The organism is Duganella sp. Root198D2 (genome assembly GCF_001428585.1).
GTDB lineage: Bacteria > Pseudomonadota > Gammaproteobacteria > Burkholderiales > Burkholderiaceae_D > Rugamonas.
This window is the reverse complement of sequence record NZ_LMIC01000017.1, coordinates 1-56,882: the sequence shown is the minus strand read 5'-3', so window position 1 is coordinate 56,882 and position 56,882 is coordinate 1. Positions and strand designations below refer to the sequence as shown.

54 protein-coding genes and 1 tRNA gene (1 of these 55 running past the window's edge) are annotated in these 56,882 nt (G+C 62.7%); 32 read left to right on the top strand and 23 right to left on the bottom strand.

Going from position 1 to position 56,882, the window contains the following annotated elements; all coding sequences use genetic code 11:
• Both trpS and ASE26_RS16445 read right to left on the bottom strand, forming a co-directional pair.
• Positions 1-718, bottom strand: partial view of a tryptophan--tRNA ligase gene (gene trpS, locus ASE26_RS16450; RefSeq protein ID WP_055926763.1) — the 5' portion only. 302 nt of this gene lie to the left of the window's left edge; only the first 718 of its 1,020 coding nucleotides appear in the window; its start codon is at positions 716-718; its stop codon lies beyond the left edge, outside the window.
• A 237-nt stretch (positions 719-955) separates the two neighbouring features.
• Positions 956-1,369, bottom strand: a complete 414-nt coding sequence (locus ASE26_RS16445; RefSeq protein WP_055926761.1) for a thrombospondin type 3 repeat-containing protein — start codon at positions 1,367-1,369, stop codon at positions 956-958.
• A gap of 132 nt (positions 1,370-1,501) precedes the next feature.
• Between ASE26_RS16445 and ASE26_RS16440 the strand changes: the two genes are divergently transcribed.
• From ASE26_RS16440 to ASE26_RS16400, 9 genes are all read left to right on the top strand, one after another.
• Complete coding sequence (locus tag ASE26_RS16440; RefSeq protein ID WP_057246574.1) at positions 1,502-3,388, top strand: CocE/NonD family hydrolase; 1,887 nt, start codon at positions 1,502-1,504, stop codon at positions 3,386-3,388.
• Between the two features lie 30 nt (positions 3,389-3,418).
• Entirely contained in the window at positions 3,419-3,844 is a 426-nt protein-coding gene (locus ASE26_RS16435) for a GNAT family N-acetyltransferase (protein WP_057246573.1), read from the top strand.
• 100 nt (positions 3,845-3,944) lie between these two features.
• Positions 3,945-4,178, top strand: coding sequence for a hypothetical protein (locus ASE26_RS16430; RefSeq protein WP_156397892.1), 234 nt, complete (start codon positions 3,945-3,947; stop codon positions 4,176-4,178).
• Between the two features lie 22 nt (positions 4,179-4,200).
• Positions 4,201-4,626, top strand: a complete 426-nt coding sequence (locus tag ASE26_RS16425; RefSeq protein WP_057246572.1) for a DUF6869 domain-containing protein — start codon at positions 4,201-4,203, stop codon at positions 4,624-4,626.
• A gap of 10 nt (positions 4,627-4,636) precedes the next feature.
• The gene (locus ASE26_RS16420; protein ID WP_200953764.1) at positions 4,637-4,909 is read left to right on the top strand and encodes a hypothetical protein; all 273 of its coding nucleotides are present in this window, start codon (positions 4,637-4,639) and stop codon (positions 4,907-4,909) included.
• A gap of 244 nt (positions 4,910-5,153) precedes the next feature.
• Positions 5,154-5,561 (top strand): hypothetical protein, encoded by a 408-nt coding sequence (locus ASE26_RS16415; RefSeq protein ID WP_057246571.1) that lies wholly within the window; start codon positions 5,154-5,156, stop codon positions 5,559-5,561.
• Positions 5,562-5,682: 121 nt separating this feature from the next.
• Positions 5,683-6,012, top strand: a complete 330-nt coding sequence (locus ASE26_RS16410) for a hypothetical protein (RefSeq protein WP_229208167.1) — start codon at positions 5,683-5,685, stop codon at positions 6,010-6,012.
• A gap of 3 nt (positions 6,013-6,015) precedes the next feature.
• A complete protein-coding gene (locus ASE26_RS16405; RefSeq protein WP_055926746.1) occupies positions 6,016-6,417 on the top strand; it encodes a hypothetical protein in 402 nt (133 codons plus the stop codon).
• A gap of 61 nt (positions 6,418-6,478) precedes the next feature.
• The gene (locus ASE26_RS16400) at positions 6,479-6,901 is read left to right on the top strand and encodes a hypothetical protein (protein ID WP_156397891.1); all 423 of its coding nucleotides are present in this window, start codon (positions 6,479-6,481) and stop codon (positions 6,899-6,901) included.
• Positions 6,902-6,932: 31 nt separating this feature from the next.
• On the opposite strand, the gene ASE26_RS16395 is transcribed toward ASE26_RS16400, so the two are convergent.
• From ASE26_RS16395 to ASE26_RS16380, 4 genes are read right to left on the bottom strand one after another with little or no spacing between them, the layout of a single operon-like run.
• On the bottom strand, positions 6,933-7,793 hold the full coding sequence (locus ASE26_RS16395; protein WP_057246570.1) for an EamA family transporter: 861 nt from the start codon (positions 7,791-7,793) through the stop codon (positions 6,933-6,935).
• A complete protein-coding gene (locus ASE26_RS16390) occupies positions 7,793-8,617 on the bottom strand; it encodes an ABC transporter substrate-binding protein (RefSeq protein ID WP_055926740.1) in 825 nt (274 codons plus the stop codon). Before ASE26_RS16390 ends, ASE26_RS16395 begins: the two co-directional genes overlap by 1 nt.
• Before the next feature lie 7 nt (positions 8,618-8,624).
• Entirely contained in the window at positions 8,625-9,881 is a 1,257-nt protein-coding gene (locus ASE26_RS16385; protein WP_055926819.1) for a TCR/Tet family MFS transporter, read from the bottom strand.
• Entirely contained in the window at positions 9,878-10,528 is a 651-nt protein-coding gene (locus ASE26_RS16380; RefSeq protein ID WP_055926738.1) for an HD domain-containing protein, read from the bottom strand. The genes ASE26_RS16385 and ASE26_RS16380 overlap by 4 nt, the downstream gene beginning before the upstream one ends.
• A gap of 146 nt (positions 10,529-10,674) precedes the next feature.
• Between ASE26_RS16380 and ASE26_RS16375 the strand changes: the two genes are divergently transcribed.
• Both ASE26_RS16375 and ASE26_RS16370 read left to right on the top strand, forming a co-directional pair.
• A complete protein-coding gene (locus ASE26_RS16375; protein WP_055926736.1) occupies positions 10,675-11,145 on the top strand; it encodes a chemotaxis protein CheW in 471 nt (156 codons plus the stop codon).
• Positions 11,142-12,689: a methyl-accepting chemotaxis protein gene (locus ASE26_RS16370; RefSeq protein ID WP_082507153.1), complete on the top strand. Its 1,548-nt coding sequence runs from the start codon at positions 11,142-11,144 to the stop codon at positions 12,687-12,689. The genes ASE26_RS16375 and ASE26_RS16370 overlap by 4 nt, the downstream gene beginning before the upstream one ends.
• Here the strand turns inward: ASE26_RS16370 and ASE26_RS16365 are convergent.
• The 3 genes from ASE26_RS16365 to ASE26_RS16355 form a co-directional block, all read right to left on the bottom strand.
• A complete protein-coding gene (locus tag ASE26_RS16365; RefSeq protein ID WP_055926734.1) occupies positions 12,686-13,153 on the bottom strand; it encodes a ribonuclease HI family protein in 468 nt (155 codons plus the stop codon). The two genes, ASE26_RS16370 and ASE26_RS16365, sit on opposite strands and share 4 nt — an antisense overlap.
• Positions 13,154-13,235: 82 nt before the next feature.
• Positions 13,236-13,790: a YXWGXW repeat-containing protein gene (locus ASE26_RS16360; protein WP_055926732.1), complete on the bottom strand. Its 555-nt coding sequence runs from the start codon at positions 13,788-13,790 to the stop codon at positions 13,236-13,238.
• A 108-nt stretch (positions 13,791-13,898) separates the two neighbouring features.
• Complete coding sequence (locus ASE26_RS16355; RefSeq protein ID WP_055926730.1) at positions 13,899-14,138, bottom strand: hypothetical protein; 240 nt, start codon at positions 14,136-14,138, stop codon at positions 13,899-13,901.
• Between the two features lie 265 nt (positions 14,139-14,403).
• Between ASE26_RS16355 and ASE26_RS16350 the strand changes: the two genes are divergently transcribed.
• The 4 genes from ASE26_RS16350 to ASE26_RS16335 are packed head-to-tail and all read left to right on the top strand — an operon-like array spanning position 14,404 to position 20,239.
• Positions 14,404-16,593: a zinc-ribbon domain-containing protein gene (locus ASE26_RS16350; RefSeq protein ID WP_055926728.1), complete on the top strand. Its 2,190-nt coding sequence runs from the start codon at positions 14,404-14,406 to the stop codon at positions 16,591-16,593.
• A 12-nt stretch (positions 16,594-16,605) separates the two neighbouring features.
• Positions 16,606-18,918 (top strand): bifunctional serine/threonine-protein kinase/formylglycine-generating enzyme family protein, encoded by a 2,313-nt coding sequence (locus ASE26_RS16345; RefSeq protein WP_057246569.1) that lies wholly within the window; start codon positions 16,606-16,608, stop codon positions 18,916-18,918.
• 33 nt (positions 18,919-18,951) lie between these two features.
• Complete coding sequence (locus ASE26_RS16340; RefSeq protein ID WP_057246568.1) at positions 18,952-19,350, top strand: OsmC family protein; 399 nt, start codon at positions 18,952-18,954, stop codon at positions 19,348-19,350.
• 4 nt (positions 19,351-19,354) lie between these two features.
• On the top strand, positions 19,355-20,239 hold the full coding sequence (locus ASE26_RS16335) for a pirin family protein (RefSeq protein WP_057246567.1): 885 nt from the start codon (positions 19,355-19,357) through the stop codon (positions 20,237-20,239).
• Here ASE26_RS16335 and ASE26_RS16330 read toward each other — a convergent pair.
• Entirely contained in the window at positions 20,236-21,717 is a 1,482-nt protein-coding gene (locus tag ASE26_RS16330) for an FHA domain-containing protein (RefSeq protein ID WP_229208166.1), read from the bottom strand. The two genes, ASE26_RS16335 and ASE26_RS16330, sit on opposite strands and share 4 nt — an antisense overlap.
• A 188-nt stretch (positions 21,718-21,905) precedes the next feature.
• Complete coding sequence (locus tag ASE26_RS16325) at positions 21,906-22,331, bottom strand: glycine zipper 2TM domain-containing protein (RefSeq protein ID WP_055926719.1); 426 nt, start codon at positions 22,329-22,331, stop codon at positions 21,906-21,908.
• Between the two features lie 194 nt (positions 22,332-22,525).
• On the opposite strand from ASE26_RS16325, the gene ASE26_RS16320 reads away from it, so the two are divergent.
• The gene (locus ASE26_RS16320) at positions 22,526-23,962 is read left to right on the top strand and encodes a M28 family peptidase (protein ID WP_057246566.1); all 1,437 of its coding nucleotides are present in this window, start codon (positions 22,526-22,528) and stop codon (positions 23,960-23,962) included.
• On the opposite strand, the gene ASE26_RS16315 is transcribed toward ASE26_RS16320, so the two are convergent.
• Positions 23,963-24,820 carry an MBL fold metallo-hydrolase gene (locus ASE26_RS16315; protein ID WP_055926714.1) on the bottom strand — a complete coding sequence of 286 codons (858 nt, stop codon included), beginning with the start codon at positions 24,818-24,820 and terminating at the stop codon, positions 23,963-23,965.
• Positions 24,821-24,975: 155 nt separating this feature from the next.
• Here ASE26_RS16315 and ASE26_RS16310 point away from each other — a divergent pair, with 155 nt between their 5' ends.
• From ASE26_RS16310 to ASE26_RS16290, 5 genes are all read left to right on the top strand, one after another.
• Positions 24,976-26,901 (top strand): TonB-dependent siderophore receptor, encoded by a 1,926-nt coding sequence (locus tag ASE26_RS16310; RefSeq protein WP_055926711.1) that lies wholly within the window; start codon positions 24,976-24,978, stop codon positions 26,899-26,901.
• A gap of 25 nt (positions 26,902-26,926) precedes the next feature.
• The gene (locus ASE26_RS16305) at positions 26,927-27,310 is read left to right on the top strand and encodes a hypothetical protein (RefSeq protein WP_055926709.1); all 384 of its coding nucleotides are present in this window, start codon (positions 26,927-26,929) and stop codon (positions 27,308-27,310) included.
• A 72-nt stretch (positions 27,311-27,382) separates the two neighbouring features.
• Complete coding sequence (locus ASE26_RS16300) at positions 27,383-28,738, top strand: TolC family protein (protein ID WP_057246565.1); 1,356 nt, start codon at positions 27,383-27,385, stop codon at positions 28,736-28,738.
• Positions 28,735-30,123 (top strand): multicopper oxidase family protein, encoded by a 1,389-nt coding sequence (locus ASE26_RS16295; RefSeq protein WP_055926705.1) that lies wholly within the window; start codon positions 28,735-28,737, stop codon positions 30,121-30,123. The genes ASE26_RS16300 and ASE26_RS16295 overlap by 4 nt, the downstream gene beginning before the upstream one ends.
• Positions 30,095-31,336, top strand: coding sequence for a voltage-gated chloride channel family protein (locus ASE26_RS16290; RefSeq protein WP_057246564.1), 1,242 nt, complete (start codon positions 30,095-30,097; stop codon positions 31,334-31,336). The genes ASE26_RS16295 and ASE26_RS16290 overlap by 29 nt, the downstream gene beginning before the upstream one ends.
• Here the strand turns inward: ASE26_RS16290 and ASE26_RS32070 are convergent.
• From ASE26_RS32070 to ASE26_RS16270, 5 genes are all read right to left on the bottom strand, one after another.
• Positions 31,278-31,490, bottom strand: coding sequence for a DUF72 domain-containing protein (locus ASE26_RS32070; RefSeq protein ID WP_373922074.1), 213 nt, complete (start codon positions 31,488-31,490; stop codon positions 31,278-31,280). The two genes, ASE26_RS16290 and ASE26_RS32070, sit on opposite strands and share 59 nt — an antisense overlap.
• 111 nt (positions 31,491-31,601) lie before the next feature.
• Complete coding sequence (locus ASE26_RS16285; protein ID WP_156397889.1) at positions 31,602-32,390, bottom strand: NF038132 family protein; 789 nt, start codon at positions 32,388-32,390, stop codon at positions 31,602-31,604.
• A 26-nt stretch (positions 32,391-32,416) separates the two neighbouring features.
• Complete coding sequence (locus tag ASE26_RS16280) at positions 32,417-33,034, bottom strand: hypothetical protein (protein WP_057246563.1); 618 nt, start codon at positions 33,032-33,034, stop codon at positions 32,417-32,419.
• 84 nt (positions 33,035-33,118) lie between these two features.
• On the bottom strand, positions 33,119-34,396 hold the full coding sequence (locus ASE26_RS16275; RefSeq protein WP_057246562.1) for a nitrate/sulfonate/bicarbonate ABC transporter ATP-binding protein: 1,278 nt from the start codon (positions 34,394-34,396) through the stop codon (positions 33,119-33,121).
• The gene (locus ASE26_RS16270; protein WP_057246561.1) at positions 34,393-36,084 is read right to left on the bottom strand and encodes an ABC transporter permease subunit; all 1,692 of its coding nucleotides are present in this window, start codon (positions 36,082-36,084) and stop codon (positions 34,393-34,395) included. The genes ASE26_RS16275 and ASE26_RS16270 overlap by 4 nt, the downstream gene beginning before the upstream one ends.
• 323 nt (positions 36,085-36,407) lie before the next feature.
• On the opposite strand from ASE26_RS16270, the gene ASE26_RS16265 reads away from it, so the two are divergent.
• From ASE26_RS16265 to ASE26_RS16245, 5 genes are read left to right on the top strand one after another with little or no spacing between them, the layout of a single operon-like run.
• Positions 36,408-37,322, top strand: coding sequence for an STM4015 family protein (locus ASE26_RS16265; protein ID WP_055926690.1), 915 nt, complete (start codon positions 36,408-36,410; stop codon positions 37,320-37,322).
• Between the two features lie 4 nt (positions 37,323-37,326).
• Entirely contained in the window at positions 37,327-38,421 is a 1,095-nt protein-coding gene (locus ASE26_RS16260) for an STM4014 family protein (protein WP_156409952.1), read from the top strand.
• A complete protein-coding gene (locus tag ASE26_RS16255) occupies positions 38,400-39,254 on the top strand; it encodes an STM4013/SEN3800 family hydrolase (RefSeq protein WP_229208165.1) in 855 nt (284 codons plus the stop codon). The genes ASE26_RS16260 and ASE26_RS16255 overlap by 22 nt, the downstream gene beginning before the upstream one ends.
• The gene (locus ASE26_RS16250) at positions 39,251-40,630 is read left to right on the top strand and encodes an STM4012 family radical SAM protein (RefSeq protein WP_229208164.1); all 1,380 of its coding nucleotides are present in this window, start codon (positions 39,251-39,253) and stop codon (positions 40,628-40,630) included. The genes ASE26_RS16255 and ASE26_RS16250 overlap by 4 nt, the downstream gene beginning before the upstream one ends.
• Positions 40,624-41,511: an STM4011 family radical SAM protein gene (locus ASE26_RS16245; protein ID WP_229208163.1), complete on the top strand. Its 888-nt coding sequence runs from the start codon at positions 40,624-40,626 to the stop codon at positions 41,509-41,511. Before ASE26_RS16250 ends, ASE26_RS16245 begins: the two co-directional genes overlap by 7 nt.
• Before the next feature lie 8 nt (positions 41,512-41,519).
• Here ASE26_RS16245 and ASE26_RS16240 read toward each other — a convergent pair.
• Positions 41,520-41,603: transfer RNA gene (locus ASE26_RS16240), tRNA-Leu, on the bottom strand.
• A gap of 125 nt (positions 41,604-41,728) precedes the next feature.
• Between ASE26_RS16240 and ASE26_RS16235 the strand changes: the two genes are divergently transcribed.
• The 3 genes from ASE26_RS16235 to ASE26_RS16225 all read left to right on the top strand — a co-directional run bounded on the left by ASE26_RS16235 (position 41,729) and on the right by ASE26_RS16225 (position 46,174).
• The gene (locus ASE26_RS16235; protein WP_057246557.1) at positions 41,729-42,577 is read left to right on the top strand and encodes a hypothetical protein; all 849 of its coding nucleotides are present in this window, start codon (positions 41,729-41,731) and stop codon (positions 42,575-42,577) included.
• Positions 42,578-42,580: 3 nt separating this feature from the next.
• Positions 42,581-44,782 carry an acylase gene (locus ASE26_RS16230; RefSeq protein ID WP_057246556.1) on the top strand — a complete coding sequence of 734 codons (2,202 nt, stop codon included), beginning with the start codon at positions 42,581-42,583 and terminating at the stop codon, positions 44,780-44,782.
• An 81-nt stretch (positions 44,783-44,863) separates the two neighbouring features.
• On the top strand, positions 44,864-46,174 hold the full coding sequence (locus ASE26_RS16225; protein ID WP_057246555.1) for a hypothetical protein: 1,311 nt from the start codon (positions 44,864-44,866) through the stop codon (positions 46,172-46,174).
• Between the two features lie 68 nt (positions 46,175-46,242).
• Here the strand turns inward: ASE26_RS16225 and ASE26_RS16220 are convergent, their stop codons facing one another.
• The 4 genes from ASE26_RS16220 to ASE26_RS16205 all read right to left on the bottom strand — a co-directional run bounded on the left by ASE26_RS16220 (position 46,243) and on the right by ASE26_RS16205 (position 51,026).
• Positions 46,243-47,052: a hypothetical protein gene (locus tag ASE26_RS16220; protein WP_057246554.1), complete on the bottom strand. Its 810-nt coding sequence runs from the start codon at positions 47,050-47,052 to the stop codon at positions 46,243-46,245.
• Between the two features lie 92 nt (positions 47,053-47,144).
• Complete coding sequence (locus ASE26_RS16215; RefSeq protein ID WP_057246553.1) at positions 47,145-48,446, bottom strand: hypothetical protein; 1,302 nt, start codon at positions 48,444-48,446, stop codon at positions 47,145-47,147.
• Positions 48,447-48,474: 28 nt separating this feature from the next.
• Positions 48,475-49,653 carry a PLP-dependent aspartate aminotransferase family protein gene (locus tag ASE26_RS16210; protein ID WP_057246552.1) on the bottom strand — a complete coding sequence of 393 codons (1,179 nt, stop codon included), beginning with the start codon at positions 49,651-49,653 and terminating at the stop codon, positions 48,475-48,477.
• Positions 49,650-51,026, bottom strand: coding sequence for a pyridoxal-phosphate dependent enzyme (locus ASE26_RS16205; RefSeq protein ID WP_057246551.1), 1,377 nt, complete (start codon positions 51,024-51,026; stop codon positions 49,650-49,652). The genes ASE26_RS16210 and ASE26_RS16205 overlap by 4 nt, the downstream gene beginning before the upstream one ends.
• A gap of 139 nt (positions 51,027-51,165) precedes the next feature.
• Here ASE26_RS16205 and ASE26_RS16200 point away from each other — a divergent pair, with 139 nt between their 5' ends.
• Together ASE26_RS16200 and ASE26_RS16195 are read left to right on the top strand one after the other, a co-directional pair.
• Positions 51,166-51,717 carry a thymidine kinase gene (locus ASE26_RS16200; protein ID WP_055926667.1) on the top strand — a complete coding sequence of 184 codons (552 nt, stop codon included), beginning with the start codon at positions 51,166-51,168 and terminating at the stop codon, positions 51,715-51,717.
• Positions 51,718-52,227, top strand: a complete 510-nt coding sequence (locus tag ASE26_RS16195; RefSeq protein WP_057246550.1) for a hypothetical protein — start codon at positions 51,718-51,720, stop codon at positions 52,225-52,227. It begins immediately after the preceding gene.
• Here the strand turns inward: ASE26_RS16195 and ASE26_RS16190 are convergent.
• Positions 52,154-54,151 (bottom strand): methyl-accepting chemotaxis protein, encoded by a 1,998-nt coding sequence (locus ASE26_RS16190; protein WP_057246549.1) that lies wholly within the window; start codon positions 54,149-54,151, stop codon positions 52,154-52,156. The two genes, ASE26_RS16195 and ASE26_RS16190, sit on opposite strands and share 74 nt — an antisense overlap.
• Before the next feature lie 250 nt (positions 54,152-54,401).
• On the opposite strand from ASE26_RS16190, the gene ASE26_RS16185 reads away from it, so the two are divergent.
• Positions 54,402-56,648 carry a carboxy terminal-processing peptidase gene (locus tag ASE26_RS16185; protein ID WP_055926660.1) on the top strand — a complete coding sequence of 749 codons (2,247 nt, stop codon included), beginning with the start codon at positions 54,402-54,404 and terminating at the stop codon, positions 56,646-56,648.
• Positions 56,649-56,882 lie beyond the last annotated feature (234 nt).

Below are 56,882 nucleotides of genomic sequence, written 5' to 3'. Positions count from 1 at the left end.
GATCGGAGACCTTCAGGTGCAGCGGGTCAGTGTAGACCTGCTTCACGGCCGCGGTGATTTCGGCAGCGGTCGCGCCCAGGTTGATCACGTTGCCCAGCGATTTGGACATTTTCGCCTTGCCGTCGATGCCCGGCAGGCGGCCCACTTCCGGCACCACGGCCTTGCACTCGACCAGGATGTCCTTGTTGGCCAGGCGATTGAATTTGCGCACGATCTCGTTGGTCTGCTCGATCATCGGGATCTGGTCTTCGCCGACCGGGACGATGGTCGCTTTGAAAGCCGAAATATCGGCGGCTTGCGAAGCGGGGTAGGTCAGGAAGCCGGCCGGGATGTCGCGCTCGAAGCCGCGCAGCACGATTTCCTGCTTCACGGTCGGGTTGCGCTCCAGGCGGGCCACGGTGACCATGTTCAGGTAATAGAAGGTGAGCTCAGCCAGTTCCGGGATCTGGGACTGGATCAGGATGGTCGACTTGGCCGGGTCAATGCCGCAAGCCATGTAGTCCAGCGCCACTTCCACCACATTACGGTGCACCTTGTTGGTGTCTTCCATATTGTCGGTCAGCGCTTGCGAGTCGGCCAGCATGATGAACTGCTTGTAGTCGTCCTGGTAGGAGACGCGGTTGCGCAGGCTGCCCACGAAGTGGCCGAGGTGCAGCGGACCGGTCGGACGGTCGCCGGTCAGGATAATCGGTTTGGCGTTGGATGCTGGCTGGCTCATAGGGTTCTTTCTGCTTGCCCCTATCGATTGCGCCAAGAAAAACGCCACCTGATCGAGGCGGCGTTGATATTAAAATCACATCACTTTTCAGTGGCCGCGCTATGTCAGCGGCGCCACCAATTGCGGGAGAACAGATGTGATTGGATAAATTTCATCCCGCCATGGTTACAGTTCAGCGCGGCCCTGTCAAGATGTCCACTTTGGGGTCAGGAACGAAAGTGGACATTTCACGCTGGCTTAGTAGCGGTTCGGGTTGTTCGGGCGGTCGTCCATCCGGTTTGGCACGCCGTCGTTGTCGCGGTCGCGGTCATAGCGGTTGGGGATGCCGTCATGGTCACGGTCGCCGCGTTCCCAGCGGCCGCGTTCCATGCGCCAGCGGCCGTTGTCCATCTGGGCCCACGCTGGTTCGCGCCAATAGTAGCCGTGGCGGGCGCGGACGTATTTGCCGTTGACCCAGACGTGCCGATGACCGTTCCAGCGCCAGTAGCCCGGCGTCCAGACAAAACCGGAACGGGCCGGTGGAACGGCTTCGTCGCGTGGTGCGGGCGGGGCAACACGAACCACGACCACGTCGGCGCTCGCGACAGGCGCGAAGGCTAGTCCGCCGCCCAGGGAACCTGCTAAAAGAGTGGCAATGAGCAATTTTTTCATGATTGGCTCCTTCCATTACTGAGTAAGCATCATTTTTGCTGAGCCTGCCGCGGCCGTATGTGCGCGCACTAGCTTTCATGTTGGCATTACTTTTCTAGTAATATTGCAGGAGTTCATGCCCCCGGAGTTCCCATGCGTAGCTGCCTCACTCTCATTTCCCTGCTGCTGGCTGCCCAAGCAGGCGCACAAACCTCGCCAATGGCGCCGGACATCGTTCCCGGCTTTGAGGCGCCCCAGGAGCAGGCGGATTACGTCAAGCGGGTGGTGATGATCCCAATGCGCGACGGCGTGCGGCTGCATACTGTGATCGTGGTGCCGAAAGGCGCCAGCAAGGCTCCGGTCATCCTGACCCGTACTCCGTACAACGCAGACGGCCGTGCGCGGCGCAATGTGAGTCCTTATATGCAGTCCTCGCTGCCGCAGGGCGATGAAGTGTTCGGCCGCGATTTCATCCGGGTGTTCCAGGACGTGCGCGGCAAATACGGTTCGGAAGGCGAGTATGTGATGACGCGCCCGGTGCGCGGCCCGCTGAATTCCAGCCAGACCGACAACGCTACCGATGCCTGGGATACCATCGATTGGCTGGTGAAGAATGTGCCCGAAACGAACGGCAAGGTCGGCATGATCGGTTCTTCGTACGAGGGCTTTACCGTGCTGATGGCGCTGACCGAGCCGCATCCTGCACTAAAAGCCGCGGTGCCAATGAGCGCGATGGTGGATGGCTGGCGCGGCGACGACTGGTTCCATAACGGGGCCTTCCGCGTGAATACGCTGGACTATATCGCCAGCCAGAATACGGTGAAGGGCCGCGGCGAGCCGCTGGCTACCGGCGCCTACGACGATTACGATGTGGTGCTGCGCGCCGGCTCGGTGGCCGGGCTGGCGCGCAAATACGGCCTGGACAAGCTTAACTTCACCAAGAAGCTGTTCGAGCATCCCGCCTACGACAGCTTCTGGCAGGAGCAGGCGCTGGACCGCATCCTGGCCAAGCGGCCGTTGTCCGTGCCGACCATGCACGTAGTGGGGCAGTGGGACCAGGAAGATATCTACGGAACCTACGTGACGTATGCCGCGCTGGAAAAGCAGGACAAGGACAACAAGCTGAATTTCCTCGCGGTTGGACCATGGCGCCATAGCGGCGTCAATTACGACGGCTCCGCATTGGGCGCGTTGCAATTCACCGGCGATACGGCGCTGGAGTTCCGCCGCGACGTGATGGTGCCGTTCCTGAAGCAATACCTGGTCGATGGCGCGCCGGCCGCCGATACGCCACCGGTGTTGTCTTACCAGACCGGCAGCAACAAGTGGCAGCGATTGGCGCAATGGCCGGTGTCGTGCGCCACGGGCTGCGCGTCGGCGGCGAAGGCGGTGTACCTGCAGGATGGCTTCAAGCTGTCGTGGTCGCAGGCGGGCAACGCCAAGGGCTTCGACGAGTATGTGGCTGATCCGGCCAAACCGGTGCCGTTCGTGCCGCGCCCTGTACGCATGGGGGACGAGAATGTTTGGAAGCCGTGGCTGGTACACGACCAGCGCTTTGTCAGCGACCGTACCGACGTGTTGAGCTATGTTTCCGAGCCGTTGAAGGAGCCGCTGGTGCTGTCCGGTGCGCCGCAGGTGCACCTGGTGGCGTCGACCTCGGGCAACGATGCGGACTGGGTGGTCAAGGTGATCGATGTCTACCCCGACGAAGCGCCGTCGCAGCCGAAACTGGGCGGTTACCAGTTGCCCTTGTCGATGGACATCTTCCGCGGGCGCTATCGCGACAGTTTTGAGAAGCCTTCTGCGATCCCTTCAAACAAGGCGGTGCAGTTCAACTTTGCGCTGCCGCCGGTGAACCACGTTGTGCTGCCGGGGCATCGCCTGATGATCCAGGTGCAGTCAAGCTGGTTCCCGCTGTATGACCGCAATCCGCAGACCTTCGTGCCGAACATTTTCCTGGCGGCGCCGGACGATTACAAGAAGGCGACACAGCGCGTGTTCCATGGCAGCTCGGTTGAGTTGCCGGTAGTAGTGAAGTAATAATTTCGCACAGGCGCGCCAGGAGATCTCATGGAAATTCGCTGGACTGATTCGACCGGAAACCTCGACTGGGAAGAGATGTCCGAGCTCTATCGCATCGCACCCCTCGGAATCGAAAGTGGCGAATGGCTTAAGACTGCTTATTCGAACAGCATGTTTAGTTGCGTTGCCTTTGACGGTGAACAAATCATCGCTGCGGGACGCGCAGTCGCTGACGGCGTCGACTGCTCCTATCTGTGCGACATTGTGGTTCACCCGTCCTACCAGGGTTCCGGGGTTGGGAAGGAACTCATACAGAGACTGGTCGACCTGTCCCGGGGACATCGAAAGATCATCCTGTATGCCGTTCCAGGAAAGGAGCCGCTCTATGAAAAGTTCGGCTTTCGCCGCATGAACACCGCTATGGCGATATTTGCGGACCCGGAGAAGGCGGCTGCGGACGGCTACACGCAGTGACTGGGCGTTGGACTAAGATTCACTGTATGGACTCTAGAAAGGAGGTTCGTTCAAATGCTGCGAACAGCAAACTACCGAATCACAAATTATGGAGCAAGCTATGCAAGTACACATCTTCAGGGGACCGGGTCGCATCTTCGGTTTCACCGCACAACCATCGGGTGAGAACCTGCCGCAGAAGTACGCGCCGTGGGCGGAATTCAAGACCATCGAACTTCGCAGGGACGAGCACACACCCGGCGTCGATTCGAACGAATGCCTTAGCGACATCGAGACCTATGGGGTGCACGTCACCGATGCGCACGCCCGCATTACTGAGGACGCAATGCGCTAAGCAGTATTCGACTCGGAATTTCATGGACTCATACGACCGCTGGAAGCAATTGGGCCGCCCTGTCGGCTATCTTATGGAGTGCTGGCTTGCCGCCCAATCGCCCGATCCTCAGGTCAAAGAGGAATATGGATGGGCCTTCATGGAGCCTGTCGATGACGCGCGGGACAATCCTGAAAGGGCCTGGGAATACATTCTTTTCGCGGCGAATGACCCAAGGTTTTCGGGCCATCACATGGGAGTCATGGCAGCTGGGGCATTGGAAGACCTGCTTTCACATCATGGGCCCGCATTTATCGACCTCGTAGAGAAAGAGGCACAGACCAACCCGAGATTCGCCTGGATGTTGGGCGGGGTCTGGAAATTCCAAATGAGCGATGAGATTTGGAATAGGGTACAGGCGGTATGGAATAGGCGAGGCTGGGACGGCACCCCGGCCGAAGTCTTGTAACTTAAGGATCGTGGACCAAGCCGAAATGAGCCGCTTACAGAATTTGTTACTTGAAGCGAAGGCAGGGTTGGAGCCAAGGGAGCGAATTTCTTCCTCTAAACTGTCGACGATCGCGATGCTGTGTGGTACTTCTGAACTCGCCGAAATCCAGGACCGGATCAACGCGCTCAGGATCGAACTCACCACGGTCGAAGACTGGGATGGCGATACGCAGGATGATATTCATCTTGCGATTGAATTCTTCAACAAGCTTGCCGGAATGGTGGGAAATAACTTTGCATAATTGCGGATTCCTGGCCTTTTGATTAACCAGAGAACTGCTCGACACTCGACGTCGCACTCGCTGGCGTGCTCAGTGATCGTCATGGTTTATTGCGTTGGCCAACAACATCGACGATTCCGCAAATTACTTATGCAAAATTGGACATAGACGAAATTGTTAGCACCTTCCACGTTGAGATCGATTGGCCCGAGGCTCAAGGGACTGTCCAGCCAGGCCGAGGCACCCCCAGCAAGCCTGGAGTTTGATGGAGAAGCCCTTGGCATCCTATTATGAAAGGAGCGGACGTGTCCCTTCGTTCGAGGTCGAGTATCGATTCCTGTCCGCTGATGAAGGTGGTCGCAAGCTCCCGCCTCATCAACATACTCGTTGGGACTTCTTATACGAAGGCGATGACGCGGAACGGGATGGTATCTGGATGATCTGGCCGGAATTCATTTCGGATGATCGAGAAGTCCTGCCGGAAGGCGTAGCGCCGATGTCGGGGCACGCGCTGATGTTCATCGTCAATCTCGACAATGAGCAGATGCACCAAGAGCGAATTTCTCTTGGTACTCGCGGCGCATTTATGGAAGGAGGGCGTAAAGTGGCGGAGTGCACGGTGGTAGCTGTACATGCTCTTGCACACCTCGTTGATGAGGAACGCTCCAGGTGATGACGTCAAAGTGCGCGAGATCATTTCTCCTCGCGGGCCTTGTGATGACTGCCGACAGCTGTCGCGCTGAACCTGCGGTCCTTATGGTAGATATCGATCACTTTCAACGACGAGGGGACATATGGAAGAAGAACTTGAATTTCAAACGCTGGATAAAGCGGTCAGAAGGGAGATATTGTCTTTGGCACGCTCCGCGCACGACCTGACCGAATCGTCCTATCAGGAGAATCCGTCGAAAAAAGGCGAGCCGGGATGGGGCGAAAAGCAAAGGATCCTGCTTGCCGACATGGCGCTCCATTTGCTGCAAACTGCGCTAAGAGAAGGTGAGCTTTCGGAAGAGGGCCTGAAAAGGAACCTGTTTTCTATCTTGACGATATCCGATCAACTGGTTCCCGGCCATGAACTGAAAAATGTGGCTGATAAGCTGTACCCGCTTAAGCCAGCTGGGTAAGGCATGCTTCGGATTGAAGAGAGCGAGAGCGAGTATGTAGACGATTTTGCGGATGCCTGCGAAATCGGTGAACTCGTTCGCGGTGACGTTTACGAAGGCAAATGGGGCATCGCTTTCTACGTCGCGCGCTGGTTCTCTGAACGGAGGAGCGAGATCGAATTGCTGGTGGTATCGGCACCGGGGGCGCCGCATGGCAGCTATTGTTCGTTGGCATTCCGGTACGGAGCCGACAAGCTTCAGTTGGTAGAGCCAGCCGGTATCTGGATTGATTGGTCGCCCACCGCCCTTCCCATCTCGCTACGCGAGGCTAACTCTTTTCATATTGGAGCCCGAGATCGAGCGCTTGACATTGCGGCGTTCATCCTGGAGGCCGATAACGCAATTCGCGAGTATGCCAAGAAATGAGATCCTGGTCATCGATTCAGAAGCGCGCTGAATACTGCGTAAAACAATACCTGGAAGGACGTTGAATGATATGGAAGATCGAATAAAAGCAAACGCCGAACTCGTTCGACGAGTGGCACTGGAAAATATGCATGTGGAGGTCGCCTATGACCTCGATGGCGTTCGCTGGCTCGATGGATTCATCGACCGGCAGCGAGGCGAAGCAACGGATGAGGTCAAGCGGCAGCTTGCCACTACGCTGGGATCCTACCTGGGCGAGTGCATACGCCACACGTACGGGGGCGAGTGGATCCAGGATCCCGAGTACGGCTGGTCGGTCCGGATTAATGGGGGATTTAGTGTCTTCCCCTTCAATAAGGTTCAGAAGCAGCTTGCCGACGACGAGGGCGAATCGGTCTTGAGCCTATTCACAACGATAGAGCCGTTACTGGCCAATGCAGGAATGTCGGCAGCGCCTAAACGTCCATGGTGGAAATTCTGGTAATTGACGTATGCATGATGTGTGATAAACAGTTCTACGCAAGCCGCATCAGCACAGCCCCAGCGGCGAATGCTGCGATCGCGAGGGCGCGCTTGCTGCCTATGCGTTCCGCCAGGAAGAACCTGGCGATCAGCGCTGCAAACAGGATCGAGGTTTCACGCAGCGCTGCGACGGCTGCCAGCGGGGCGACGGTCATTGCCCACAATGCGAGGCCATATGCGCCCAGGGTGCCGGCGCCGCCGAGGATGGCGACCTTCCAGTATTGCCGGGCGTAGTCGCGCAACTCGCGCGGACAGCGCAGGAGGCACCACGCGATCAGGCCGATGGCGCTGAGCACGTGCAGCCACATGACGTAGGCGGCTGGTGCGGCTGAAGCGCGGGCGCCGAGGCCGTCGATCAGCGTATACGCAGCGATGACCAGGGCGTTCAGCAAGGCATAGGCGGTTGCGCGGCGGCGGGAATGGGCGCCGGCATCGTCGGACGTGGCGGTGCGGGTGGCGAACCAGAGGCCGAAGATGCCGCCACTGATGCAGGCGACAGCGGCATATTGGGCGGTGCTGAGGTGCTCGCCCAGCAAGGGCACGCTGGAGACGGCTACCAGCAGTGGGGCGCTGCCGCGCATCAGCGGGTAGGCGTGGCTCATGTCGCCGTGGCGGTAGGCTGCCGCCAGCAAGCCATAGTAGGCGTAATGGATGACGGTGGAGGCGAGGGCGTATGGCCAGCTCGCGGCAGCCGGCTGTACCAGGAATGGCAGCAGCGGCAGCGAGATCAGGCCGGCCCCGCCGGCTACCAGCACGCTGCTGAGGAATGGATCGCGGCCTTTCTTGACCAATGCGTTCCAGCCCGCGTGCAGCAGCGCGCCGCACAGGACGATGGCGACAACCGAGGGCGCCATCAGCGGGGCCGTACGCTTTCGGCCAGGATTTCCGGACGGTGGTAGCGCTGGAAGCCTTCCATCACCACGTTCGACTTGGCGGCGCGTTCCAGTAATTCAAGCAGCACAGCGCGGTCGTCCGGGGTCAGGGAGGAGCGGGAGACATAGACGCCGGTTTGCTGCCAGGGCAGCTCCGGAATCGGCTCCATGCGCAACCGGTCAAGCATGCCATTCACGCGTGTCTCACGGTTGATGGCGCCGGCCAGTATGGTCGGCCCCATGATCGTAAGGTCCACCGCACCAACGTACAGCAGGCGTGCGATTGCGCCTGGCTCTACTTCGGTAAATAAACGCCCCTGGCGTGCCAGTTCGCGCACGATGGCCTGGTACGCATCGCCGTAATCGTAGCCGCGGACGATTGCCACGCGCAGGTCGCGCCGGTCCAGCAGGTCTTGCGCATTGGTGATTTGCGGGCGCGGGCTTTGCAGCGAAATCAGTACGGCGCGGTGGCCCACCATGGGCACGAAAATGCCGTTGACGTCGCGCGCCGGTGTGCGGGTCGCGGGCAGCAGCAGGTCGGCTTTACCGGACTCGAACAGCAATTCCTGACGGGCGCGCGGCACCGAGGTGAAGGTGAAATGGCAACCAGCGCGCGGCCCAAGGTTGCGGAATACCTCCGGATAGATTCCGCTAAATGTGCCGTTGTCGACAATGACGCTGACGCCAGTGGTCGACACCGGCACCGCGATGTCGCGCGAGCAGTCGGCATGCGACGGCAGGGCCGCCGCTGCCAGGGGCAGGGCGGCGAGCAACTGGCGGAAGAAGCTGTGCACGCGTACGGTCATAGCCTGATTATGCGCCTGTTTCCGTAGTCGCCGTGGCGACCATATGGTGCTGGCGGAAGTAGCGCCGCGCGACGTAAATGCCTACCGCCTGCATTGCCGCGCAAAGGAAGAAAGTGCTGCCGATGCGCCAGTCGCTTGGCGGCAGGTGGCTGACGGTACCGAGGATGGCGCCGCCGAGCAAGGGCATGATTACCGTGCCAAGGCTGCTGATCGATTGCAGGGATCCCATCAATTCGCCCTGTTCGTTGGCCGGCGTGGCTTTGGATACGATGCCTTGCAGTGCCGGGCCGGCGGCGAACGCCAGCAGGTTGCACAGGATGAAGACGTACATCATCCAGCCCTGCGTCGCCAGGCCGTACAGCATATAGGTGATCGCGCCCGAGGTCAGGCCAAGCAGCGACAGGCGCACTTCTCCGAATTTGCGGATCAGGACGCCGAGCAGGCCGGCCTGCACTACCGCAGCCGTAAGGCCGACGCAGAACAGGGCTGCGCCGTTTTCCGCCGGGCTCCAGCCGAAGCGGAAGTGGGTGTAGAGCACCCAGGTCGACTGCAGCATCATTTGCGCGCCGGTCACCAGGGCGAAAGTGATCACCAGGCCGCGGATGTCCTGGCGCCTGGCCAGCTTGGCCAGGGAGTTGAACGGGTTGACCGATACCAGCTTGAATTTGCTGCGCTGCGCTTCCGGCAGCGATTCCGGCACGAAGAAATAGCCGTAAATGAAGTTGGCGAAAGACAGTGCCGCCGCGACGTAGAACGGCAGGTGCAGGTTGACGTCTCCCAGCAGGCCGCCCAGCATCGGGCCGCAGATGAAGCCCAGGCCGAAGGTGGCGCCGATCTTGCCAAAGCTCTTGGCGCGGTCTTCATGGGTGGAGATGTCCGAGGCGTACGCCGATGCCACCGACATGCTGGCCGACGACATGCCGCCGATCACGCGGCCGATGAACAGGCAGGCCAGGTTGGGCGCCCAGGCCGTGGTCAGGAAGTTGATGCCCATGCCGGCCATGGAATACAGCAGCACCGGGCGACGGCCGACGCGGTCGCTGATCGCACCCAGCATCGGCATGAAGATGAACTGCAGCAGGCCGAAGGTGGCGCCAAGGATGCCGTACCACAGGGCGTGCAGCTCGCGGTCCTGCACATACTGGCCGACCAGGATCGGCAGCACGGGCACGATAATGCCGATGCCCAGCATGTCGATGAAGATGCTGACCAGGACGAAATTCAGGTTGCCTTTTGATTTGCTGCTTGCTGCGGCCTCGCTCATGCTGCCACCGCCCATTCTGCGACGAAGCTGTCGCGGAAGGCGAGCAGCTCCTGCAGGCGCTGCTCGCCAAGTTCGCGGCCGGCGGCGGTCTGCATGGTGCCGGGAAGGGTGGCCAGCTTCACTTCGATGTGATCGAGCGAGTAGATCTTGTCGTTGCGTTCGCGGTTCACAGCCAGCGGATCCTCCGGGTGGGCCAACGCGGTGCCCATGCGGCCCGCTATATAGAACATGCGTGCCAGACCGACGGCACCCAGTGCGTCAAGGCGGTCGGCGTCCTGCACGATGCGCGCTTCCAGCGTGGTTGGCGGCAGTGCCGCGGAAAAACTGTGGGTTTCGATGGCGTGGGCCACCGCATCCAGCCGGTCGACCGGGAAGCCGGCGTCGGCCAGCTGGGTGCGCGCCAGTACCGCAGCCTGGCGCGAAGCCAGGTGACGCTCGGGGTGGTTTTTTGGCAGGTTGACCAGGTCGTGCAGGTAGCAGGCGGCCATTACCACCAGGCGGTCGGCGCCGGGATGCTGTTCCAGTAGCAGTTTGGCGTTGCGCCAGACCCGGTGCAAATGATTGGTGTCGTGGGCGCCATCGTCGCCCGCCGCCGCGCTGGCCAGCGCGACCAGGCGCGGCTGCCAAGTGCTCAGAGTGATATCCATAAAACCTTGATTCCTTTTTTTAGCTGCGCAATTGTGCCATGTATTTATCGCAAGCTTGTATGTTTCTCTAGAGCAAAATTGTTGGTGATTATTTTATTGGTCTACGGTAACATTATGGTGTCATCGTTCATAAGTGAAAAATTATCATGACTGCAACCACCAACCAAGCTGCCGAGTTCCTGGCCTTTACCCTGGGCCAGGAAGAATACGGCATTGATATCCAGAAGGTCAGCGAGATTCGCAGCTACGAAAGCCCGACCCGCATTGCCAGCGCGCCGGACTACGTGAAGGGCGTGATCAACCTGCGCGGCCTGATCGTGCCGATCATCGACATGCGCGTGCGCTTCCAGCTTGGCGAGCCGACCTACGGCCCTTTCACCGTGGTCATCATCCTGCATATCGGCACCCGCGTCGTGGGTATTGTGGTGGATGCAGTCTCCGATGTCACGACCCTGCAGCCGGAACAGATCAAGGCTGCGCCGGACATCGGCGGTTCGATGGATACTGAATACATCACCGGCCTGGGTACCATTGATGACCGCATGCTGATCCTGGTCGATATTGAACGCTTGATGTCGTCCGCTGACATGGGCCTGATCGAGAAGATGGCGGCATGAACTTCCTGAGCAACCTGAGTATCGGCAAACGCCTGGCATTCGGCTTTGCCGTTACACTCGCCCTGTCCATGGTGATTGCCGCCATCGGCGTGTGGCGCCTGCAGCAAGTTGCCGGCGCTACGAGCCATATGATGGAGACCCCGCTGGCCAAGGAGCGCATGATCTCCGACTGGTATTCGAAGATCGATAGCGCTATCCGCCGCACTACGGCGATTGCACGCAGCAGCGATGCATCGCTGGGCGCCTTCTTTGCCGAGGAATCGAAAGCATCCACCGCCGCCTCGGCCGAACTGCAGAAAAAGATCGAGCCGCTGATCAGCGACGCTGACGAGAAAGCCTTGTGGGATCGCGTGATGGAACAGCGCAAGGCCTATATCGCTTCGCGCGACAAGGTCGCCAAGCTGAAGACCGATGGCGAGATGGAACAGGCGAACGAAACCTTTGAAAAGACCTACCGCCCGGCTGCCGCGCAGTACCAGGCGCTGGTGCAGGATCTTCTGTCGATGCAGCGCGGGAAGATCGACACCATCGGTAAAGAAATTGACAGTATTTCGGCCAACAGCCGCAGCCTGTTGACGGTGCTGGCCGTGCTTGCGGTGGCATTCGGCGCGGTGTGCGCCTATGTGCTCACCAAGGGCATTACGACCCCGCTGTCGCGCGCGGTTGATGCGGCGCGCCGTGTGGCGGCCGGCGACCTGACCGCCGATATCCGCGTGCACGGCAACGACGAAACCGGCCAGTTGCTGGGCGCATTGCGCGACATGAACCAGTCCTTGCTGAACATCGTCAGTGAAGTGCGCAACGGGACCCATTCAATCACCATCGCATCCAGCGAGATCGCGGCGGGCAACCAGGACTTGTCGGCGCGTACCGAGCAGCAGGCGGCGTCGCTGGAGGAAACCGCCTCCTCGATGGAGGAACTGACTTCGACCGTCAAGCAGAACGCCGATAATGCACGCCAGGCCAACCAGTTGGCTGGTGCGGCGGCTTCGGTGGCGCGCAAGGGCGGCAGCGTGGTGTCGGAAGTGGTGGGCACCATGGAATCGATCGATGCTTCTTCGCGCAAGATCGTGGACATCATCACAGTGATCGATGGCATCGCGTTCCAGACCAATATCCTGGCGCTGAATGCAGCGGTGGAAGCGGCGCGCGCCGGTGAACAGGGCCGCGGCTTTGCGGTCGTGGCCTCGGAAGTGCGCAACCTGGCGCAGCGCTCCGCTGCGGCGGCGAAAGAGATCAAGGAATTGATCGGCGACTCGGTCGAGAAGGTCAATGCCGGTACGCGCCTGGTGTCGGATGCGGGTAACACCATGGAGGAAATCGTCTCCAGCGTGCAGCGCGTGTCGGACATCATCAGCGAGATCACCGCTGCCAGCGCCGAGCAGAGCTCGGGCATCGACGAGGTCTACAAGGCTGTTGGCCAGATGGACCAGGTCACGCAGCAAAATGCCGCACTGGTGGAAGAAGCGGCGGCTGCCGCCGAATCCATGCAGAACCAGGCAAGCAACCTGGCCGACGTGGTCAGCGTGTTCAAGGTTCGTTAAGCAGCACCTTCGTGGATCGCCTGTTGCGACAGGCGGTCCGCATCGCCATTCCGGTGGCGCGGCACCCAGCGCACATTCACCAGCGCCAGTGCCGCCATCAAATGCCCGACCCGGGCGCGATGTTCTTCCAGCGCTTTTGCGCCTGCCGGGGGCGAACACAGCACATCCTGCACCACCACCTGGCTGTCGCCGTACACCAGGAGTTCCGGTACGCCGAGTTCCACTGCTTTCTCCAGCGCCGCGATCAGGGCGAGGTATTCCGCATCGCCGCTGCTGCCGTGGCCCGCACGGCGGCTGATCTCGACCCGTTCTCCGGCGGGGCCGGACAACAGCACGCCGATGCCGATGCGGCCGGGATTTGGATGAGCCGAACCATCGAACCATGCCTGCCATGCGGCAGGGGAGGCGGAGACGGCCTGGCGCGCGAGTTTCTCGGCTTGCGCACGTTCCTGTTTTATCGACATACGTGGAAATTCTTATGGCACTGACGGCCGCGTGGCCTCGCATCAGGCTATCCCTGTTGCGAGGCCACGCGGCCATCAGCATTTAGCGGCGGTGCGGGTTGTCGGGGCGGTGGTCGTAGCGGTTCGGTACGCCGTCGCCATCGCGGTCACGGTCATAACGGTTTGGCACGCCGTCGTTGTCGCGGTCGCGGTCGTAACGGTCCGGTATGCCGTCATGATCGCGGTCGCGGCGGCGGTCGCGATTGTGATCGCGGTAGTAGTTGTCGCGGTAGTAATCGCGGTAGCCGTAGCTTGGGCCCTGGACATAGCTCGGGCGGCTGTCGTAGACGGCCCAGCCGCCTTCACGCCATCCCCAGCCGTTGTCTACACGGACCCATTGCGAGGGGCTGTAGCGGTAGCCGGGACGTTCCTGCAGCCAGTGGCCGGCCACCCAGACGTGGCGGTAGCCGTCCCAGCGCCACACGCCAGGCGCCCATACGTAGCCGTAACGCTGTGGCGGCACGCTTTCAAAACGCAGTGGTGGAGGAGCGTTGCCGATCACGACGCTGAAATCAACCTGCGCCAGCGCGGCAGTCGGTGCTAATGCAACCGTGCCAAGGGCCAGGGCGGCTGCAGCGATGAGTTTCGATTTGAACATGGCATTTCTCCTGTTTGGTGATGCGCTGAGTTCAATATACCAAGCGCATGGCCAGTGGGAAAAGCCTGATTCAGTTTATTACAAATCCAGCAGGCAAGTAACAATTGCTCAGATCTTGCTGCCCTGGGCGGCTTTGCGCTCTTCCGCCAGCGAGGCCTGCTTTTCCGCTTCGCTCATGCGCTTGGCCGCGACCACCACGACCGGGACCGCAGGCGCCGCCTGGACGCTGCTGGCGTAGCTTGCAGGGGCCACGGTTTCGGCGGTACGGTTTTCGTATACGAAGTCGGCGGCGCAGGCCAGGCCGATGATGGCGATGAACAGGGCTTCGAAATTACGCAGGGCTTTCATGACGTTCTCCGGTTGAGGGCTCTCCATGCGCACACTGTATCCAGGCCGCCCGGCGGTTGCCATCGCCGTGCGACAAGCTGTCTAAAACGTGGTGCGAAATGCAAAAAAACGGGGCTTTTGCGGCCGAAACGCGAACAGAAGGGAAATCCCCCTTCATACGGAACGAATGGATGGGCTGGCGCTGTGCCAAGATAAGGAGGTGCGTATTGGGCGCATGATGCCCCTGTTACAATCAGCAGGCGCAGGGTCAGACAAGGAGTGGGACATGTTCAAGATGTTTGGTTTTGGCGGCGTGAAGTGCCCGCGATGCGGGCACCGCAACGGCGACAGCTCCGACTACTGCAGCCATTGCGGCCTGTCGCTGGGCGCGCCGCGCAACGAGCCCCTGTTGCGCGATAACCGCTGGATCCCGGCTAACGATGAGCTGGCAGTGTTTTTTGGCGTGCGCCAGCTCTCCGGCATCTTTACCAGGACCCTGCACGTCCCGGCGGCGACGCGCGCTTTCATCCTGCAGGGCGAACAGGTATCCGAAGTACCGCAGGGCGAATATGGGCTGGATGGTTTTTTCGCCCGAATGGGCAAGCTGCGGCGCGACGAGCAGGGTGAAATCCTGATCACCCGCACCTCACCGCTGCCGGTCGAGTTCAATTTCACCGACTTGCATAGCGCCGAATTCCTGAAACTGGCGGCGCACTTCACCGTGGGCCTGCTGGTGAATGATGTACCAGCTTTTGCGCGGCATTTCATGACCGCGCCGGGCACCGTCACGACGCTCCAGCTGCATGATTTGCTGGCGCCGTCCATGCGCCAGCTTGCCGCCGAATTCCTGGGCAGCCGCTCGGTGCGCGACATGGCCGGTTCCGGCGCGCTGCGCGAACAGCTCAACGAACGCTTGCACAGTGCACTGGGCCAGCGCCTGGCGGAATTCGGCCTGGCTGCCGTGCAGATGGAAACCTTGTCACTTCGGCACGATAAATACGACGACAACCGCGAGCGCGAGGGCAGCCTGTTCCTGGTTGCCGACGAGCGCCAGCGGCAGCTGGAGCACGTCAAGCAGCTCGACCAGCTTTACAACGAGGAAGAATGGCAGGCGATCAGCCGCCAGGAGCAGAAAATGCGCAGCGATTTCCGCCGGGCGGAGCTGAAGGCCGACGCCGAAGAGCAGATGCAGGCCATCCGCGCGCGCGAAATCGATCTGTACGGCCGCATCGTCGAGGCCAAGTCCCGCAAGCAGGCGTTCGAACACGGTGCCGGCCTGGCGCTGGCCGACCTGGAGCATGAACTGGCGCGCCACAAGTCCCTGCACGCCGGCGAGGCCGCGCAGTGGGACCAGGTGCGCCGGCTGGCGCAAATCAAGATGCGCACCGAGATGGAATTGGCGCAGCAGGCCGGCCTGGAAGAAAGGGCACTGGCCAGGCAGCGCTTCTCGCACCAGCTGTACCAGCAGCAGCTACAGCACCGCATCCAGCAGGCGTTGGCCATCGAGGATGAGGAACACCGCCGCAACCAGCTCCAGCTCCTGCGCAAGGCCGAAATCGAGGCCCAGCAGCGCGAGCAGGAAATCGAAGCCGAACATCACCGCGCGAAATTCCAGGGCCTGGCCCTGGCCAACGCTGCCCGTCATCGCGAGGCGGAACGCATCGCCGAGTGGGAAGAGGGGCTGCACCTGGCGCGCAAGCGTGAGCAGGCGCGGGGTGAAGAAGCCAAGGATGCCAGCTCGAATGTCCACGTGGCCGAAATCAGCGCCAAGCTGGAAGAATTGAAACGCAGCGGCGCCGCGGCCGAATCGATTGCCCAGTACGAAAAGCTGCTGCGCACCATCGAGGCGGACGGGGTCCAGCAGCGGCAGGGGCAGAACCTGGCGCGCCAGGCCATGCTGGACCAGGTGGCCGTGGAAGAACAGCGCCTGGAGCTGAAGCTGCGCGACCAGGAAGCGCAGTGGCAACAGTCGCTGAAGAAAATGGAAGGGGAGCGCGAGGAGCGCTTCAACCGCTGGAAAGTGGAATACGACAGCATGATGGCGCAGCAGCAGCACGCTGCAGACCTGGCACGCATTGATATCGACCGCCTGGAAGCCATCGGCCGCATGAGCGATACCGGCAAGATTGCGTTGGCGGCGACACCGAATGCGGAAGCGCTTTCGCGCCTGATGCGCCAGCAGGCGCAGGCCGCGATGTCGCCCGAGCAGCTGCAGGCGCTGGCCGGCGTGGTGGCGGCTGAGAACAGCATCACGACCGCCGAGGCGCTGCGGCTGGCGCGCGAGGACGTGCGGGATGAACGTTCGTATCGCGATACCGTGGGCGACAAGGAACGCCAGCACCAGCTGGACCTGCTGCGGGCGCAAGCCAGTGCAGGAGTTTCGGCTGGGCGCCGTTGCCGGAATGGCCATATGGTGCCGACCGATTGCGGAGACGCGAAATTCTGTCCAGAATGCGGGGCGCCGCTAGCGAGGTAAAGCACGAGAGAGATGCAGACAGCCCGAGACAAGATTCGCGAACTGCGTGCCCTGCACGAAGATGGCCTGTTAAGCCTGCAAGAGTTCGACCGCCGCAAGAATGCCATCCTGGACGCCGAATACGCGCCGCCGGGAGGGGCGGCGGCACCCATCACCATCGTGCGCCAAGGGACTGAGCTTGGCCTGATGGCGGGGCAGGAAATTGGTCCGCATAACCGGCGCTACCGGCTGGAACGCCTGATCGGCATGGGCGGCATGGGCCAGGTGTGGCAAGCCACCGATCTGGCTACCCACGCGGAGCTGGGCCACAGCGCGGTGGTCGCGCTGAAGATCCTGCCGCCGCAGCTCACCCAGAGTCCGGCGCACGCCAAGCTGCTGATCGAAGAAGCGACCCAGGCGCGCCGCCTGGCGCATGACAATATCGTGCGCGTCTACGAATGGGCGCAGGACCCGGCCACTTCCAGCTACTTCATCATCATGGAGTGCCTGGAAGGGCAGGATCTCGATGCCTGGCTGGCGGAAAAGGGCAAGGCGACGCCGGCCCAGGTCGAGCAGATGCTGCGGCCGGTGGCCAATGCGCTGCAATATGCCTGGGACAAGCACCGCCTGGTGCACCGCGACCTTAAACCTGGCAATGTGTTCCTGACCAAGGCCGGCGAAATCAAGCTGCTTGACTTCGGCATCGCGTCGCGCGCACGTTCCACCGGCACCGACCTTGGCATGGCCACGCCAAATGCGGGCACCGCCGGTTATCGCGCGCCGGAGGCGGGCACCAGCCAGGGCGCGCCGCGCCCGCAGGTGGACGTCTACGCGGTCGCGGTCATGATCTACCAGTTGCTGGAAGGGCGGTTGCCTTTCGACCAGCACACCGCGCTGCTCGAACCTGCCAGGCCCGGCGTGCTTAACGCGCAGCAATGGGGCGTGCTGAAACGCGGCTTTGCCAATCGCGCCGGCGAGCGGCCGGAAACGGTGGCGGCACTGCTCGACGAGTTACGGGAGGCGGCCGCGCCGAACGCCGAGGAAGCCGTCCAGCGCGAAGCTGCGCGCAAGGCCGAGCGGGCAGCGGCGGATCTGCAGGAACGCGAGGCGCGTGCCGCGCGCGAACTTCGATCGCGGGCCGACGCGATCGCCCGCGCCGAAGAGGAAGAAGAGCGCCGCCAGAAAGAAGTTGAACTTGCCGCGCGGCGCAAGGCCGAAGCGTTGGCCGCGGCGCAGGAAAAGGCCCGCCAGGAGCAACTGCGCCGCGAACAGGAAAAGCAGCGCAAGGCACAGGCCGAGCAGGAAGCGAAAGAGCGCAAGGAGCGCCTGCGCCAGCAATTGATCGCGCGCCGCGATGCCGATGCATTGAAGGCGCGCGAGGCCGAGGAGGAATACCAGCGCAAGATAGCGCAATTGAAGGCGGAAGCAGCCTATCGCGCCGAGCAGGAGCGCCACCGCAAGGAGCAGGCTGCGCGCAAGGCGGCGGAACTGGCGGCGCTGCTGCCTACCGCCAGCAGCCCGGTGGCCGATGCGGAAGGCGTGCTGCGCGACCGGTTCGCCGACGGCAGCGGGGTGGGGCCGGACCTGGTGCTGATCCCGACCGGGCGCTTCCAGATGGGTTCATCCGATCATGAGCACAAGATTGCCGTCAAGGCGGGCGCCCAGAAAACCTGGCTCGACAAGGAGTTGCCGGCGCACTGGGTCGGCATCGGGCAATCGTTTGCGCTGGGGCGCTACCCGGTGACCGTGGGCGAGTGGCGCGCCTTCGTCAAGGCGACAGGCTGGCAATCGAAGATGGACGTGGACTGGCAGCAGCCCGGCTTCGCGCAGGACGACCGCCATCCTGTGGTGTGCGTAAGCTGGTACGATGCGCAGCTTTACCTGCAGTGGCTCAGCGAGAAAACCGGCCAGGAATACCGCTTGCCCAGCGAAACGGAATGGGAATACGCTTGCCGCGCCGGCAGCCACACGGCCTTCAGCTTCGGCGACGAGATCACGCCGGAGCACGCCAACTACGACGGCCACTTCACCTACAACGACGGTCCCAAAGGCAACAGCCACGGCGGCACCACGCGCGTCGGCAGCTACCAACCCAACCCATGGGGCCTGTTCGACATGCATGGCAATGTTTGGGAGTGGACGCAGGACACGGTGCACGACAATTACCTTGGCGCCCCGATCGATGGCAGCGCATGGGAACAGGGCGGCGACCAGGCGCGCCGCATCCTGCGCGGCGGCGCCTGGCTGTACCAGCCGCGCTATCTTCGTTCCGCGCTGCGCAACGGCTACTCCGCACTGCTGGCGAACGATGTGGTGGGCTTCCGCGTAGCACGCAAGTTGGTGTAAATTGCGGGATAAACCAACAAGCAGGAAACCACCATGACCGTTAAAGTAGTCCGCGACCAGTCGCTCCCAATGCGCAGCATCCTGCATGTGCGCAACCACATTGTCTCGGTCGATGGCACGATCGAAGAAGGCGGCAACGACGCCGGTCCTTCGCCGCACGACTTGTACGATGCCGCAATCAGCGCCTGCAAGGCCCTGACCGTGATCTGGTATGCCCGCCGCAAGGGCATTCCTGTCGAAGACGTACAGGTGACCACCGAACGCGATGCGAGCGAAGAGCGCAAGGGCGTGTACCGCCTCGCCGCAACGCTGCACCTGACTGGCGAACTGAGCGAAGAGCAGCGCGAAGAGCTGCTGGCCATCTCGCAGAAGTGCCCGGTGCACAAGCTGATGACGGCCGTGACCACCGAAATCTCCACCAGACTGGGGTAAAGCCATGAATATCGCGCACCTCCTGAAAGGCCATGAAAAAGACCTGGGCGGCGGTTTCGTCGTGCGCCGCTATTTGCCGGCGGCTGTCAAGCAGGCGGTAGGTCCATTCATCTTTTTCGATCATTTCGGCCCGGTCGACGTGCCGGCCGATGCCGACCATGACGTGCGGCCGCACCCGCATATCGGCCTGGCTACCGTTACCTACCTGTTCGAGGGAGCGATGGAGCACCGCGACAGCCTGGGCACGCTGCAGCGCATCGAGCCAGGCGCCATCAACTGGATGACGGCCGGCCGCGGCATCGTGCATTCGGAGCGCACCCCGAAAGACCTGGTTGGCGTGCCGCACCGCACGCACGGCCTGCAGCTGTGGGCCGCCTTGCCGAAGGCGCATGAGGAGGAGGAGCCTTCGTTCGCCCATACGCCGGCGGCGGCAATTCCGGAGATGGTGGTCGACGGCGCCAAGGTCCGGGTGCTGATCGGTTCGGCGTTCGGCCACACTTCGCCGGTGAAGACCTTCAGCCAGACGCTGTACCTGGACGTCAGCCTGAAGGCAGGCCAGCAACTGGCCCTGAACGGCCTGCCGCCGGAAGCGGCCATCTATCCGGTCAGCGGCTCGGTCGATATTGACGGCGCGCCTGTGCCGCAGCACAGCATGGCCTTGCTTGATACATCGAATTCGCAGCGCGTCACGGCGAGCACGGATGCGCAATTCGTCATAATCGGCGGCGAACCGCTGGATGGCCAGCGCTTCCTGTTCTGGAATTTTGTTTCGTCGAGCAAGGAGCGCCTGGTCCAGGCCGCCGACGACTGGGAAGCGCAGCGCTTCGCCAGGGTTCCCGGCGAGACGGAATTCATTCCGCTGCCGAAAAGGCCATCCGTCGCGACTTAAGTAGTCGCTTCTGCTGGCGGCAAGTGCGCGGCGCCGCTGCGCACGATCCAGTGCTCCGGGTATGGATCGCTGGCGAAGCGGGTATGGGCCGGGATGCGGCTCAGTTTTTCCTGCTTCGGCGTTGGCGCCAGCGCGGTTTCCTTGCCGGTGAGCTGGTCGATATGCCAGAAGCCGCCCTGGTGGTGCATCAGCAGCGGCAGGCTGGATGCCTTGGGCAGCGCGTTATGGCGCGGCAGCGGGTAGCCGGGATGGGTATCGGCAGCCAGCAGCACGAAACATTCGGCGCGCGCGCCCTCGTCGATCCGATGCAGGATCACGCCATGCGGCATCACGGCGCCGACTTCCAGCAGCACGATGCCCTTGATGCTGGCGCTCATTTCAATCTTCATGCCGGTGCGCAGCAGCACCGGCTTGTTCTTGCCCGGCCAGACGCCGTCCAGCAGCAGGCCGTAGCGCGACACGTCTTCGATTTCGAAGCCGTTGCGGGTGCGGCGGATCAGCGCGTGGCGGCCGGACAGGCGGCGCGTCAGGCCGGCGCAGTCCGGGCCTTCGGCGCTGAAGTGGTGCAGCAGCACGTCGGCTTCGGGATCGGCCAGCTCGAAGCGGCCGAACGAGACCTCTTCCATTGCAAACAGGCGGATGTGGCGGCAGGCGCCGTTTTCCGGCGCGGCGTTGATGAAGCTTGCGGCCAGGGTAGGGTGGGGATGCGATGGGCCGCTGCGCGGCTGCTCGATCTCGATCAGGTCTTCGTCCCAGGCGATGGTCGAATAGCCGACGTCGACCTTGCCCGCCGGTGCGCCGAGGTCGAGGTGGGCGATGCCGGCATTGCGCGCGGTGACGTCGATGTCCATGGTGTTGCCGCCCTGGGCGGAAACGCGGGCGATCGCGGCGTCGTCGGCCATCACGCGCACATTCTTGTGGGTGCTGAGGAAGGTGCGATGGATTTCATTCAGGCTGGCGTCGACACGCGGCACCAGGATGACAAAAGTGCATTCCCACTGGCGCTGGACGTTGTCATCCTTGCTGACGATCTCGGCGTGGATCTGGTACTGGCCATGCTCCTTGCCGCGCGAGGAGAATTCCACGAACACGGGCCGCCAGTCGCCATGCACCGAGCGGATGAACTGCTGCTGCAGCGAACCGTGCGGGATCAGTTCAGAACGCAGGCGGATCGACAACGTGGGGCCGCAATCCTGTGGCATGCCGCGCAATTCCATCTTGAGCGACTGCCGGCCGCCGGCGGCGCGCGGGTCAAAACCGCTGATGTGCAGCTGCGGGTAGACCCGTGCCGGCGCCGAGTAGCCTGCCACCGGAACAGGCGGCGGGCCGCTGCGGGCGCTGCGCATGGTGTTCAGCAGCTCGAAGCTGCCGCCTTCCGCTTCTGCCGCCGGTTGCGCATGGCCGCCGGCGCACATGCTTTCCCCTGGCATGACCCAGTAGGTGCAGTGCGGATGGTCTGGGTGGCAGCACTTGTTCATGGAAAGACGTTTTGAGGGATAACGCAACTTTACGCGTTTACCCCGTTGCTTGGCAACACGGCTTTCCTTCGATAAAGGGTGTTTTTACCCCTGTATTCCTTGTGGAGCAAAAGCGCAACGTTTTTGCTGTCGGAATGACATGCAAACTGACAAATGAAAAACCCGGCAATTGCCGGGTTCTTGTCTGCTTACCAACGACCGTGGTGGCCGTGGCCATGTCCATGGCCGCGGTAGTAGTACACCGGACGCGGTTCGACGTAGACCGGTGCCGGCTCGTAATACACGCGTGGCGCTGGTTCGTAGTACACGCGCGGCGGCGGGTTGTAATAGACCGGGGCTGGCTCGTAGTAGACCGGGGCCGGCTGCGAGTAGACGCGGGTCTCGACGTAGCCGCGGTTGTGGCGGCCGCCGCCGGACAGGGAATTACCAACTGCAGCGCCCACCAGGCCGCCAACCACTGCACCGCCGGTACCACCATTGTGGTTGCCGATCGCGGCGCCGATTACGGCACCTGCGGCGGTGTTGAAGTCACGGTCACCCGCGGCAAAAGCGGCGGAGGAAGCGGTCAGGGCTGCGCCCATCAGCATCAGGCCGGCAAAACGTTTGTTGAACATGGTAAGTCCCCTTTCAATCTCTGTTGGTATGTAGATTAGCGAGCCGCGAAAACTTGCGCCAGTGCATATACACATTCTTACAAACTCCACAGGGGGAGAGATTTGTATCGTTAAGTTGTCCTCCCAGCAGGATCTTATTAAATGCGCTATTGTGTCAAGTTCCGAGCGAAACTTAACCTTCTCACAGGAAACGCATGAACCTCCGCAAGCCCGCATTTTCCGCCCTGTTTGTCTGCCTGCTGGGCGCAGGCTTCTCCGGCATTGCCAGTGCCGCCAGCCCGAATGATGCTGCCACTTTGGGCAAGATCCGCGATGCTGCGATGCAGAGCGACTACTCCTACCAGCGCCTGGAAGACTTGACCGACCTGGTTGGCCCGCGCCTGTCCGGCTCCCTCGGTGGCGCGGCTGCGGTGGAGCAGGTGGCTGCCGCCATGCGCGCCCTGGGCGCTAAAGTCACCCTGCAGCCGGTGAAGGTGCCGCACTGGGTGCGCGGCGAAGAGAAGGGCGAGCTGGTGGATTACAAGGGCCGCCCGGCCAATATCACCCAGCGCGTGGTGCTGACGGCACTCGGCGGCTCCGGTGCTACCCCGGCAACGGGCCTGACGGCGCCCATCGTCGTGGTGCGCGATTTCGATGAATTGAAAGCCCGCGCGGCGGAAGTGAAGGGCGCCATCGTACTGTTTGACGTGGCCTTCGACCAGGGCATGGCCGATCGCGGCCTGGCAGGCAACGCCTACGGCCAGGCTGCGCGCTACCGCAGCAACGGCCCGCGCATGGCGGCCGAACTGGGCGCGGCGGCCGCGCTGGTGCGCTCGGTCGGCGGCGCCGATTACCGCCTGCCGCATACCGGCGCTACCAACCTGAAAGACGACCAGCGCATTCCCGCCGCTGCCGTGACGGCGGAAGATGCGATGCTGATCGGCCGCCTGATGAAGCGCGGCCCGGTCAGGATGAAGCTGACCCTGACTCCGCAAACCTTGCCGGATGCGGACACCTTCAACGTGATCGCCGACCTGCCTGGCACCGACAAGTCCGACGAAGTCGTCATCGTATCCGGCCACCTGGATTCCTGGGACCTGGCCACCGGCGCGCATGACGACGGTACCGGCGTCACCACTTCGATGGGCGTGATCGAGACCATCAAGAAACTGGGCCTGCAACCGCGCCGCACCATCCGCATGGTGGCGTGGGCCAACGAAGAGAACGGCCTGAAGGGCGGCAATACCTACTACGAAGCGCACAAGGACAAGCTGGAAAAGCAGTTCGCTGCGATTGAGACCGACGGCGGCGTAGGCCGTACCTTCGGCATCATGGGCAGCGTGCGGGGCGAAGCGGAGAAGTATTTCGCTCCGGTGAGCAATGCGCTGCTGCCGATCGGCGCCGGCGTGTTCAACCGCCGCGATTCGGCATCGGGTTCAGACGTGCACCAGCTGGAAGCGGGCGGTGTTCCGTCGTTCATGCCTTACGTCGACACCAGCGCCTACTTCAACTACCACCACACGCCGGCAGACACCTTCGACAAGGTCGATCCGGTGAACATGAAGAAGCACGTGGCCGTCATGTCGGCGCTGGCCTGGTACCTGGCCAACACCGACGATCCGATCGGACGTTCGCCGGAGCCCTTGAAATAATCAGAGGGCGTTGAGGGGGATCTTGAGGTAGCGCACGCCGTTATCCTCAGCCTCCGGCAGGTGGCCGGCACTGAGATTGACCTGGATGGCAGGCAGGATCAGTACCGGCATCTGCAGCGTGGCATCGCGCCTGGTGCGCATGGCCACGAATTCTTCTTCGCTGACGCCGTCGCGGATATGGATATTCGCGGCGCGCTGCTCGGCTACCGTGACTTCCCAGCGCGGCTCGCGGCCGGCCGGCGGATAGTCGTGGCACATGAACAGGCGCGTCTCCGGCGGCAGCGACAGCAGGCGGTGCACCGACTTGTACAAGTCGCCTGCGCAGCCCCCGGGGAAGTCGCAGCGCGCGCTGCCCACGTCCGGCATGAACATCGTATCGCCGACAAAAACCGCATCGCCAATCTGGTAAGCCATATCCGCCGGCGTATGGCCCGGTACGTGCAGTGCGCGCGCCTTCAGCTTGCCGATCATGAATTCTTCGTCGGCCCCGAACAGGTGGCCGAACTGAGAGCCGTCTTCCTTCTCGCCTTTGCGGTTGAAGATCGCCGAGAAAGCATGCTGCACCTTGCAGATGCCGGCGCCGATACCGATGCGGCCACCCAGCTTGCCTTGCAGGTAAGGCGCGGCAGACAAGTGGTCGGCGTGGGCGTGGGTTTCCAGCAGCCAGCTGACGTGCAGGCGATGCTCGCGCACGAAAGCGATGATCTTGTCGGCGGCAGTCGTTGCGGTGCGGCCGGCCTTCGGATCGTAATCAAGTACTGAATCGACGATGGCGCATTCGCTGCCGTCAGCCTCATAAATCACGTAGCTGACGGTGGATGTAACGGGGTCGAAGAACCCTTGGATCTCTGGCTTCATATCAGGATAGTAGGATGATTCAAGCCCAGCTATTATAAAGAATCCTGATATGGCGGGCGAGGCTTATTCGTTTTACGATGAAAGCCATATGTGTGGCGGGAAAAACTGCCGCCGTGCTAAGATTTTCGACAGTGCTTCCTGAAAGAGAGGCCGCCATGCCCAAAGCAGGCTATTCACTGAAGTGGGGACTGGCCGCTGGCTGTATCTGCAGCCAGTCGCTATCGGCCGTCGCTGCCGCCGGCGGCGCAGCCACGCCGGAAAACTTTGCCAACCTGTCGCTCGAAGAATTGAGCGATGTGCGTGTGGTGTCCGTTTCAAAACGCGAAGAGAGGCTGGGCGACGCCCCGGCGTCGATCTTCGTGATCAGCGCCGACGACATCCGGCGCAGCGGCGCGCGCAGCCTGGCCGAAGCGTTGCGCATGGCGCCCAACCTGCACGTCTCGCAGACTCCTGCCGGCAATTACATCATCACCGCGCGCGGCTTTGCCGGCAACAGCGCCAACAAGCAATTGGTGATGATCGATGGCCGCTCGGTGTATACCCCGCTGCTGTCCGGCGTATCGTGGGACGTGCAGCAGGTCGCGATGGATGCCATCGAACGCATCGAAGTAGTCAGCGGTCCGGGCGGCACGCTGTGGGGCACCAACGCCGTGAACGGCGTGATCAACGTGATCACCAAGCCGGCGGCATCCACCCTTGGCGGCATGGCCGAACTGCGCTGGGGACAGGAACAGTCCGGCGCGGCTTTCCGCTATGGCGCGGCGATGGAGGACGGTGCCTGGCGTGCGTACGGCATGGATTACGCCATGCCGCACGGTGAAACCCTGGCCGGCAAGGCGCTGGGCGATGCCTGGCACAATGCCCAGGCGGGGTTCCGTGCCGATTGGCTGCGCGGCAGCGATGCGCTTACGATGCAGGGCGATGTGTACCGCATCGGCGCCGGGCAGCTCGTGACGGCGTCGGCCCTTCCTTTGCCCGCCGCATCCATGCGCGGCGCCAACCTGATGGGGCATTGGACCCGCCAGCTTGACGGGGGCGCCAGCCTGTCCCTGCTGGCTTACTACGATCGGACGGAGCGCAACCAGGTGGGCGTCTATAAGGAGAACCTGGACGTCGCCGACTTGCAGGCACTCTACAACTTCGCGCCGCTTGGCCGGCACATGCTGGCGCTGGGCGCTGAATATCGCTTTGCGCTTGACCGGGTTTCGGTCACCAGCGGTACCGCATTCCATCCCGAGCGCGCCAGCATGCATTGGGCCAGCCTGTTTGGGCAGGATACCGTCGCCTTCAGCGAGCAGTTGAACCTGACAGGCGGGTTGCGTATCGAACGCAACCAGTACACCGGGATGGAATTCCTCCCCAACTTGCGCCTGGCATGGAAGGCAACTCCCGAGACTTCCTGGTGGGCGGCCCTGTCGCGCACCGTACGCGCACCATCGCGCGTTGACCGCGAAATTTATTTCAATGCCGGGCCCTTGGGCACCCTGAGCGGCGGCCCGAATTTCCAGTCCGAGACGGCCCGGGTGCTGGAGATAGGTTTGCGCCAGCAGTTCGGCAACCGCGCCAGCTATTCGCTCACCGCTTATCGCGCCCTGTACGACAAGCTGCGCACCATCAAGCCGGTGGCGCCGCTGGTTTATGAAATCGGTAATGGCATGGAAGGCGAAACGCGCGGGCTGGAGGCTTGGGGAAGTGTCCAGGCTACGCCTGACTGGCGCCTCAGCGCGGGCCTGACCCTGATGCATGAGGAATTCTCGCTCAAACCGGGCGAGCTTGATTTCGGCAACCGTTCGGTGAGGGGCAATGTGGACCCGCGCCGTGTGGCGAAACTTCGCTCCTCATTCACCCTGGGGGAAGGGCGCGACCTGGACCTGACCTTGCGCCACGTCGGGCCGCTGCGTTTTACCGCGCTGCCCGGCTATACGGCACTGGATGTCAACTTCAACTGGCAGGTCAGGGCGGGCCTGGAACTGGCGCTGGGTGCCAGCAACGCATTGGACCGGGACCACGAGGAGTTCAGCGGCGCTACCAGGCTGTCGCTCGGGCGGGGCGCCTATGCCAGGGTCATAAGCCGCTTCTAAGGCGGTCATGGTAATATCGCTGCCCATGAAATCCGTGATCCGTTTCATTGCGCTTTGGCTGATGCTGGTGGCTTTGCCCTTCCAGGGCTTTGCCTCGGCCAGCATGCTGCTGTGCGCTCAGGCCAATGCTGACAAGCCGGCTGCCCGGGCGATGCAGGACGGGTCACACGATCATGCGGCGATGCTGGCGTCCGCCCAGCAAGCCGGCGACAGCGGCGACCATTGCGCCGGTAGCGCGCACGGCAGCGCCATGGGCGATTGCTGCGTTGGCGCCGCATTGGCCTATACCTTGCCGCAACCGGCATCACATTCCCCGCTGGCCGAGCGCCTGCACCTGCCCGATCCCGTGCCGCCGCTGCCGGTTGACCTTGCCCTTCCCAAACGCCCGCCCCGGGCGATCCCTGCCTGATCCATGCCAGCCGTGGCCGCTGGCGCTATCCTGCGTCCCCGCGCAGGACGACCAAGCATTGGAAAGATCACCATGAACCAAGCATTCAAGCTGGCGGCAATGGCCGCCGCGGCTGCGCTGCTGTCCGGTTGCGCCACGTTTTCGAACGATGGCGGCTTCGGCGCAGTGGTGCAAGCCACCAGGAGCCGCAGCGGCGCCGAGACGCGCCTGCTGCGCAATGAGCAGGACCGGCGCGCGCTGGACGAACAGTTAAAGAAGCTCCTTGCCGAGCCGCTTAGCGCCGATGCGGCCGTCCAGGCCGCACTCCTGAACAACCGCGGCCTGCAGGCTCGATACTGGGACCTCGGCATCGCCGAAGCGGAACTGGTGCAGGCAGGCCGCCTGGCCAATCCCGGTTTCAGTTTCAAGCGCACGCATGGCGGCGGCGAGGTTGGCATCGAGCGCACCCTGGGCATGAATTTTATCCAGCTGCTCACACTGCCGCTGGCCAGCCGCATCGAAACCCGGCGTTTCGAGCAAGTCAAGCTGGAACTGGCCGGTCACGCGGTCTCCATGGCCCACCAGGCCCGCCTGGCCTGGATCGAGGCAGTGGCGGCGCAGCAGGGCGTTGAATACGCCCAGCAAATCAGCGACGCGGCCGATGCCAGCGGTGAGCTGGCGCGGCGCATGCAAGCTGCCGGCAACTGGAGCAAGTACGATGCGGCCAAGGAGGAAGCTTTCCACGCCGATGCGATGGCCGACGTGGCGCGCGCGCGCAAGGCCGCAACCGCCAGCCGCGAGAAGCTGACCCGCATCCTCGGCCTGTCCGGCAGGGAGGCTACGGCTTACCGCCTGCCTGAGCGCTTGCCCGACCTGCCGGCCAAGCCGCGCGAGGTGGATGGTGCCGAAGCAGTCGCCATGCGCGACCGCCTGGACGTGCAGGCAGCCCGCCTGTCGTCGGAGCACACTGCAAGATCCCTGGGCCTGGCCAAGGCCACACGCTTCATCAACGTGCTGGAATTGAGCGGGATCAGCGAGCGCGATGGCGAGCGCCGTTCGCACGGTTACGAAATTTCCGTGGAAGTGCCGTTGTTCGACTGGGGCGGCGCTCGCGTGGCGCACGCGGAAGCAACCTATATGCAGTCGCTCAACCTGCTGGCCGCCGCAGCGGTCAATGCCCGCAGCGAAGCACGCGAAAGCCAGCAGGACTACCAGGCCTCTTACGAGCTGGCCAGGCATTACCGCGATGTGGTGATTCCGCTGCGCCAGAAGATCTCCGAAGAGACCCTGCTGCGCTACAACGGCATGTTGCTGTCGGTATTCGAACTGCTGGCCGATGCGCGCGAACAGACTGCCGCCGTCAACAATTACATCACCGCGCTCAAGGAGTATTGGATCGCCGATGCCAATCTGGATGCCGCGATTGGCGGTAAGGGAGTACAGCAATGAATAGCCCCGTCAACAAGCGCCGGTCTTTCCTCGCCAATGGCGCCGCGGCCCTGATCGGAGCAGGCCTGGTGAGCCGTGCCGGCGCCGCCGGCCTGCCGGAAGCGGCGGTGCAATCGAGCGCTTCGACCGCACCGCCGCTGATGCCGCCCAATGGCCGTCCGTACAACCCGGTCGTGACCTTGAACGGCTGGAGCCTGCCGTGGCGCATGAAAGATGGCGTCAAGGAGTTCCACCTGGTCGCGGAACCGGTGGTGCGCGAAATTGCGCCAGGCATGTACGCCAGGATGTGGGGCTACAACGGCCAGAGTCCGGGACCGACCATCGAAGTGGTGGAGGGCGACCGCGTGCGCATCTTCGTCACCAACAAGCTGCCGGAGCACACCAGTGTGCACTGGCACGGCCAGATCCTGCCAAGCGGGATGGACGGGGTGTCGGGCGTGAGCCAGCCGGCTATCCAGCCGGGCAAGACCTTCGTCTACGAATTTGTCGCCAGACATGCCGGTACTTTCATGTACCATCCCCATGCTGACGAAATGGTGCAGATGGCGATGGGCATGATGGGCTTCTGGGTCACTCACCCGAAAGACCCGCGCCAGCATGCGGTGGACCGTGATTTCGTGTTCCTGCTCAGCGCCTACGATATCGAACCGGGGAGCATGGTCCCCAAGGTCAATACGATGACGGACTTTAATATCTGGACATTCAATAGCCGCGTCTTCCCCGCCATCGACCCGCTGGTCGTGCGCCAGGGCGACCGTGTGCGCATCCGCGCCGGCAACCTGACCATGACCAACCACCCGATCCACATTCACGGCCACCGGTTTGAAGTGACCGGTACCGACGGCGGCTGGGTGCCGCCAACTGCGCGCTGGCCGGAGGTGACCACCGATGTCGCGGTGGGCCAGATGCGCGCCATCGAGTTCATTGCCGACAATCCGGGCGACTGGGCCTTCCACTGCCACAAGTCGCACCACACCATGAATGCCATGGGCCACAACGTGCCGAACCTGATCGGCGTGGACCACAAGGGCGTGGCCGAGAAGATCAACAAGCTGGTGCCGGGCTATATGGTGATGGGCGACAAGGGCGGGTCGATGGGGGGCATGGAAATGGAAATCCCCGAGAATACGCTGCCGATGATGACCGGTACCGGCCCATATGGCGATATCGAGATGGGCGGCATGTTCACGCTGATGAAAGTGCGTCCCGACCAGAAAAAAGGCGACTACACCGATCCGGGCTGGTACAAGGCGCCAAAGGGAAGCACGGCTTACGAATGGACCGGCGAAGTGCCGCCGCCTGTTTCTGCGCCTGGTGCGGTGCCGCCGGCCGGCGTCAAGCCGGTGGAAGTGACGCGTGACAAGAAGGGGCACGACCATCATTAAGCAATTGCGCTACCTGGGGAAGTGGAGCCTGCTGGCCGGCATCGTCGCTGTGCTGGCGGGCAGCGCTTCCGCTTTCTTCCTGGTGGCGCTGGATGTCGCCACCGCCTGGCGCGAGGCTTATCGATGGGTGGTATGGCTGCTGCCGCTGGCCGGCTTTGCGGTGGGCTGGATTTACCTGCAGGTCGGCAGCCGCGTTGAAGCGGGCAATAACCTGCTGATTGACGAGATCCACGATCCCAAGAACGTCGTGCCGCTGCGCCTTGCGCCACTGATCCTGTGCAGCACGGTGGTGTCGCACCTGTTCGGTGCGTCGGTCGGCCGCGAGGGCACCGCGGTGCAGATGGGCGGGGCGCTGGCCGACCAGCTCACCCACGTATTCCGGCTGCCGCGCGAAGACCGGCGTACCGTCCTGATGGCAGGTATCAGCGCCGGTTTTGCTTCCGTCTTCGGCACGCCCCTGGCCGGCGCGATCTTCGGCCTGGAGGTGCTGGTGGTGGGGCGCATGCGCTTTACCGCGATCTATCCCTGCATGCTGGCGGCGCTGTTGGCCGACCAGGTCACGCGCGCCTGGGGCGTTGGACATACGCATTACCCGGCTGGCGCACTGGGCGCGCCGGATGGCCCGCTGCTGCTGGCGCTGGCCGGCATCATTGTGGCGGGCGTGGTGTTCGGCCTGGTGGGGCGTGCTTTTGCCGCAGCCACGCATGGCTTGTCGGCCTGGTTCAAGGCGCGCTTTGCCTATGCGCCGTTGCGGCCCCTGGTTGGCGGCGCGATCATTGCGCTGGCAGTCGGTGCCGGCAGCTTCGCCGGCATCGACTTCCACCGCTACCTTGGCCTCGGCATCGGGCCGATGGTGGAGGCTTTTCGCGTGCCGCTGGACTGGTGGGACTGGCTCGGCAAATTCGTTTTTACCGTCGGCTCGCTGGGCTCCGGCTTCAAGGGCGGCGAAGTGACGCCGCTGTTCAACATCGGCGCGACGCTGGGTAATGTGCTCGCGCCGCTCCTGCACCTGCCATTCCCGCTGCTGGCGGCAATTGGTTTCGTCGCGGTGTTTGCCGGCGCGGCCAACACGCCGCTGGCCTGCACGGTGATGGCGATGGAATTGTTCGGCCCGGCAATCGGCCCTTATGCCGCGCTGGCCTGTGCGGTTGCCTTCATGTTCTCGGGCCAATCCGGGATCTATCGCGCCCAGCGGCGCCCCCTAGCCGAGTAGGCGCTGCGCCAGGCACGCTTAGAAAGTGCTCGAACAAGTCTTCATCGAATTTGAAATTGGGTGGAAACTGCCAGAGGAAGGGGCCCAGTTTTTTGCGCAGCAGGAGGACGCCGCTGGCGAAAACGTTTGCTAGCGGTTGTTCGGGGGCACGCAGGTGCCGGATGTGCGTGATGTAGCGGTTGCCTTTGTGGGCGAATACGCAGCTCGGGCGGGTAAAACACGCCGCGCCACGGAGTATATCGCCAGCCCGAGATGCCGATGCGGATCACCGCGCCAGGCGTTTCAGCACGCTGAACATGGCCAGGCCCGCCAGCAGCATCGCGTATTGTCCAGGTTCGGGGATGGGCAATGGCGCGCCGCCGACGGTAAAGGCATCGATAGCCAGTCCTGAATCGAAGTCCTGGTCGTCCCAATTGGTCACGCCGAACTCAAGCCGGTATTTGCCGGCATTGGCGATGGCGTATTGTGCCCGCACCCAGCCAGTGGCACCGCAACCGGCGTCATAGCATTCGTCGGAATCGGGGCCGAGCGGCGCCCACATGGTCTGGCCTGGCGCCACGGCGACGGGGAAGGGTGTCAGGGTCGCGGCTGGCGGCGGCATGTCGAAACCGGGGATCGCGTTGCCATTTTCGTTGGTGCGGGCGGTGAACAATAGCGCCACCTGCTTATCGTCGGCATCGAGCAGGCGCGCCCACGCATAATCGGCGTAACCTGCGCCGTCGGTCGTCACGTAATTGAAACGAAAATCGAGTGCTGCGTTGGTGTCGGCCATGAACGACACTGAACGCAGGATTGAACCATTCGCTGCTTCGCCCACGCCACCAACGCCGGGCAGCGCGACCTGGCTGCCGGAGTTGTAGCTGGAGATCCAGCCGTAGGCGCTGCCGCCGCCCGGCGCAAGGCGGACGACCCCGTTGGCACCCAGGGTGCCGCATTTGCCGGTGCAGCGCCACGGTGCCGGCATGCCATCGTCGAAAGTGCCGGCAAAGGCAGGCGCGGCAAGCGTTGAAAATGCTGCGCAGGTGGCGAGCATCAGAAAGTTTCTTGTCTTCATTTCGCAGCCCCTCGAAGAGAACGCCATCATTCTCCACGCGCGGAGCGTATGTGCCGAAAGACTTCCTCTATCGTGCGGGCGGGGACAATAGCTAGTTTCGCGAAGGAACTATCTGAACAGTCTGCCGGGCCCGGCCAGACGGTGTCAGCCAATGGCCTTCCCTGGCAGCGCGATGGATCAGTCAGGGCGCCGGTCTGGACGCCGCGGCAGACCCAGATCTGGCTGCCGTTTTCGCCGGTGTAGCGGTCCCAGGCCCATTCACGGTCGGTGTTCGGCGCGTAGGCCGGTTCGGAGGAGTACCAGTCGTCGCCGTACAGCCCGACAGTGCCGCCGACCCCGATGCTGACATCGTTATGTTTGCTGGCCGCGACTGCCAGTGCGACCACGCCGGCCGCTACCCCAACGGTGACCCAGGTCTCGCGCTCTTTGATGACGTCAGGGCAGGATGCTTCCGCCACGCCACGACGGCCCAGTACCATGCGTAAGGCGTTGGAAAAGTCCATGTCGGGCGAACCCGTGGCAAGGGTCTTGCACATCCCGAACGTGCTGGCCGCCGCAGGATTGGCATAGAAAGTTTGCGCGCCAATGCCGGCACAGCCAGTGAGCAGCGCAGCCAGTGCTGCGATGGAAAGCAGGGTTTTCATGCCGCTAGTATAGCAACCCCGGAAGCGCCCAAGTCATGCCAAGGGCCAGCTGGCGCGGTATGCCTGGGCACAGCGCTGCGCTTGTCAGGCCAGGCGCAGGCGGCGCGTGTGGAAATCGAATTCATAAATCTCTCCATAGCGCCCCCACTCTACGGCGGTGCGCATGATACGGCGTGCTTCTTCCGGTTCGATGGCTTCCAGCAAGGGCGCCAGCACGTGTTCTTCCGGCAGCGCACCGTCCGCGGATGCGCGCAGCATGCTGTAGATGTGCTGCGGCAGCGTGACGTGGGCCAGCAACTGGCGGCCGAAGATGGCTTGGCGGCCAGCGTGGTCGGCTGCTTCATAGCGGCGGCCGAGCGCCGTCATGGCGATGTCGCCGCCTTCCACCGTGGCCAGGCCAAGCTGGGACAATGCTTCGCAGGCCGGGAACAGGGCTTCGTCCGGCAGTTCACTTTCGTCGGACAGGCGCGGCAGGTCGGCGCGGCCGTTGAAACCATCCGATGCCAGCAGCGAAAGGACCGCCTCAACGCGTTCGATGTCGGCGTCCGGCAGGCGGTAGTCCAGGCCAGCCTCACGTGCCGGCACGGCAGCCGGCGCGCGCATGGTCATCAGGCCATACACTTCGTCCACCAGCTGGCGCACGGCCGGGCTGTCGGGATTGCGCGGGCGCGGCAGGTCGATGCGGATTTCGGTGCGGATGCGGCCGGGATCGCTGGAGAGAATGACGATCCGGTCCGACATCATCACCGCTTCTTCGATATTGTGCGAAACGACCAGGATGCCGCGCGTCGGAATGCGTCCGTGATCCCACAGCTCGAGGATGTCGTCGCGCAGGGTTTCGCCGGTCAGCACGTCGAGCGCGGAAAAGGCCTCGTCCATCAGCAGCACGTCCGGATTGGTGAGCAGGGCGCGCGCGATGCCCACGCGCTGGCGCATGCCGCCCGAAAGTTCGCGCGGCAGGGCGCCTTCAAAGCCCGAAAGGCCCATCAGGTCGAGCATGGCTTCACTGCGCGCGGCGCGTTCGGCGGCAGCGACGCCTTGCGCCTCCAGGCCCAATTCAACGTTCTGCTGCACGGTCAGCCAGGGGAACAGGGCGAAGGACTGGAACACCATGGCGATGCCCGGCACTGGTTCCGCCAGCGGCGCGCCACGGTACCGGGCGGTGCCGGCGTCGGCCTGCACCAGGCCCGCGATAATGCGCAGCAGGGTCGATTTACCCGAACCCGACTTGCCGAGCAGCGCCACGATCTCGCCCGACGCCAGCGCGAAGTCGACGCCATCGAGCACGGTGCGGCTGGCGCCATCGCCAGTGCGGAAGGATTTGCCGACGCCTTGCAGGTCGACCAGGATTTCTTTTTTCATGCCTGCTCCCGATACAAACGGCTCCAAACGAAGCGGTTGATTACCATTACAAATACACACATCACACCGATGCCGAGGGCGATGCGGGGGAAGTCGCCGGCATCGGTCATCTGCTTCACATAGCTTCCCAGTCCATGCGCCACCAGCGTGGTTTTACCCCAGGTGACGTATTCGGCCACGATGCTGGCGTTCCATGATCCGCCGCAAGCGGTGACGGCACCCGTCACATAGCTCGGAAAAACTGCCGGCAGGTAGACGCGGCGCCATTTCAGCCAGCCTTTCAGGCCCAGGTTTGCCGCCGCCAGCCGCAAATCGGTGGACAGGGTGGGTGCACCGGCGACGACGTTGAACAGGATGTACCACTGGGTGCCGAATACCATCAGGGGGCTGAGCCAGATGTCAGGATTGAGGCCCAGGTGCAGCACCGAGTACACCACTACCGGGAACAACAGGTTGACCGGAAACGCGGCCAGGAACTGCGCCGCCGCCTGGATCTTCTGCGCATAGCGGGGGCGCAGGCCGATCCACACGGCGACCGGCACCCAGAACAGGGATGCCAGCGTGATGAGCACAGCGACACGCGCCAGCGTCGCCAGGCCGAGGCCAAACACGCCGGCAGCTTCGCGCCAGCCAACTTCAGTATGGATGAAGGCGGCCACGCGGTAGCTGGCCCAAGCCGCAAGCACCAGCAGCAGGGTATCGGCCGTTTGTGCCGGCAGGCGCCAGCGGCGCGCGGCCTTGCCTGGACCGCCGGCGCCGAGCGGACGGGCGGGGAACCAGCCCAGGGTGGAGCGCATCAGCTTCCAGGCCTTGCCGGTCAGACGGCTGGCGATACGGCTGCGGCGCACCCAGTCGAGCAACCAGGAGCGGCGGCCGACTTCCCCGTCCAGTTCCTCGAAGCGGAATTTGTCCGCCCACACCAGCAAAGGGCGGAAGAAGAGCTGATCGTACATGACGATGCCAACGAACATGGCAGCGATGGCCCAGGCGATGGCGCGGCCGTTTTCGGCCTCGATCGCGACCGCGATGTAGGCGCCGATGCCTGGCAGCTTGACGTCCTGCCCGGCGACGGAAATCGCTTCCGCCGCGACCAGGAAGAACCAGCCGCCGGACATCGACATCATCATGTTCCACAGCAGGCCCGGCATGGCATACGGCAGTTCCAGGCGCCAGAAGCGCTGCCAGGCCGAGAGGCGGAACATGCGGCTCGCCTCATGCAGCTCGGCCGGCACGGCGCGCATCGACTGGTACAGGCTGAAAGCCATATTCCAGGCTTGCGAGGTGAAGATTGCAAAGATCGCCGCGCATTCGACGCCCATCTGGCTACCGGGGAACAGGGCGATGAACGGCGCAATCGCGATCGCCTGGAACCCCAGCACCGGCACCGATTGCAGTACGTCCAGCAGCGGCACCAGCACTTTTTCAGCCAGCCGGTACTTGGCCGCCACTGCCGCAAACACGAAGGCGAACAGCAGCGAAACGGCCAGCGCCGCGAACATGCGCAAAATGGTGCGCAACAGGTAATAGGGCAGTGCGCCCGGATCGAGGCTGACCGGCATGGGCTGGCCAAGCACGAAGGGGCGTGCCATCTGCATGGCGCCATAGGCGACAGCGATCAGCACCGCCAGCACGAGCGGCAGCAATGCCCAGTCCCAGCGATTGGGACGCGTTGTGATAGATGCGAACATCAGGCTCTCCGCAAGGATGCGGGCCCGCGATCGTGCGCGCTTGAATCATCATCCGCTCATGGCGGATGACGGTAGGACAGGAGCCCTGGACGTGATCGTGCCGTTATGCGAAGCCGAAGTGAATTCGGTGACAACTATGACTCGAACAAGTGCCCATGAAAGGGGGCTCCAAAATATGATAACGGGGCGGAGTTTAGGCGGATGAGATACCCAGCGTCAACTTAGGGAATCACCTAATTTAAGCGGGCGTTAAGCATGGTGCATGCTAATATTTCAATATTTCCCAGGCGAAAGGCGCCAGGGTCTTTTCCAGGAAGCGCACTGTGACCATCTCCGAAAGCACTGAAACCTTCTTCAACAAAACCGTCACCGCTTTTGACCCGGCGTTGCCGGTCGACCTCTCTGGCGACAAAGTCTACCGCTTGGCGCTCGACTACGACGACGAGCGCAAGATGTCCGGCCTGATGGATCAGTTCCTGCAAAGCGCCGACAAGTCCAGGCTTGACGCTCTGGTGATCGGTATGTGGGGCGAACCGTATGAAGAAGGCGCCGACGACATCATCGCGGCACTGGTGGCCCGTGCGCCGGAACTGCCGGCCCTGCGCGCCTTGTTCATCGGCGACATGACGTTTGAAGAGTGCGAAATTTCGTGGATCGTGCAGGGCGACTACACGCCGCTACTGAAGGCATTTCCAAAGCTGGAAGAACTGCGCATCCGCGGCGCGCAGGACTTGTCGCTGGAGCCGGTAACCCATGCCGCGCTGCGCAAGCTGACCATCGAATCTGGCGGCCTGCCGTCCGAAGTGGTGGAATCCCTGATCGCGTCTTCGCTGCCGGCGCTGGAGCATCTGGAACTGTGGCTGGGCTCCGATGATTACGGCTTCGATGGCGATGTCGACCTGTACCGCCGCCTGCTAGGCGCGCTGGCCGGCCCATCGCTGCGCTACCTGGGCCTGCGCGACTCCGACATCTCCGACGAGCTGGCCGAATGGCTGGCAAGCGAAGAAGTGATTGGCCGGCTGCATACGCTGGACCTGTCGCTGGGCACCTTGGGCGATGATGGCGCCAGCGCCTTGCTGGGCAGCCCCCATGTGCGTATGCTGCGCCGCCTTGACCTGTCCCACCACTATATTTCTGCAGGCATGCAGGAGAAATTGAAGGCGCTGCCGCTGGAAGTGGTACTGGATGACGCGCAGGAAGAAGACGACGGCGATCGTTACGTCGCCGTTGGAGAATAAGGCATTGCCAGGCCGACTGGTCTTATTGGGCGTCGCCAGTGGTAAGCGCGTCCGGCTGTCGCAGCAGGCCCGCAGCCAGGCTGGCCTGCCGCCGGCCGAAGTGCTGGAATGGCGCGACTGGCTTGCAGCGCCAGGGAAGTTGGGCGGCATGCTGGCGCAGTCCTGTGTATTCAAGGTGGAACCTCCCGGCGACGATCCGGCCGTCCAGGCACGGCTACTGGCAGATGGATGCCTTGCTGAAGGCATCGCCAACCCAGGTCCCCTGGAACACGGCGAACTTGCAGTGTCCGGAGCGTGGTTCAAAGGCCTGGAGCGGGCCTTGCTGCGCCTGGAGCAGCAGGTGGCAAACATGCCGCACGTGCGTGTCATGAACGCCCCGCGTGAAACAATTTTGATGACGGACAAACTGGCCTGCCAGCACCATCTCGCAAAGCACAAGGTGGCTGTTCCAGCGGTGCTGGGCATGGTGGAAGGATATGATCACTTCCATTCATTGCTCGACCAGCATGGCCTGGACCGGGTCTTCATCAAGACCCGCTACGGCTCCAGCGCGTCGGGCGTGGTTGCGTACCGGCGCAACAGGCGCGGCGGCGAACAGGCCACCACGTCGGCGCAACTGGTGCACGGCACAGGCGCCATCCGGCTCTATAACTCGAAGCGAATGAGCCGCTACCACCTTGCTGCCGACATTCGGACTTTGGTCGACCTTTTGGCCAGCCAGCAGGCGTATGCCGAAGGATGGCTGCCCAAGCCGCGTGTCGGCAATGGGCACTACGATATCCGCGTACTCACGCTGGGCGGACAGCCGGCGCACCGTGTCGCGCGCATCGGCACGTGCATGATGACCAACCTGCACCTGGACAATCGCCGTGGCGCTGCCGACAGCCTGCTCGATCCCGCGTCGCAGGAAGCACTGGAGAAAGTAGCGCGGCAGGCCGCGCAGGCTTTCCCCGCAAGTCACGTCATCGGGCTGGACGTAGTCGCGCAGCGGGGCCAGGCCCATGTGCTGGAAGCGAACGCATTCGGCGACCTTCTTCCCGGCTTGCTCTGGCAGGAGCAGGATACCTATACCGCCCAATGGAAAAGCTTCAGGCAATGACGCAGCCGGTACACAGCATTCCCGACATGAACCAGGTGGTCGGCAGCCACGATATCCTGTTCATTACGCTCGATACCCTGCGTTACGACGTTGCGCAGCAACTGTACGAGGCAGGCGAGTTGCCCGTTCTGGGGCGCCATCTTCCACCCGGCGGCTGGGAGCGCCGGCATTCGCCGGCCAGCTTCACCTATGCCGCGCACCACGCTTTCTTCGCCGGCTTCCTGCCGACCCCGGACAGTCCAGGCCCGCATCCCCGCCTGTTTGCTACCGCCTTCCGCGGCAGCGAGACGACTTGCGCGCATACCCGCGTGTTCGAGCAGGAGAGCATCCTGGCCGGGCTGGCGGCAGCGGGCTACCATACCGTCTGCATTGGCGGCGTCGGCTTTTTCAACAAGCAGACCGCGCTGGGATGTGTGCTGCCGTCGATGTTCGCTGAAAGCCATTGGTCGCAATCGATGGGTGTCGACGCCCCAAGATCCACCGCCAAGCAGGCGGCGCTGGCGCTGCAACGCCTGCAGGCTGCGGCTGGACAGCGCGTGATGCTGTTCCTGAACGTGGCTGCGATCCACAAGCCAAACCGCGTCTACCTGCGCGGCTGCAAAGCCGACAACCTGGAGAGCCACGCAGCTGCACTGCGCTACGTCGACCGCGAACTGGAACCGCTGCTGGCCGCTTGCGCGGCGCGTGCACCGACGTTCGTCATCATCTGTTCCGACCACGGCAGCGCCTATGGAGAAGCAGGATTCCAGGGACACCGCCTGGCGCATGAAACCGTGTGGAACGTCCCTTACGCGCATTTTTTCCTTAACCCGCCCGGAGCGACGCGATCTTGAACCACCCCGCCCCCGCCAGCACGCTGGCGCAACGCATGCGGCAGACGCCGTACCAGGCTTACTCCTACTCCTACCCGCACAAGTCCGCATACCGGACCCTGGAACAGCCAATGCCGCTGCAACCATTGTGGGCGGGAGAAGACCGTTCTGCCTTGTTCGGCTATATCCATGTCCCGTTTTGCGAGATGCGCTGCGGTTTCTGCAACCTGTTCGCGATGGCCAATCCCGGCGACGAGCTGGTGGAGCGCTACGTATCCCAGGTAGTGCGCCAGATGCGGGTGCTGAACGACGTACTGGGCGAACGACGGTTTGCCCGTTTCGCGCTGGGCGGCGGCACGCCAACCTTCCTGCAGCCGCGCCAGCTTGAAACCTTGCTGCGCGCCGCCGAGGATATCCTCGGCATTTCATTGCAGGACACACCCGCCGGCATCGAGGCTTCACCGGAAACGGCGACCGCAGGCAAACTGGCGGTATGCCGCGCCATGGGGATCGACCGCGTGAGCCTCGGCATCCAGAGCTTCTCGGCCCCGGAGATGCGCGCATTGGCAAGGCCGCAGCAAAATGACGCGGTGCGCAGCGCCATTGGGCGCATCCGCGCTGCAGGATTCCCGACCCTTAACCTCGACTTAATCTACGGTATCGCCGGGCAAACGATCGCCAGCTTGCTGGCATCGATCGACAGCGCGCTGGAATTCACGCCGGAAGAACTGTACCTGTACCCGCTTTATGTGCGCCAGCACACCGGCTTGGGCAAGCTGGCGCAACGGCGGGCGGCAAGAAGCTTCGACACGATCGCGCTTGCGCCGGATGGCGACAGCCGGCTGCAGCTGTATATCGCAGCGCGCGACCATCTTCGCGCACGGGGCTATGTGCAGGTGTCGATGCGCATGTTCCGTGCGCCCCATGCGCCGGGCCAGGATGGACCTTCCTACTGCTGCCAGAACGATGGCATGGTAGGTTTTGGTACCGGCGCCCGTTCCTATACGCGCGCACTGCATTATTCAACCGATTACGCGGTGGGACGCGCCGGCACCATGGATATCATCCAGGGTTATCTCGCGTACGGCGATGAAGACTTCCTGCAAGCCCGCCATGGCTTCCAGCTTGGCCTGGACGAACAGCGGCGCCGCTACGTGATCCAGTCCCTGTTGACGGACCCTGGCCTCGATTTGCTGGCCTATGCGGCGCGCTTTCGCAGCTCATGCCTTGAGGATTTGCCGGACTTGCAGGAATTGGCGGCACTTGGCCTGGCGGAGCAACGCGGCTCCATCCTTCGCCTCAACGACCTTGGATATGCCTATGCCGATACGATTGGACCATGGCTGGCATCCGGGCGGGTGCAGGACCTGATGTCCAGCGGCGGGGCATCGTGCTGAGCAGCTCTGGCGAAACGCCGCTCTCGCTGCTGTACCGGGGAACGCTTGAGAGCTGCAATTATGACTGCGGCTATTGTCCCTTCGCCAAGCGCAAGGATAGCCGCGCCAGGCTGGAAAAGGATGCCGCCGAAGTCGCACGCTTCGTGGTTTGGGCGGGGGAGCAGAAGCGCCCCCTGCGCATCCTGTTCACGCCGTGGGGCGAAGCCCTGGTGCGGCGTCATTACCGCGCGGCAGTGCAGGCGCTGGCGGCGATGCCGCATGTGCAGCAGGTTTCGGTCCAGACCAACCTGGCTGCGCCCTTGTCGTGGCTGGAGCAGGTCGAACCGGATAAAGTCGCCTTATGGTGCACCTGGCATCCGGGGCAAACCTCGCAGGTGCGCTTCCTGGAGCGTTGTGCGCAGCTGGCGAAGATGGGAATCAATTTTTCTGTTGGCGTGGTGGCAATGCGTGAGCATTTCAGCGCCATCAAAGAACTGCGGGCGGCACTGCCGCAAAGCCAGTATCTCTGGCTGAATGCCTATGACCGGCGCGGACCGGATTATTACACGTCAGAGGAACTGGCTTGGCTGGATGCGATCGATCCCTGGTTCATCCATAACCGCCGCCCGGCGCCTTCCCGCGGCAGGGCATGCGCCGCCGGCGAAGAAGCGATTGCCGTGGATGGGGCCGGGGAGGTGACGCGCTGTCATTTCATTCCCGGGCGGCTGGGGAATTTGTACCAGGATTCGCTGGAATCGATGCTGCGCGAGCGGCCATGCAGCCGCCTGAAATGCGATTGCTATATCGGATATGCACAGCGGCGGGATTTGCCGTTCGGACGGGATTTCGGAGCAGGGAAGCTGGCGCGTATTCCTTTGCGTATTGCAGCAGCGGAAACCTGACTTGAGAGTGCCCCGGGCCGGAATCGAACCGGCACGGCCTTGCGGCCAACGGATTTTAAGTCCGGTGTGTCTACCAATTTCACCACCGGGGCATGCTTGAAGCCCGCTATTATGACATGTCCTTTGGTTAACATCCAGTGGTGGTAAATTTGGCAATTCTTGTAATCGCCGCGGAATGTTGTAGCATGCTGGTCGCAGAATTCCCTTGAAAGACCACATGCAAATCAAGATTAACGACGTCCTGCGGGACTATATCGAACCGTTGACCGAGGCCGAGCGCACCGCGCTGGAACGCAGCCTGCTGGCCGAAGGTTGCCGCGATGCGCTGGTGCTGTGGAACGACATCCTGGTCGATGGCCATAACCGCTATTCGATCTGCCAGCAGCACGGCATTCCCTTTAAAGTCACCCAGAACACGAGCTTCAAGGATATTGAAGACGTGATGCTGTGGATGATCGACAACCACCTGGGCCGCCGCAGCGTGTCGGACTTCCAGCGTGGCGTGCTGGCCCTGCGCCAGCAGGAAATCATCGCCAAGCGCGAACTGATCGTGAAAGCGCAGGCCAAGGCGGAAGATGACGCCATTGCGCCGCCAGACCCGGAAGCCGAAGAAGCGGCGCCGCCGCCGAAGGCGAAAGCCAAGCGCGAAGATATCGCCCGCGCCGCCCGCCTGAGCGCCAATACCCTGGGCCAGATCGAGAAGATCACGCGCAGCGCCACGCCCGAACTGGTGGATGCGGTGCGTTCCGGTACGATCTCAATCAATGCCGCCGCCACCGTGGCCTCGCTGCCGGAAGAAGACCAGAAATCGGCTGTCGCCGGCGGCCGCAAGTTCCTGCAGCAGGCGGCCCGCGAGATCCGCGAACAGCGCGCCGCCAACCGCCCGGCAAAGGCAGCGAAGGAAGACGCCGGCGAGGGGCATTACGAGGCCGCAGAACGTCCGGCTCCGCTGACCGAGGTGGAGGTGCTGCGCCTCGAGATCTCGCAACTGAAGGAAAAGAATTCGGCGCTGCGCGCTGAAAACGCCGAACTGCGCGAACGTATTGCCCAACTGGTGGAGCAATAAAGCATGCTGAAGCTGAGTGCCGCGCTTGTCGCGTTCTGTGCCATTCCTGCGCTTGCCGCTCCCGCCGCCCCAACGACGGCAGGAGCTTTGAGTCCTGCGGAAGTGCTGCGCCTGCAAGCGATTGCCAAGCGCGTCACCATCTTGCGCGACAAATGGGGCATTCCGCATATTTACGGCAAGAGCGACGCCGACGCGGTGTTTGGCATGATGTATGCGCAGTCGGAGGATGATTTCAAGCGTATCGAGCTGAATTTCATCAACGCCATGGGCCGCCTGGCGGAGGTGGAGGGCGAAAAGGCCTTGTACCAGGACCTGCGCATGAAACTCTTCATCTCGCCCGAGCAGTTGAAGGCCCAGTACAAGGCCAGCCCGGATTGGCTGAAGAAGCTGATGGTGGCTTGGGCCGATGGCCTGAACTTCTACCTGCACACCCACCCGAATGTGCAACCGCGCCTGTTGGCGCGCTTCGAACCATGGATGGCGCTCAGTTTCAGCGAAGGTAGCATCGGCGGCGACATCGAGACGGTGAATATCGAGCAGTTGAAAGCGTTCTACAGCAAGCAGCCGGCGCCTGCGCTGGCTGCTGTCGGCAGCGACCTGGATAATGAACCGCGCGGCTCGAACGGCTTTGCCATCGCACCGGCTTTGAGCAAGTCCGGTCACGCGCTGTTGATGATCAACCCGCACACCTCGTTCTATTTTCGTCCCGAGATCCACGTGAATAGCCAGGAAGGCTTGAATGCCTATGGTGCCGTGACCTGGGGCCAATTCTTCGTCTACCAGGGCTTCAATGAGCGGATCGGCTGGATGCACACTTCCGGCGGTGGCGACGTGATCGACGAATACCTGGAAACGGTGGTTGAAAAGAACGGCAAGTATTCCTACCAGTACGGCAAAGAGCTGCGCCCATTCCGCTCCGAAAGTGTGCGCCTGCCGTACAGGGCGGCAGACGGCAGCATGACGGAAAAGACCGTTACCGCGTACTTCACGCATCGCGGCCCGGTTGTGCGCGAGCAGAACGGCAAATGGGTGTCGGTGGCGATGATGAACGAGCCGCTGAAGGCGCTGACGCAATCCTTCATCCGCACCAAGGCCCGCAATTACCGGGCCTTCTACAAGTCGATGGAGTTGCGCACCAACTCGTCGAACAATACCGTGTATGCGGACGCAGACGGCAACATCGCCTACTTCCACGGCAATTTCATGCCGGTACGCGACCCGCGTTTCGACTACACCAGGCCGGTCAACGGCGCTGAGCCGGCGACAGACTGGAAGGGCCTGCACCAGGTGCGCGAAACCATCCAGCTGTTCAACCCGAAAAACGGCTGGATCCAGAACACCAACAACTGGCCGTTCTCGGCGGCTGGCGCGTATAGCCCGCGCCCTGCGGACTATCCGGCCTACATGTCGGTCAACCCTGAGAATGCGCGCGGCATCCACGCGGTGCGCGTGCTGCAAGGGAAGAAGGACTTCACCATCGACAGCCTGATCGCCGCCGCTTACGACAACCAGCTGCCGGCGTTCGAACCGCTGTTGCCGCTGCTGGTGCGCGCCTATGACGAGGCGCCGGCCAGCGACCTGTCGAAGGCTGCGGTGATCGAACAAGTCACGCTGCTGCGCGACTGGGATATGCGCTACTCGCTGGCGTCGGTGCCGACCTCGGTGGCGATCTATTGGCTGCAGGACCAGGTCAAGCATTACGGACCGGCGGCGAAAGAGAAGGGCATGCCGATCCTCGACTACCTGGCCACCCAGCTTACGCCGAAGCAGCGACTGGAAGCGCTGGTGCGCGCCTCGAACAAGCTGGCGGCGGACTTCGGCAGCTGGAAAACGCCGTGGGGCGAGATCAACCGTTTCCAGCGCCTGACTGGCGACATCGTGCAGCCGTTTGACGACAACAAGCCAAGCATACCGGTACCTTATGTATCCGGTAATTTCGGCGCGCTTGCCGCGTATGGCATGACGTCGCAGCAGCGCACCAAGCGCATGTATGGCGAGCGCGGCAATAGCTTCGTTGCGGCCGTTGAATTCGGCCCGAAGGTAAAGGCCAAGAGCATCCTCGCCGGCGGCGAAAGCGGCGACCCGAGATCGCCGCACTTCAACGACCAGGCCGAGATGTATGCGCGCGGCGAGTTCAAGGACGTACTGTTCTACAAGGAAGATATCGAAAAGAACCTGGAACGCAAGTACCGTCCGGGCGAATAAGGTTACGTTTGAGGTAGCGCAAAGTCCTCCCCGCATTAGCAGGCGCACAATGAAGTGACAACCTGTTAAGGGGAGGCGCCAATGTCTTCCAGTTCCGACGAGAATGGCAGCGCCGCCTGCCAACGAATCGAAGACTTCATCTTCGTGCGTGAGCTGAATGAAGTCTTCCTGCTGCTTGACCACATCTCCGGACGCTGGGACAAGAGCCTCTACAACTTCCACAGCCACGACGACGGAGAGCCGCACATCGATGAACTGTGCGCGATCGGCCTGGCGCCGCCAGAAGGCGACCAGCAGCGCGTGGCGCAGGCAGTCAAGGTGCTGTGCGCCAAGGACAAGCTGAATGCAGCTGCACGCCCGGCGACGGGCCTGACCATCGCATTCACCTTGCTGGTAGTCGGCGAGGATAACCGGCGCGACTGGCGCAACTGGATGCGCAGCATGATGTTTCGCCATGAAGCCGCTCAGGCCGGGCCGGAACTGGCGCCGCACTGGGAAAAGCCGACACGCCTGACGCTGGCCCGCTACGCCTTCCCCGGCCTGGTCAAGGTGGCCGAGCGCTTTAACCGGCGCATCTTCTGGATCGTGGTCCTCTTGCTGCTTGGCCTGGTGCTGACCTGCGTGATGTCCTGGCACGTCACGGGTGGCAGCGCGATGCTGCAGCACCTGGACACGTTGCAGGCGCAGCAGCTTACCTTGTTCAAATCCATCGAGGAAGCGGAGATCAAGCACTCCACCAATGCGACAGCACCGCCTGTGCAGTTTTGCACTGAGGTCGACATGACCGGTGCGCCGCATTTTCGCAGCACAGAGGAGTACCAGCTTTGCACGCGGCGCCGTGCGCTGTCGGAGCAGTTGGCCGTTGTGCGCATGAACCTGCGCAACTGGCTGGTGCCTTGGCGCACTTGTTACGCCAAGGTGGCAGGATTGTTTGGCCAATTGCCTGAAGAAGAGGCCGCGCCTGCAAGCGCAACGCCAGCCGAGAAGGCGCGTTACATGAGACGCGGCACGGAGGAGCAGGCCCGCGTAGTGACGCTGGTCGTCGGCACGGCGGTCTTGCCGCTGTTCTACGGCATCCTCGGCGCCGGTGCCGCCGTGGTACGCGGCTTATGGGCCAAGATGCGTGAAAGCCTGCTGTCGCCGCGCGATTACACGCTGGCCCTGCTGCAGCTGGCCCTGGGCGCCACGATCGGCGCCTGCATCGCGCTGTTCGTCAATCCGTCCGGGCAGACGCCAGGCAGCGAGATCGGCCTTCTGGGACACTGGGCGCTCAGCACCTCTGCGCTGTCGTTTATCGCGGGCTTCGGGGTGGAAGGCGTGTTCGTGGCACTGGAAAGCCTGGTGCGCCGCGTGTTCAATATCTCAGACCCGGCGCGGCGCCCGGCAGATTAGAAGAAGCGGTGCCGCATGTAAGTGATGAAGACGAAGGCTGCAAGCAGGATACCGACGGCAATGCGGAATTACAGGTTCTTCCGCCACTGGCCGCGCTGCCCCTCGATGTAGGTGTTCATGGCGCGGTGGGAGGCCAGTGCATTGGCGGCGCTGGCGGCAGCCTCCTGGCGCTTGCGTTGCGCCCGTGCGGCGGACTGCGCCAGTTCCGACGCGTTTGCCGCGGCAGTGGCGGCATCGGCGGTATCGTGGCGCAGCACAGGCGCATGGCAATGCGAGCAATAAATCTCGCGCGACTGGTCGACGGCGCCTCCGCAAGCGTGGCATTTATGCTGGTCGAGCGCGGTCGCTGCCGGTAACGGGGGCGCTTCATGCCGGTCGATCGCCATGGCCAGCCGGGTAGGGTCGATGACTTCGACAGCCGATTTGCAGGCTGGGCATTCTCCAATCGGCCGGTCGGGCAGGGGATAGCCGCAGTCGGCGCAAAAGAGCTTCTTGCCGGCGCCAAGCAGCGAGCGGATGTCGGCCCATGCCAGTGGCCTTACGTAGCCTTTTTCGGCAAGGTAGAGGATATAGGTCTGGTAATACCCGTGCCCCTGCGGGCATTCCATCTGCCTGGTACGTCCGAAGCGGGTGCGATTGGATACGGTCTTGAGCGCCGATTGGCAAACCGGGCAAGATTGCATGCGCGCCAGCGAGATTGCATGGTCATGGTCGCCGCCGGCCTGCATTGCGCCATGGATCTCGCGCACGAACTCAGCGATGCCCGGGCCAGCCAGGCGCACCGATTCCGTCTCATCGAACCACACCAGGCAGCAATGCGAGCAGGTGTCGATCTGGATTCGCCGCTGGTAGTGGCCGGACAAGTCGAGCACCCGCATCGGGTGCCCACAGTTGCTGCATTGGCGTTCAGAGGGTCTCAAACTATTGGAGCACAGGTTGTCGTAGCGCTTGATTTTACCTTGCCGGGGGCTTAGCGTGCTTCAATCACCTCGATCAGGTGAAATCCGTCTTCCGCCAGTATTGGCGGACTGATTTCGCGGACCGGCAGGCAGAAGGCAGCACGTTCGACTGCAGCCAGGGCTTCGCCGCGGCGAAAGAAGCCGGGCGGCATGCTGCCTGGCGACGCAAACGGGTTGTTGAATTGATGTTCCAGCAATCCAAAGTCGATGCCGTTTTTCCAGTCGTTGCGCAAGGCGATGGCGCGCTGGTAGGCTAGGCGCATGGCGCCGTAGCTTGCGATCGCCGGGCCGGGAGCGGGAGCCCCGGGCATCACGATCAACTGGCGTACTTTCACTTCTCTGCGTACCGCGGAATGCAGGTCGCATTCCATTCGCTCTTCCCTGAAACGCGGGCTGTATGAAATCGCCGGGGCTAGTTCCATGATTCCTTTGGGCTGTTGCGGTTGCAGGTTCCCGGCAATGATCCAGAACGCAATTGCAACCACCAGGAAGCCGACCGCAATCCGGAAAGCCCGGTTGATTCCTGGGTGCGCTGCACGCTTTCCGCTGAAATGGACCAGCGCTAGCTGCGCCGCCGAAAGCGGGGCACGGGCCGCAGCCGCCTGATGGCGCTCATCGGCGGTCGGTACGAGGCGCGGCGTAGCTGCCGCGGCATCGGCCATGCCGGGGACGTCATGGCGTAGCACAGGGGCATGGCAGTGCGGGCACTGGACATCGTGCGCCAGGTCGATGCCGCCACCGCAAGCGTGGCATTTGTGTTGCTGGACGTCCGTTGCGACGTTCCTGACGGCAGTCACACCGTCGGCCGCGTGGGTTGCGATCGCCAGGCGCGCCGGATCGATCACGCCCACCGCCGAATGACAAGCAGGGCAGGCGTCGGCCGGCCGGGCTGGCAAAGGGAAGCCGCAATCGGCGCAGAACAGCTCCTTGCCGGCATCGGCCAGGGAACGGATGTCGGCCCAGGCCAAAGGGCGCACGAAGCCCTTTTCGGCCAGGTACAGGATGTAGGTCTGGTAATAGCCATGCCCAAGCGGGCAATCCAGGTGGCTGGTGCGCCCGAAGCGCGTCATGTTGGAGACCGGCTTCAGTGCGGAGCCGCAAACGGGGCAGGACTGCACCCTTGCCAGCGACACCGCATGCGCGTGATCGCCATCCGCCTGCATCGCCCCATGGATTTCGCGCACGAATTCGCTGATGCCGGCGCCGGCCAGCCGCAGCGACTCCGTGCCGTCGAACCACACCAGGCAGCAGTGCGGGCAGGTGTCGATCTCCACCCGCCGCTGGTAATGGCCGGACAAATCAAGCACCCGCATCGGGCGCTTGCAGTTGCTGCAGTGACGGTCAGATGGCGTCAAGAGCGTTACGCAGGTCTTGGCGCAAGTCCTCGATGTCTTCGATGCCGACCGAGAGCCGGATCAGGCCATCGCCGATGCCCAGCGTTGCTCGCTGCACCGCCGGAATCGATGCGTGGGTCATCAGCGCCGGATGCTCGATCAGCGATTCCACGCCGCCCAGGCTCTCCGCCAGCGCGAACACTTCGCAGCGTTCGAGGAAGCGCCGCGCGCCCGCCAAGTCGGTGTCGAGATCAATCGAGATGATGCCGCCGAAACCATCCATCTGCGCCTTGGCCAGCGTGTGCTGGGGATGCGATTCCAGGCCCGGATAGAACACCTTCTTGACCTTGGGTTCGCGTTCCAGCCAGCGTGCCAGCTCCAGGGCGCTCTTGCAGTGGCGCTCCATGCGGATCGCCAGCGTCTTGACGCCGCGCAGGGCGAGAAAGGCGTCGAACGGACCCGCAATGGCGCCGACGGAATTCTGCAGGAAGGCCAGTTGCTCGCGCCAGGCCGACTGGCGTTCTTCTGCGCCAACGACAGCGATGCCGCCGATGATGTCCGAATGCCCGTTCAGGTACTTGGTTGCCGAGTGCACCACGATGTCGAAGCCCAGTTCCAGCGGGCGCTGCACGATCGGGCTGGCGAAGGTGTTGTCGGCCACGGCCAGGATGCCGCGCTCGCGGCAGATGCGGGCGATTGCTGCCAGGTCGGCCAGCTTCAGCATCGGGTTGGTCGGGGTTTCGACCCACACCATCCTGGTTTCCGGGCGCAGGGCTGCCAGCAGGTTCTCCGGGTTGGTCAGATCGGCGTAGGTGAATTCATGCCCCGCGCTGCGGCGGCGCACGCGCTCGAACAGGCGGAAGGTGCCGCCGTACATGTCGTCGCCGGCCACGATGTGCGAACCCGCGTCCAGCAGTTCCAGCACGGTCGAGATGGCCGCCAGGCCGGACGCGAAGGCGAACGCCTGCGCGCCGCCTTCCAGGTCGGCCACGCAGCGCTCCAGCGCCCAGCGCGTCGGGTTGTGCGAGCGGCCGTAATCGAGGCCCTTATGCACGCCAGGGCTTTGCTGGACGAAGGTGGAAGTGGCATAGATCGGCGGCATGATGGCGCCGGTCGATGGATCGGGGTGCTGGCCCGCGTGGATGACGCGCGTGGCCAGGTGGGCTTTGGTTTTCTTTTCGCTCAAGATAAGGTCCTGCGCAGGTGGTTGAGTAAGTCGTAGCGGGTGATCAGTCCATAGAACTTGCTGCCTTCGGCGATCACGGCGGTCAAGCCACGGTCCAGGGTATCACGGAGGGCAGGCGTGCCGGCAGACGGCGCCAGGGTCTCGACGCGGCTGGTCATGGTTGCGCCGACTTCGCTCTTGAACTGGGCGGCGTCATTCTCGACCTTGAGCAGGATGTCCGACTCGTCGATGATGCCTGCCAGTTTGCCGTTCTCGATCACCGGCAGCTGCGCCAGGTCGGCCGAACGCATGCGATTGAAGGCGATCAGCAGGGTGTCGCTCGGCGCCACGCTGACCACGTCGCCGTTTTCGAACCGGCGGCCGATCAGGTCGCGCAGGTCGCCCAGCTTCTGGCGCTGCAGCAGGCCCTGGTCGAACATCCAGCTATCGTTGTAGACCTTGGACAGGTAGCGGGTGCCGGTGTCGCAGACAAAGGTCACCACGCGCTGCGGCTTGGTCTGTTCGCGGCAGTATTTCAGGGCCGCGGCCAGCAGGGTACCGGTCGAGGAGCCGGCCAGGATGCCCTCGGCACGCAGCAGGGCGCGCGCGCCGTCGAAGCTTTCCTGGTCGGTGATGGTGTAGGCCTGCGAGATCGCATCCATGTTCGCAATGGCGGGAATGAAGTCTTCGCCGATGCCTTCCACCGCCCAGGAACCGCTGGTGTCGGACACTTTGCCGGTATCCACGTATTCCTTCAGGATCGAACCTTTGGGGTCGGCCAGGATGAACTTGACGTGCGGCGCGACCTTGCGGAAGTAGCGGGAAAGACCGGTCAGGGTGCCGGAAGAGCCGACGCCGACCACAATGGCGTCGATTTCGCGCGCCATCTGCTCCCAGATTTCCGGGCCGGTGGTGGTTTCGTGGGCCAGCGGATTGGCCTGGTTGTTGAACTGGTCGGCGAAGAAGGCGCCGGGAGTCTCGCTGGCCAGGCGGGCCGCGTAGTCCTGGTAGTACTCGGGATGGCCCTTGCCCACGTCGGAGCGCGTGATGCGCACGTCGGCACCCAGCGCTTTCAGGTGCAGGATCTTTTCGGTGGCCATCTTGTCCGGCACCACCAGCAGCACCTTGTAGCCTTTGATGGCGCCGACCAGGGCCAGACCCAGGCCGGTATTGCCGGCCGTGGCTTCCACGATCGTGCCGCCTGGCTTGAGCATGCCATCGCGTTCGGCCGCTTCGATGATGGACAGGCCGATGCGGTCCTTGATGGAACCGCCGGGGTTCTGGGATTCGAGCTTGAGGAACAGCCGGCATGGGCCGGTGTCAAGACGTGTGACTTCGGCAAGCGGTGTATTGCCGATCAGGCTGAACAAAGCTGCAGGACGGGTATTCTGCATTTTCTCTCCTTGCGAAAAACGCGCATTGTGTGGCGATCCGATTGAACCAAGAAGGAATATCTTTGCGCTAGCTTATACCTTTTTTGGTGGATAGCGGCTCGCGTATAATCCCGCAGCGACTTTTAAATTAATTTCCACCGTGGCAAAACTCTACTTCCGCTATTCTGCGATGAACGCAGGCAAATCGACCTCCATGCTGCAGGTCGCCCACAACTACGAAGAGCAGGGCCTGATCGTGCGCCTGTTCACCGCGGCCATCGACGACCGCTACGGCGTGGGTAAGGTGACTTCCCGCCTCGGGCCGCAGCGCGAAGTCGAGCTGTTCTCGTCCGGGACGAACTTCCTGCAGGACATGCAGAAAGTGGCTTGCGTGCTGGTCGACGAGGCGCAATTCCTGTTGCCGGAACAGGTCAAGCAGCTGCACCAGCTGGCGCAGGCCAAAGGCGTGCCGGTGATCTGCTATGGCTTGCGCAGCGACTTCCGCGGCGAGCCATTCCCGGGTTCGGCCTACCTGCTCGCACTGGCCGACGATATCGAGGAAATCAAGAATATCTGCCCCTGCGGCAAAAAAGCCACGATGAATATCCGGGTCGACGAGAAGGGCGAGCGTATCCGTGAAGGCGAGCAAATCAGCATCGGCGGCAATGAGGCCTACCGCCAGGCATGCGGCCGCTGCTTCTATACGGGTTAATTGGATAAACTGTTTTACCTGACGCCGTCGCTCTGCCTGGCGCTGGCAAGCTGGGTGCTGTCGCGGCGCTACGTGGTATTCACGCTGCTGCGGCTTCCTGGAACGCTGTGCCATGAACTGGCGCATTTCCTGGCCGGGCTGGCGACGTTCGCGCGGCCCACTTCACTTTCCATCATTCCGCGCCGCGCGGGCCGGGGCTATCGCCTGGGGGAGGTGCAACTCGCCAACGCGCGCTGGTACAACTCCGCGCCCACCGCACTGGCGCCAATCCTGCTGCTGCTGATCCCGTGGTGGGTTGCCACGCTGCGTGCGCGCGGCGCCTGGCACTTTACGCCGTTGGACGCCGGACTGGCCTTCCTGGTCGCGCCGCAGTTCCTGGCTTGCTGGCCTTCCGCGACGGACTGGAAATTGGCCATGCGATCATGGCCCTTGGCATTTATCGCTGGCGCAGGCTGGTACGCTTGGGCGAAGTACCCCTGGCTGCGTTCCTGGCCTTGGCCGGCAGCTTGAAGGCGCGCACTTCGCGCGCCAGCGCTTCGGCCTGATCCTGCATGGCCGCTGCCGCAGCGGCGGCTTCCTCGACCAGGGCGGCATTCTGCTGCGTCACCTGGTCCATCTGGCCGATGGCCTGGTTGACCTGGTCGATGCCGGCGCGCTGTTCCTCGCTGGCGGCGCTGATTTCACCCATGATGTCGGTCACGCGGCCCACGCTGTTGACCACTTCGTCCATTGTTGCACCGGCCAGTTCGACCAGCTTGGCGCCGGCTTCGACTTCGCCGGTGGAATTGGCGATCAGGCCTTTGATCTCTTGCGCCGCAGCGGCACTACGCTGGGCCAGGTTGCGCACCTCGGATGCCACGACTGCGAAACCGCGACCCTGTTCGCCGGCACGCGCTGCTTCAACTGCGGCATTCAGGGCCAGGATATTGGTCTGGAAGGCGATGCTGTCGATCACCGAAATAATGTCTTCAATCTTGCGCGAAGCTTCGTTGATGGCGCCCATTTTCTCGACCACCTGCGCTACCTGCGCACCGCCGCGCGAGGCCACATCCGATGCTTCACGCGCCAGCGCATTGGCCTGGCGGGCGTTGTCGGCGTTCTGGCGCACGGTGGACGTCAATTCTTCCATCGAGGCGGCAGTTTCTTCGAGGCTGGAGGCCTGCTGCTCGGTACGAGCCGACAGGTCCTGGTTGCCGGCCGCGATTTCCGAGGATGCGGTGGCGATCTGGTCGGCGCCTTCGCGCACGCCGCCTACCACGTTGGCCAGGCGCTCGCTGATGCCGTTCATCGCACCCAGCACCTTGCCGATCTCATCGCCGGTGGTAACGTCCAGGCGCACAGTCAGGTCGCCGCTGGCGATACGGCCGGCGGCATCCTGCACCTGCACCAGCGGACGGCTCACAATGGTGCGCACCAGCAGCAACAGGCTGGCGGCAAAGGCGAGCAGGGCGACGATGCCGCATACTGCGTAACGGTTGCGGGCAGTGACGGCATCCCTGGTGATCTCGCTGACGTAGGTGCCGCCCGCGACGATCCATTTCCAGTCGCCGAAGTAGCGGTAGACCAGCAGCTTTTCCTTAGGGGCGGCCTTGCTTTCGGCATCGGCCCACATATAGCGGATTTCGCCCGTCTTTTGCTCCAGCATGTCCTGGATGAAGGCCTTGCCATCGCTGTCCTTGGTATCCAGCATCGATGCGCCCTCCTTGGACGGATGCACCAGCAGCGTGCCGTAGTCCTTGCCGGCGGCGGCGCTCAATACATAGACATAGCCTGTCTCGCCAATGCGGATACCCTTGATCTTATCCTTCAACGCTGCGATGTTCTTGCTGATATCCAGACCGATGAACAGCACGCCAACGACCTTGCCCGAGGCATCCTTGACCGGGTCGTACTGGGTGATGTACGGCTTGCCGAACAGCTGCGCCAGGCCGGTGTAGGAGCGCCCTTCGCGCAGCAGGGCGTAGCTTGGATTGCCGTGATCAAGCCTGGTGCCTACTGCGCGCTCACCGTTTTCCTTTTTGACCGAAGTGGTGACCCGGACGAAATCAGTGCCATCGGCGGCGAAGATGGTCGCAATGGCGCCGGTCTGCGTGGTGAAATTGTCGGGGATGCTGAAGTCGTTGTTGACGGCCTTGCCGTTGGCCGTCAATTGGCCGCCATCGAGCTCGAACGGGCCTGGCACGTAGGCCGCAAACTGGCGGGCATAGCTGGCGGCATCGTTCACCATGGCAGCATTGAATACGTCCAGCATATTTGACACGCCATTCAGGTCGGCGGCGACATGCTCGCGCGCGCGCTGCTCCAGCATGGCGGTGCTGCTCCAGCTGATGAAGGTAATAAGTAGCGCTAACAGTGCGCTGACAAGGACGAAGGTGAAGGCGGCAATCTTGGTGCCGACGCTCCAGCTGCGCGCAGGGGGCGTTGGATTGGACATGGATGCTTGTTTATTTTCGGGGAAGGGCCGATATGATATCTCGTTGCCGAGTGGAAATTTCGCTTGTTACAAAATGTTTCTTAGTAAATTCAATGACTTAGCGTAAAGCTTGCCAGGAAGCTCAGCCTTCAGACTGGCTTAAGTGAAGGGCAGCACACTGCCCACTATCGCTCTCTCCTCGAGAGTGTCCTATCCTGTAGAATGGGATTAGCACTATTCTTTTAGAAACACCTACGTTCGGAGCAAGCCGATGAAGAAGCACACCCTGTTGGCCACCATGTCCCTGGCACTGATCACCGCTTATGCAAGCGCAGCCCAGGCAGACAAGGCGACAGACGTAACCGTCAAGCCTGCAGCACAGCAGACCCAGGCCGCCTTGTGGGCCTCCCGCGTGCTGTCGCGCTACCATTACAAGGCTATGCCGCTGGACGACGCGATGTCGGAAAAGATCTTCGACCGCTACTTCAAATCGCTCGACGGCGAAAAGCTGTTCTTTACCCAGGCTGATATCGATTCCTTCAACAAGGAAAAATCCCGCCTGGATGACGCGATCACCAGCGAAAACCTGCAAACGCCATTCGCCATTTACAACCTGTACCAGCAGCGCTTTTCCGACCGCATGGCCTATGCCCGCGAGCTGTTGAAAACCAGGTTCGACTTTACGCAGGATGAGAGCTACCAGTTCGACCGCGAAAAGGCCGACTGGCCGAAGACCGAAGCCGAAGTGAAAGACTTGTGGCGCAAGCGCGTGAAAAATGACTGGTTGCGCCTGAAACTGGCGGGCAAGGACGACAAGTCGATCCGCGAAACGCTGGACAAGCGCTACGAAAACTACGTTACCCGTTCGCGCAAGCTGAATAGCGAGGACGTGTTCCAGATCTTCATGAACGCCTACGCCATGTCGATCGAGCCGCACACCAACTACCTTGGCCCGCGCGCTTCCGAGAACTTCGACATCGCCATGCGCCTGTCGCTGGAAGGCATCGGCGCCGTGCTGCAGAACCGCGACGAATACACCGTGATTCGCGAAGTGGTGCCTGGCAGCCCGGCCGGCCTGTCCAACAAGCTGAAAGCGGGCGACCGCATTGTCGGCGTGGCACAGGGCGATTCCGACAAGTACACCGACGTGCTGGGCTGGCGTATCGACGACGTGGTGCAATTGATCCGCGGCCCGAAAGATTCCACCGTCAAGCTGCAGGTGCTGGGCGCCGATGCGGGCCCGGACGGCAAGCCGTTCGTGCTGTCGCTGGTACGCAAGAAAATCAGCATGGAAGAGCAGTCGGCCAAGCGCTCGATCCTGGAAGTCAAGGACGGCGCTGTGAAACGCCGCATCGGCGTGATCTCGCTGCCGACCTTCTACCAGGACTGGGACGCGCGCCGCAAGGGCGACAAGGATTACAAGAGCGCCACGCGCGACGTATCCCGCCTGCTGGGCGAACTGAAGAAAGAGAAGGTCGACAACGTCCTGATCGACCTGCGCAACAACGGCGGCGGTTCGCTGACCGAGGCAGTCGAGCTGACCGGCCTGTTCATCGATCGCGGTCCTGTGGTGCAGCAGCGTAATGCCGAAGGCCGCGTGGAAGTGGAAGCGGACAATGTGCCTGGCCTGTCGTGGGATGGCCCGGTGGGTGTACTGATCAACCGCGGTTCGGCATCGGCTTCCGAGATCTTCGCGGCGGCAATCCAGGATTACGGCCGCGGCCTGGTGATCGGTGAGCCCAGTTTCGGCAAGGGCACCGTGCAAACCCTGGTCAACCTGGACCGCTTCGGCCAGAGCGACAAGTCGCGCTTCGGCGAACTGAAGATGACGGTTGCCCAGTTCTTCCGCATCAACGGCGGTACTACCCAGTTGCGCGGCGTGACACCAGACATCAAGCTTGCCTCCACCAGCGATGCCGAAAACTTCGGCGAATCGAGCTACGACAACGCGCTGCCATACACCCAGATCAAGCCTGCGGTGTACATTCCGGCCGGCGAGTTGAAGGAAATCGTGCCGATGCTGGACAAAAAGCATGAGGCACGCGTTGCCAAGGACAAGGACTACCAGTACCTGCTGGACGACATCAACTATGTCAAAAAGCAGCGCGCGGACAACGTGGTGTCGCTGAATGAAACGGTGCGCCGCAAGGAGCGCGACCAGCAAGAGGCGCGCGCCAAGCTGCGCGAGCAGCGCCTGGCTGCAGGCCCATCGCCGGATGATCCTATCCTGGTGCCGGACCCGAAAGATGCGCTGAACAAGGCGATTGCCGCCAAACCTGCCAACCCGCGCGCCGCCCAGCGCCAGGCCAACCAGGTTCGTGGCGCGATCCGCACCGACGATGGCCTGCAGGCGGACGAACGCTCCCTGTCTGCGGAACTGGATGCCGAAAAGGCAGCCAAGAATGCCAAGGACGTACTGCTGAACGAGGCAGTGCACATCCTGGCCGACGAGGTAAGCGTGCTGCGCACTGATACCCGCCTGGCCACCCGGGTGCTGCCTTACGTAAACGACAAGTGATATTTCGGTTGGTTATATCTAGTATTACTACAATAAAGTAGACAGATATACCGCGCCGCAGCATACTTGCACCTGTCTCCTCTATTCTCCTCCAAGGAAATAGACTTCAGCCCGCTCCCTGAGCGGGCTTTTTTTTGGTTCATCGCGGATTACCGGGATGACCGAGCTGTAAACGCAAGAGAGCAGTAAGGAAGAGTTATTGTGTTTGTGCGACCAAACCCACTAACCAACCCA

Coding starts and splice junctions, on each gene's coding strand:
- ASE26_RS16335 (WP_057246567.1), top strand. CDS start 19,355: ATGAATATCGCGCACCTCCTGAAAGGCCATGAAAAAGACCTGGGCGGC.
- ASE26_RS16435 (WP_057246573.1), top strand. CDS start 3,419: ATGGAAATTCGCTGGACTGATTCGACCGGAAACCTCGACTGGGAAGAG.
- ASE26_RS16405 (WP_055926746.1), top strand. CDS start 6,016: ATGCTTCGGATTGAAGAGAGCGAGAGCGAGTATGTAGACGATTTTGCG.
- ASE26_RS16415 (WP_057246571.1), top strand. CDS start 5,154: ATGGAGAAGCCCTTGGCATCCTATTATGAAAGGAGCGGACGTGTCCCT.
- ASE26_RS16275 (WP_057246562.1), bottom strand. CDS start 34,396: ATGAAAAAAGAAATCCTGGTCGACCTGCAAGGCGTCGGCAAATCCTTC.
- ASE26_RS16340 (WP_057246568.1), top strand. CDS start 18,952: ATGACCGTTAAAGTAGTCCGCGACCAGTCGCTCCCAATGCGCAGCATC.
- ASE26_RS16425 (WP_057246572.1), top strand. CDS start 4,201: ATGGACTCATACGACCGCTGGAAGCAATTGGGCCGCCCTGTCGGCTAT.
- ASE26_RS16380 (WP_055926738.1), bottom strand. CDS start 10,528: ATGGATATCACTCTGAGCACTTGGCAGCCGCGCCTGGTCGCGCTGGCC.
- ASE26_RS16345 (WP_057246569.1), top strand. CDS start 16,606: ATGCAGACAGCCCGAGACAAGATTCGCGAACTGCGTGCCCTGCACGAA.
- ASE26_RS16255 (WP_229208165.1), top strand. CDS start 38,400: ATGGAAAAGCTTCAGGCAATGACGCAGCCGGTACACAGCATTCCCGAC.
- ASE26_RS16330 (WP_229208166.1), bottom strand. CDS start 21,717: ATGAACAAGTGCTGCCACCCAGACCATCCGCACTGCACCTACTGGGTC.
- ASE26_RS16355 (WP_055926730.1), bottom strand. CDS start 14,138: ATGAAAGCCCTGCGTAATTTCGAAGCCCTGTTCATCGCCATCATCGGC.
- ASE26_RS16390 (WP_055926740.1), bottom strand. CDS start 8,617: ATGACCGTACGCGTGCACAGCTTCTTCCGCCAGTTGCTCGCCGCCCTG.
- ASE26_RS16300 (WP_057246565.1), top strand. CDS start 27,383: ATGAACCAAGCATTCAAGCTGGCGGCAATGGCCGCCGCGGCTGCGCTG.
- ASE26_RS16395 (WP_057246570.1), bottom strand. CDS start 7,793: ATGGCGCCCTCGGTTGTCGCCATCGTCCTGTGCGGCGCGCTGCTGCAC.
- ASE26_RS16225 (WP_057246555.1), top strand. CDS start 44,864: ATGTCTTCCAGTTCCGACGAGAATGGCAGCGCCGCCTGCCAACGAATC.
- ASE26_RS16310 (WP_055926711.1), top strand. CDS start 24,976: ATGCCCAAAGCAGGCTATTCACTGAAGTGGGGACTGGCCGCTGGCTGT.
- ASE26_RS16205 (WP_057246551.1), bottom strand. CDS start 51,026: ATGCAGAATACCCGTCCTGCAGCTTTGTTCAGCCTGATCGGCAATACA.
- ASE26_RS16190 (WP_057246549.1), bottom strand. CDS start 54,151: ATGTCCAATCCAACGCCCCCTGCGCGCAGCTGGAGCGTCGGCACCAAG.
- ASE26_RS16280 (WP_057246563.1), bottom strand. CDS start 33,034: ATGAAAACCCTGCTTTCCATCGCAGCACTGGCTGCGCTGCTCACTGGC.
- ASE26_RS16360 (WP_055926732.1), bottom strand. CDS start 13,790: ATGTTCAAATCGAAACTCATCGCTGCAGCCGCCCTGGCCCTTGGCACG.
- ASE26_RS16445 (WP_055926761.1), bottom strand. CDS start 1,369: ATGAAAAAATTGCTCATTGCCACTCTTTTAGCAGGTTCCCTGGGCGGC.
- ASE26_RS16230 (WP_057246556.1), top strand. CDS start 42,581: ATGCTGAAGCTGAGTGCCGCGCTTGTCGCGTTCTGTGCCATTCCTGCG.
- ASE26_RS16185 (WP_055926660.1), top strand. CDS start 54,402: ATGAAGAAGCACACCCTGTTGGCCACCATGTCCCTGGCACTGATCACC.
- ASE26_RS16385 (WP_055926819.1), bottom strand. CDS start 9,881: ATGAGCGAGGCCGCAGCAAGCAGCAAATCAAAAGGCAACCTGAATTTC.
- ASE26_RS16315 (WP_055926714.1), bottom strand. CDS start 24,820: ATGAAGCCAGAGATCCAAGGGTTCTTCGACCCCGTTACATCCACCGTC.
- ASE26_RS16320 (WP_057246566.1), top strand. CDS start 22,526: ATGAACCTCCGCAAGCCCGCATTTTCCGCCCTGTTTGTCTGCCTGCTG.
- ASE26_RS16440 (WP_057246574.1), top strand. CDS start 1,502: ATGCGTAGCTGCCTCACTCTCATTTCCCTGCTGCTGGCTGCCCAAGCA.
- ASE26_RS16285 (WP_156397889.1), bottom strand. CDS start 32,390: ATGAAGACAAGAAACTTTCTGATGCTCGCCACCTGCGCAGCATTTTCA.
- ASE26_RS16375 (WP_055926736.1), top strand. CDS start 10,675: ATGACTGCAACCACCAACCAAGCTGCCGAGTTCCTGGCCTTTACCCTG.
- ASE26_RS16235 (WP_057246557.1), top strand. CDS start 41,729: ATGCAAATCAAGATTAACGACGTCCTGCGGGACTATATCGAACCGTTG.
- ASE26_RS16350 (WP_055926728.1), top strand. CDS start 14,404: ATGTTCAAGATGTTTGGTTTTGGCGGCGTGAAGTGCCCGCGATGCGGG.
- ASE26_RS16410 (WP_229208167.1), top strand. CDS start 5,683: ATGGAAGAAGAACTTGAATTTCAAACGCTGGATAAAGCGGTCAGAAGG.
- ASE26_RS16295 (WP_055926705.1), top strand. CDS start 28,735: ATGAATAGCCCCGTCAACAAGCGCCGGTCTTTCCTCGCCAATGGCGCC.
- ASE26_RS16270 (WP_057246561.1), bottom strand. CDS start 36,084: ATGTTCGCATCTATCACAACGCGTCCCAATCGCTGGGACTGGGCATTG.
- ASE26_RS16430 (WP_156397892.1), top strand. CDS start 3,945: ATGCAAGTACACATCTTCAGGGGACCGGGTCGCATCTTCGGTTTCACC.
- ASE26_RS16365 (WP_055926734.1), bottom strand. CDS start 13,153: ATGTCGATAAAACAGGAACGTGCGCAAGCCGAGAAACTCGCGCGCCAG.
- ASE26_RS16215 (WP_057246553.1), bottom strand. CDS start 48,446: ATGCGGGTGCTTGATTTGTCCGGCCATTACCAGCGGCGGGTGGAGATC.
- ASE26_RS16370 (WP_082507153.1), top strand. CDS start 11,142: ATGAACTTCCTGAGCAACCTGAGTATCGGCAAACGCCTGGCATTCGGC.
- ASE26_RS16220 (WP_057246554.1), bottom strand. CDS start 47,052: ATGCGGGTGCTCGACTTGTCCGGCCACTACCAGCGGCGAATCCAGATC.
- ASE26_RS16305 (WP_055926709.1), top strand. CDS start 26,927: ATGAAATCCGTGATCCGTTTCATTGCGCTTTGGCTGATGCTGGTGGCT.
- ASE26_RS16325 (WP_055926719.1), bottom strand. CDS start 22,331: ATGTTCAACAAACGTTTTGCCGGCCTGATGCTGATGGGCGCAGCCCTG.